Annotated in this window: 47 protein-coding genes and 1 riboswitch (2 of these 48 cut by a window edge); of the genes, 20 read left to right on the top strand and 27 right to left on the bottom strand. The window is 37.0% G+C overall.

Annotated elements, in window-relative coordinates:
- A protein-coding gene (lhgO, locus tag ACYSN2_RS04575; RefSeq protein WP_461749079.1) for an L-2-hydroxyglutarate oxidase crosses the window boundary here: on the top strand, positions 1 to 908 show its 3' portion. 313 nt of this gene lie to the left of the window's left edge; the window shows 908 of its 1,221 coding nt (coding positions 314-1,221); the start codon falls outside the window, past its left edge; its stop codon occupies positions 906 to 908.
- A 382-nt stretch (positions 909 to 1,290) separates the two neighbouring features.
- Here lhgO and ACYSN2_RS04580 read toward each other — a convergent pair whose 3' ends face one another.
- From ACYSN2_RS04580 to serC, 5 genes are all read right to left on the bottom strand, one after another.
- Positions 1,291 to 3,135: an ABC transporter ATP-binding protein gene (locus tag ACYSN2_RS04580; protein WP_461749080.1), complete on the bottom strand. Its 1,845-nt coding sequence runs from the start codon at positions 3,133 to 3,135 to the stop codon at positions 1,291 to 1,293.
- Positions 3,136 to 3,272: 137 nt separating this feature from the next.
- The gene (locus ACYSN2_RS04585) at positions 3,273 to 3,695 is read right to left on the bottom strand and encodes a DUF805 domain-containing protein (protein ID WP_461749081.1); all 423 of its coding nucleotides are present in this window, start codon (positions 3,693 to 3,695) and stop codon (positions 3,273 to 3,275) included.
- 135 nt (positions 3,696 to 3,830) lie between these two features.
- Positions 3,831 to 4,928 carry a tRNA 2-thiouridine(34) synthase MnmA gene (gene mnmA / locus ACYSN2_RS04590; protein ID WP_461749082.1) on the bottom strand — a complete coding sequence of 366 codons (1,098 nt, stop codon included), beginning with the start codon at positions 4,926 to 4,928 and terminating at the stop codon, positions 3,831 to 3,833.
- Positions 4,929 to 5,087: 159 nt separating this feature from the next.
- Entirely contained in the window at positions 5,088 to 7,241 is a 2,154-nt protein-coding gene (locus ACYSN2_RS04595; RefSeq protein ID WP_461749083.1) for a carboxy terminal-processing peptidase, read from the bottom strand.
- 356 nt (positions 7,242 to 7,597) lie between these two features.
- Positions 7,598 to 8,698, bottom strand: coding sequence for a 3-phosphoserine/phosphohydroxythreonine transaminase (gene serC / locus ACYSN2_RS04600; protein WP_461749084.1), 1,101 nt, complete (start codon positions 8,696 to 8,698; stop codon positions 7,598 to 7,600).
- A gap of 204 nt (positions 8,699 to 8,902) precedes the next feature.
- Here serC and clpP point away from each other — a divergent pair, with 204 nt between their 5' ends.
- The 14 genes from clpP (at position 8,903) to sstT (ending at position 25,256) form a co-directional block, all read left to right on the top strand.
- On the top strand, positions 8,903 to 9,511 hold the full coding sequence (gene clpP / locus ACYSN2_RS04605) for an ATP-dependent Clp endopeptidase proteolytic subunit ClpP (RefSeq protein ID WP_461749085.1): 609 nt from the start codon (positions 8,903 to 8,905) through the stop codon (positions 9,509 to 9,511).
- Between the two features lie 174 nt (positions 9,512 to 9,685).
- Positions 9,686 to 10,951 carry an ATP-dependent Clp protease ATP-binding subunit ClpX gene (gene clpX, locus ACYSN2_RS04610; RefSeq protein ID WP_461749086.1) on the top strand — a complete coding sequence of 422 codons (1,266 nt, stop codon included), beginning with the start codon at positions 9,686 to 9,688 and terminating at the stop codon, positions 10,949 to 10,951.
- A gap of 80 nt (positions 10,952 to 11,031) precedes the next feature.
- Positions 11,032 to 11,703, top strand: coding sequence for a ribonuclease T (gene rnt, locus ACYSN2_RS04615; protein WP_461749087.1), 672 nt, complete (start codon positions 11,032 to 11,034; stop codon positions 11,701 to 11,703).
- 45 nt (positions 11,704 to 11,748) lie between these two features.
- On the top strand, positions 11,749 to 13,299 hold the full coding sequence (gshA, locus tag ACYSN2_RS04620) for a glutamate--cysteine ligase (RefSeq protein ID WP_461749088.1): 1,551 nt from the start codon (positions 11,749 to 11,751) through the stop codon (positions 13,297 to 13,299).
- 40 nt (positions 13,300 to 13,339) lie between these two features.
- Positions 13,340 to 14,341: a TerC family protein gene (locus tag ACYSN2_RS04625; RefSeq protein WP_461749089.1), complete on the top strand. Its 1,002-nt coding sequence runs from the start codon at positions 13,340 to 13,342 to the stop codon at positions 14,339 to 14,341.
- Between the two features lie 60 nt (positions 14,342 to 14,401).
- On the top strand, positions 14,402 to 15,721 hold the full coding sequence (locus tag ACYSN2_RS04630; RefSeq protein ID WP_461749090.1) for an NCS2 family permease: 1,320 nt from the start codon (positions 14,402 to 14,404) through the stop codon (positions 15,719 to 15,721).
- Between the two features lie 96 nt (positions 15,722 to 15,817).
- Positions 15,818 to 17,884 carry an FUSC family protein gene (locus ACYSN2_RS04635; protein WP_461749091.1) on the top strand — a complete coding sequence of 689 codons (2,067 nt, stop codon included), beginning with the start codon at positions 15,818 to 15,820 and terminating at the stop codon, positions 17,882 to 17,884.
- 67 nt (positions 17,885 to 17,951) lie between these two features.
- Positions 17,952 to 18,449: a division/cell wall cluster transcriptional repressor MraZ gene (gene mraZ / locus ACYSN2_RS04640; RefSeq protein ID WP_461749092.1), complete on the top strand. Its 498-nt coding sequence runs from the start codon at positions 17,952 to 17,954 to the stop codon at positions 18,447 to 18,449.
- Positions 18,450 to 18,461: 12 nt separating this feature from the next.
- Positions 18,462 to 19,274 (top strand): glutamate racemase, encoded by an 813-nt coding sequence (gene murI / locus ACYSN2_RS04645; RefSeq protein WP_461749093.1) that lies wholly within the window; start codon positions 18,462 to 18,464, stop codon positions 19,272 to 19,274.
- A gap of 176 nt (positions 19,275 to 19,450) precedes the next feature.
- Positions 19,451 to 19,978 carry a lipoprotein gene (locus ACYSN2_RS04650; RefSeq protein ID WP_461749094.1) on the top strand — a complete coding sequence of 176 codons (528 nt, stop codon included), beginning with the start codon at positions 19,451 to 19,453 and terminating at the stop codon, positions 19,976 to 19,978.
- A gap of 385 nt (positions 19,979 to 20,363) precedes the next feature.
- The gene (gene pepN / locus ACYSN2_RS04655; protein ID WP_461749095.1) at positions 20,364 to 22,925 is read left to right on the top strand and encodes an aminopeptidase N; all 2,562 of its coding nucleotides are present in this window, start codon (positions 20,364 to 20,366) and stop codon (positions 22,923 to 22,925) included.
- A complete protein-coding gene (locus ACYSN2_RS04660; protein WP_461749096.1) occupies positions 22,922 to 23,476 on the top strand; it encodes a nitroreductase family protein in 555 nt (184 codons plus the stop codon). Before pepN ends, ACYSN2_RS04660 begins: the two co-directional genes overlap by 4 nt.
- A gap of 2 nt (positions 23,477 to 23,478) precedes the next feature.
- A complete protein-coding gene (gene ruvX, locus ACYSN2_RS04665) occupies positions 23,479 to 23,946 on the top strand; it encodes a Holliday junction resolvase RuvX (protein WP_461749097.1) in 468 nt (155 codons plus the stop codon).
- Between the two features lie 65 nt (positions 23,947 to 24,011).
- Positions 24,012 to 25,256 (top strand): serine/threonine transporter SstT, encoded by a 1,245-nt coding sequence (gene sstT / locus ACYSN2_RS04670; RefSeq protein ID WP_461749098.1) that lies wholly within the window; start codon positions 24,012 to 24,014, stop codon positions 25,254 to 25,256.
- Between the two features lie 138 nt (positions 25,257 to 25,394).
- Here the strand turns inward: sstT and ACYSN2_RS04675 are convergent, their stop codons facing one another.
- From ACYSN2_RS04675 to ACYSN2_RS04715, 9 genes are all read right to left on the bottom strand, one after another.
- Positions 25,395 to 26,324, bottom strand: coding sequence for a LysR family transcriptional regulator (locus ACYSN2_RS04675; protein WP_461749099.1), 930 nt, complete (start codon positions 26,322 to 26,324; stop codon positions 25,395 to 25,397).
- Positions 26,325 to 26,498: 174 nt separating this feature from the next.
- On the bottom strand, positions 26,499 to 27,053 hold the full coding sequence (locus ACYSN2_RS04680) for a chorismate--pyruvate lyase family protein (RefSeq protein ID WP_461749100.1): 555 nt from the start codon (positions 27,051 to 27,053) through the stop codon (positions 26,499 to 26,501).
- 186 nt (positions 27,054 to 27,239) lie between these two features.
- Entirely contained in the window at positions 27,240 to 27,386 is a 147-nt protein-coding gene (locus ACYSN2_RS04685) for a YMGG-like glycine zipper-containing protein (RefSeq protein WP_461749101.1), read from the bottom strand.
- A gap of 203 nt (positions 27,387 to 27,589) precedes the next feature.
- The gene (acnA, locus tag ACYSN2_RS04690; protein WP_461749102.1) at positions 27,590 to 30,265 is read right to left on the bottom strand and encodes an aconitate hydratase AcnA; all 2,676 of its coding nucleotides are present in this window, start codon (positions 30,263 to 30,265) and stop codon (positions 27,590 to 27,592) included.
- A gap of 167 nt (positions 30,266 to 30,432) precedes the next feature.
- Positions 30,433 to 30,897: a 6,7-dimethyl-8-ribityllumazine synthase gene (ribH, locus tag ACYSN2_RS04695; RefSeq protein WP_461749103.1), complete on the bottom strand. Its 465-nt coding sequence runs from the start codon at positions 30,895 to 30,897 to the stop codon at positions 30,433 to 30,435.
- 416 nt (positions 30,898 to 31,313) lie between these two features.
- Complete coding sequence (ribB, locus tag ACYSN2_RS04700) at positions 31,314 to 32,531, bottom strand: 3,4-dihydroxy-2-butanone-4-phosphate synthase (protein WP_461749104.1); 1,218 nt, start codon at positions 32,529 to 32,531, stop codon at positions 31,314 to 31,316.
- A gap of 267 nt (positions 32,532 to 32,798) precedes the next feature.
- Positions 32,799 to 33,428 carry a riboflavin synthase gene (locus ACYSN2_RS04705; RefSeq protein WP_461749105.1) on the bottom strand — a complete coding sequence of 210 codons (630 nt, stop codon included), beginning with the start codon at positions 33,426 to 33,428 and terminating at the stop codon, positions 32,799 to 32,801.
- On the bottom strand, positions 33,429 to 34,562 hold the full coding sequence (gene ribD / locus ACYSN2_RS04710; RefSeq protein ID WP_461749106.1) for a bifunctional diaminohydroxyphosphoribosylaminopyrimidine deaminase/5-amino-6-(5-phosphoribosylamino)uracil reductase RibD: 1,134 nt from the start codon (positions 34,560 to 34,562) through the stop codon (positions 33,429 to 33,431).
- 437 nt (positions 34,563 to 34,999) lie between these two features.
- A riboswitch (FMN riboswitch) is annotated at positions 35,000 to 35,128 on the bottom strand.
- Between the two features lie 196 nt (positions 35,129 to 35,324).
- On the bottom strand, positions 35,325 to 35,864 hold the full coding sequence (locus ACYSN2_RS04715) for an HdeD family acid-resistance protein (RefSeq protein ID WP_461749107.1): 540 nt from the start codon (positions 35,862 to 35,864) through the stop codon (positions 35,325 to 35,327).
- Between the two features lie 373 nt (positions 35,865 to 36,237).
- Here ACYSN2_RS04715 and ACYSN2_RS04720 point away from each other — a divergent pair, with 373 nt between their 5' ends.
- Entirely contained in the window at positions 36,238 to 37,614 is a 1,377-nt protein-coding gene (locus tag ACYSN2_RS04720; protein ID WP_461749153.1) for an SLC13 family permease, read from the top strand.
- A 269-nt stretch (positions 37,615 to 37,883) separates the two neighbouring features.
- Here the strand turns inward: ACYSN2_RS04720 and ACYSN2_RS04725 are convergent, their stop codons facing one another.
- Positions 37,884 to 38,339: an META domain-containing protein gene (locus ACYSN2_RS04725; protein WP_461749108.1), complete on the bottom strand. Its 456-nt coding sequence runs from the start codon at positions 38,337 to 38,339 to the stop codon at positions 37,884 to 37,886.
- 201 nt (positions 38,340 to 38,540) lie between these two features.
- A complete protein-coding gene (locus ACYSN2_RS04730) occupies positions 38,541 to 38,978 on the bottom strand; it encodes a TOBE domain-containing protein (RefSeq protein ID WP_461749109.1) in 438 nt (145 codons plus the stop codon).
- Positions 38,979 to 39,455: 477 nt separating this feature from the next.
- Between ACYSN2_RS04730 and ACYSN2_RS04735 the strand changes: the two genes are divergently transcribed.
- Positions 39,456 to 40,070, top strand: coding sequence for a LuxR C-terminal-related transcriptional regulator (locus ACYSN2_RS04735; protein ID WP_461749110.1), 615 nt, complete (start codon positions 39,456 to 39,458; stop codon positions 40,068 to 40,070).
- An 81-nt stretch (positions 40,071 to 40,151) separates the two neighbouring features.
- Here the strand turns inward: ACYSN2_RS04735 and ACYSN2_RS04740 are convergent, their stop codons facing one another.
- Positions 40,152 to 41,420 (bottom strand): aminotransferase class I/II-fold pyridoxal phosphate-dependent enzyme, encoded by a 1,269-nt coding sequence (locus tag ACYSN2_RS04740; RefSeq protein WP_461749111.1) that lies wholly within the window; start codon positions 41,418 to 41,420, stop codon positions 40,152 to 40,154.
- A gap of 293 nt (positions 41,421 to 41,713) precedes the next feature.
- Between ACYSN2_RS04740 and ACYSN2_RS04745 the strand changes: the two genes are divergently transcribed.
- Positions 41,714 to 43,597, top strand: coding sequence for a hypothetical protein (locus ACYSN2_RS04745; RefSeq protein ID WP_461749112.1), 1,884 nt, complete (start codon positions 41,714 to 41,716; stop codon positions 43,595 to 43,597).
- Between the two features lie 133 nt (positions 43,598 to 43,730).
- On the opposite strand, the gene ACYSN2_RS04750 is transcribed toward ACYSN2_RS04745, so the two are convergent.
- Positions 43,731 to 43,988, bottom strand: coding sequence for a hypothetical protein (locus tag ACYSN2_RS04750; protein WP_461749113.1), 258 nt, complete (start codon positions 43,986 to 43,988; stop codon positions 43,731 to 43,733).
- Between the two features lie 672 nt (positions 43,989 to 44,660).
- Between ACYSN2_RS04750 and ACYSN2_RS04755 the strand changes: the two genes are divergently transcribed.
- Both ACYSN2_RS04755 and ACYSN2_RS04760 read left to right on the top strand, forming a co-directional pair.
- Positions 44,661 to 46,565 carry an NAD(P)-binding protein gene (locus ACYSN2_RS04755; RefSeq protein WP_461749114.1) on the top strand — a complete coding sequence of 635 codons (1,905 nt, stop codon included), beginning with the start codon at positions 44,661 to 44,663 and terminating at the stop codon, positions 46,563 to 46,565.
- Positions 46,565 to 47,890: a cytochrome c gene (locus ACYSN2_RS04760; RefSeq protein ID WP_461749115.1), complete on the top strand. Its 1,326-nt coding sequence runs from the start codon at positions 46,565 to 46,567 to the stop codon at positions 47,888 to 47,890. Before ACYSN2_RS04755 ends, ACYSN2_RS04760 begins: the two co-directional genes overlap by 1 nt.
- A 302-nt stretch (positions 47,891 to 48,192) precedes the next feature.
- Here ACYSN2_RS04760 and ACYSN2_RS04765 read toward each other — a convergent pair whose 3' ends face one another.
- The 9 genes from ACYSN2_RS04765 to purH form a co-directional block, all read right to left on the bottom strand.
- Positions 48,193 to 48,828 (bottom strand): hypothetical protein, encoded by a 636-nt coding sequence (locus tag ACYSN2_RS04765; RefSeq protein WP_461749116.1) that lies wholly within the window; start codon positions 48,826 to 48,828, stop codon positions 48,193 to 48,195.
- Between the two features lie 13 nt (positions 48,829 to 48,841).
- A complete protein-coding gene (locus tag ACYSN2_RS04770; RefSeq protein WP_461749117.1) occupies positions 48,842 to 49,471 on the bottom strand; it encodes a hypothetical protein in 630 nt (209 codons plus the stop codon).
- Between the two features lie 135 nt (positions 49,472 to 49,606).
- A complete protein-coding gene (locus ACYSN2_RS04775; RefSeq protein ID WP_461749118.1) occupies positions 49,607 to 50,242 on the bottom strand; it encodes a hypothetical protein in 636 nt (211 codons plus the stop codon).
- Between the two features lie 191 nt (positions 50,243 to 50,433).
- On the bottom strand, positions 50,434 to 50,994 hold the full coding sequence (locus tag ACYSN2_RS04780) for a hypothetical protein (protein WP_461749119.1): 561 nt from the start codon (positions 50,992 to 50,994) through the stop codon (positions 50,434 to 50,436).
- Positions 50,995 to 51,187: 193 nt separating this feature from the next.
- On the bottom strand, positions 51,188 to 52,825 hold the full coding sequence (locus ACYSN2_RS04785; RefSeq protein WP_461749120.1) for a Na/Pi cotransporter family protein: 1,638 nt from the start codon (positions 52,823 to 52,825) through the stop codon (positions 51,188 to 51,190).
- 195 nt (positions 52,826 to 53,020) lie between these two features.
- Positions 53,021 to 55,366, bottom strand: coding sequence for an AAA family ATPase (locus tag ACYSN2_RS04790; RefSeq protein ID WP_461749121.1), 2,346 nt, complete (start codon positions 55,364 to 55,366; stop codon positions 53,021 to 53,023).
- Positions 55,359 to 56,030: an ABC-three component system middle component 1 gene (locus tag ACYSN2_RS04795; RefSeq protein WP_461749122.1), complete on the bottom strand. Its 672-nt coding sequence runs from the start codon at positions 56,028 to 56,030 to the stop codon at positions 55,359 to 55,361. Before ACYSN2_RS04795 ends, ACYSN2_RS04790 begins: the two co-directional genes overlap by 8 nt.
- The gene (locus tag ACYSN2_RS04800; RefSeq protein ID WP_461749123.1) at positions 56,027 to 57,319 is read right to left on the bottom strand and encodes an ABC-three component system protein; all 1,293 of its coding nucleotides are present in this window, start codon (positions 57,317 to 57,319) and stop codon (positions 56,027 to 56,029) included. Before ACYSN2_RS04800 ends, ACYSN2_RS04795 begins: the two co-directional genes overlap by 4 nt.
- Positions 57,320 to 57,590: 271 nt before the next feature.
- A protein-coding gene (gene purH / locus ACYSN2_RS04805) for a bifunctional phosphoribosylaminoimidazolecarboxamide formyltransferase/IMP cyclohydrolase (RefSeq protein WP_461749124.1) crosses the window boundary here: on the bottom strand, positions 57,591 to 57,671 show its 3' end. Its footprint extends 1,461 nt past the window's final position; only the last 81 of its 1,542 coding nucleotides appear in the window; its start codon lies beyond the right edge, outside the window; it ends in the stop codon at positions 57,591 to 57,593.

A 57,671-nucleotide genomic window follows, 5' to 3' on the forward strand; every position in this document is an offset into this window, starting at 1 on the left:
AAAAACTCTATCAAATCGCATTAGACAACGAAGTGCCTAACGTTAAAATGCTCTATGGCGAAGAGATCAAAACGGTTGAGCCAAACTGCATTGGCGTTGCGGCACTTCATTCTCCGGAAACAGCCATTGTAAGCTACGAAAAAATTGCAAAACGTATCGCTGAAGAGATTAAAGAACGTGGCGGTAAAATTGAGCTCAATAGTGCTGTAGAATCCATTAAAAATGAAGCAGATGGCAAGATTACAATCACATTAAATGGTGGGAAAGTTTACCCACAAAAATTTGATTTCGCAGTAAGCTGTGCAGGATTACAATCAGACCGTTTAGCAAGAAACTCCGGCGATGTTGATACACCGAAAATTGTCCCTTTCTTTGGTCAATACTTTGTGTTAGACGATGAATTTACACACGATGTAAAAGGCTTAATCTATCCTGTTCCAGATCCTAAATACCCATTCTTAGGTGTTCACTTCACAAAACGTATTGATGGAAAAATGACGATTGGTCCTAATGCGTTCTTATCAAAAGCACGTGAAAACTACGATGGTAAAGGCTTTAATTGGAAAGATATCCGTGAATTTATCTTCTATCCTGGTTTCTGGCGCTTTGCATTCCGTAATATTCCTGCGGCAATGCGCGAATCTAAAACGGTATTTAGCCAAGATAACTTCATCAAAGAATCGACAAAATACGTTCCAACGCTTTCCAATATGACCGTAAAACCGGCAACTCGTGGTATTCGTGCGCAAGCGATGAATCCAGATGGTACGCTTGTAGATGACTTTGTGATTCGCCGTGACGGCAACATTACACATATCCGTAATGCGCCATCACCAGGTGCGACTTCTTCACTTGCGATCGGTGAATATATCGTGCGTGAAGTAATGCAAGGTAAAGCAGACGTTTAGTAATCAGCTTAGTAACCTGAAAAGATCAAAAAAGAGACCCATATCAATATGATTGGATCTCTTTTTTTATTGATGGGTATGAAATTGCTAATTAATATTAAATTCCAATTGTAAAACAGAGGCTGATTCATCGCTGGGTCGAATGTTTGCATGCTTCTGAATATCCCGCGCCAGCAATAAGAATCCTTTTTAGAATTTTAAATCCGGAACATTCTATATTGCCGGCATACAATCGATGAATATATACCGGCATTTTTCTCCGTAACACTTCAATTTTGAATAAGAATTTAGCTTTTAAGCTATTGAACTATTGATCGGTTTTAGAATAAAAATAATTATCTTTCTATTCTATTTCAACGTAATGACTGATCAAGCATGATCATTACACGGATTTGGAATCACCTATCTTCCCTGCTTGCTTCTGCCAGAATGATGCGTAAATGCCGTTATTTTGAATGAGTTCTTGATGATTTCCCATTTCGACAATTTCGCCTTTGTCCATCACAATCAAACGATCCATCTCGGCAATGGTGGATAATCGGTGGGCGATTGCGATGACGGTTTTTCCTTCCATTAGCATTTCGAGGTTTTCCTGAATAACGGCTTCTGATTCTGAATCTAATGCCGAAGTAGCTTCATCTAGAATTAGAATTGGCGCATTCTTTAGAAGCACTCTGGCAATGGCAATGCGTTGTCTTTGTCCACCAGAGAGTTTTACGCCACTTTCACCAACTAATGCATCTAAACCTCTATTGCCGTAATGATCTACAAGTTCTCGCACGAATTCATCGGCTTTTGTTTTCTTTAAAGCGTTAAAGAGCATTTCATCCGTTGCGTAATGATTGCCGTAGAGTAGATTATCTCGTACAGAACGATGAAAAAGTGTCGGTTCTTGCGTAACTACGCCGATATTTTCTCGTAAACTATCTTGGGTAATGCCGGTAATATTCTGCCCATCAATCATGATTTCGCCGGCATTAATATCATATAACCGAAGCAATATTTGTGTCAGAGTTGTTTTACCGGCGCCGGAAGGACCGACTAAACCGATCTTTTCGCCCGCATGAATATGGAGATTGAGCTGATGATAAATGGGTTTATCAGCGTGATAATTAAAGACAACATCTTTAAAAATCACTTCGCCCTTCACTTCTTTCATTTTTCCGGCATTTGGCTGATCTTCAATTTCTCTCGGTTTTGCAATGACTTTAATCCCATCTTGCACGCTGCCGATATCTTCAAAGATATGGCTAATCACTCGCATCACCCAGCTCGACATCGTATTAATGCGAATCACTAAACTGATGGTAAATGCAATGGCGCCGGCGCTAATGAGAGATTGTCCCCATAAATAGAGTGACAAAATGACAATACTCGCAATCAACAAGCTATTAATCATCATTAACGAAAAATCCATGCCGGTGGAAAGCTTTGTCGAATAGAGTGCCGCTTCTGTTTGCGCTTTCATCACGGCTTTGGCATCTGCTTCATCTTTTTCGCTATGAGAGAAAAGCTTGAGCGTTGTGATATTGCTGTAACTATCGACAATATGCCCCATGAGTTTTGAGCGTACTTTTGCTGATTTATGAGAACGATCCCGAGTTCTCGGCAAGAAATAACTTAATAAAAGAATATACGCAATAATCCATAAAATAATGGGAAGTGCGAGCCAGATATTCACTTCGAAAAACAGCACAACCGTTGTAATGGCGTAAATCACCACTTGCCACATGGAATCAGTAGACATAATGACAGAGTTACGAATCGCTTGCCCTGTATTCATAATACGGCTTGCAATGCCGCCGGATAAACTATTATGGAAAAAATTGATGCTCTGCTTTAACACATAACGATGCTGTTGCCAGCGGATCATGGAAGTGAAATTGGTGGTGAGCGCTTGGTTAATGAGAAGTTTATGAAGCAGTGATGTGATCGGCCGAAAAAGCATGATAATCACAAGCATCCAAATTAATTGCCCTTGGTAATTCTGCCAAAGCTGTGAAGCCGAATCACTCGCTTCTGCCATATCAATGATTTTACCAATATAGCTAAAAAGCGCGATTTCTAAGATGGAAACAAAAAAACCGGTGACGAGTAAACCGGCAAAGACCCATTTAACCTGTTTTACATAATGCCAATAAAAGGCAAACAGTGTTGTTGGAGGCGCGGTATCAGGATGATCTTTAAAAGGATTAATGAGAGATTCAAATAACTTCACTATTTTCATGGATGCTCTTTTGTGCTTTTTTCATATTGCTCAGAGTATATTAGTCTACTTTAGGTGAGAGTTATTATCAATTGAGATCTCTTAATAATAACAATCATGAATAAAATCACTCTGGAGACAAGTCAACTTCAGCTACTCTAGTTATTTAAACGGGGATCTGAGCCAAATCGATTACGGCCATATGTTCCTGCTAAACTCATCATCAGCAGAAAAATAAAAAATCCTATTCCGGGGATGAAAGTGACAAAGTACCAAAGACCACTTTTATCCGCATCATGTAATCTTCTGACAGAAATTGAAATAGTAGGAATGTAGAGTATTGCTAAATAGATAAGATAACCAAAACTAACTATGCCCATGACAAAATTACCCATCGCGGACATTTCTGGCTCACCCCACACATTCGGGCTTGTCGTTAATGGTCCTGTGATTAGAATCACGCTCATAACTGCAATAAAAATTAATAGATTGACTAAAAAGAAGTACCAAAATTCTCTTCGGCATGCTCTTCCTGAAAAGTTGGCATAGTTTTTGATTGCTTTTAAATACCACTTCAACATATATTCACCATTCATGACTGTTAAATATGAGTGGTGAATATATCACAAAGCATTTGTTTTTATGAGCAACAATATGAAACAAATAATATTATTATCAGGTTGTTATCAAAAATCATCCCAAAAGTAGATTTGTATTTAATTGATCTTAGACTCAATAAAAGCGCCACCTAAACAAATCTCACCATCATAAAAAACGATGGATTGTCCTGGTGTAATGGCTCTTTGTGGATCTTCAAAATCGACACGAATACGATTGTTTTCAATGAGTGTTACAGAGCATTTTACATCTTTTTGGCGATAACGGATTTTGGCAGTTAAACGTGGGTTTATGTCATCCCAATCGATGGGATTGATCTCATGAAGTTCTCTTGCAATAAGCCCTTTACCATAAAGTTCTTTTTGATCACCCTGTACTACAATCAGTTTATTGTTCTTCAGATCTTTATCTGCGACAAACCAAGGCTCACCATTAGAGTCTTTACGACCACCAATGCCCAATCCTTGACGCTGACCAATTGTATAGAATGCAAGACCTTTATGCTTCGCAACTACTTCACCATTAGGTAACACCATATCTCCTGGCTCTGTAGGCAGATATTGCATAATGAAATCTGTAAAATCACGCTCGCCAATAAAACAGATGCCGGTAGAATCTTTTTTATCAAAAGTAATGAGTTTATTATCGAGTGCAATTTGACGTACTTCTGATTTCTCATAATCTCCAATAGGAAATAATGTATTAATCAGTTGCTGTTGATTTAAAAGATAGAGGAAATAACTCTGATCTTTATTATCATCGATCCCTTTTAAGAGGTAGGCTTTACCATCTTTTCGAGCAACTTTTGTATAATGCCCTGTTGCTAAATAATCAGCGCCTAATTCTTCGGCATAATTTAAGAACGCCTTAAACTTAATCTCTTTATTACAAAGCACATCGGGGTTTGGTGTTAAACCATCTTTTAATGTATCCAAAAAGTAGTCGAATACCTGTTCTTTGTAATTTTTAGCAAAGTTTACTTTATGAAGCGGAATGCCGAGCGTTTCACAAACAGCTTCTGCATCTTTAAGATCATCTTCAGCTGTACAATAGCCTTGATCAAATTCTTCTTCCCAGTTTTTCATGAAAACGCCATGCACATCAGCGCCTCTCTCTTTTAAAAGAAACGCCGCAACAGATGAGTCTACTCCGCCACTCATTCCAACGATGACACGTTTACCTTTAATATCTTCCATGCTCTTTAACATCCTTCACTAAATTAAATTTAGAGTATTATAAATTGTAAAACCTAAAACCTCAAAACAGTTCATGCATTGAGGTTTTAGGTTATTATTTTTTGCTAATTTAATAGTCTTTTAATCATGCCTTTAAAAGTGCAATCTCAAAAGCTTGAATTACTTCTCTTGCACCTGGTTGAGTTCTACAAAATCTCGTAAAATCAAAAGTCCTTCATCTAAAATAAGATCAGTTTCACTCTCTTTGAGAAGCTTAGTATATGAGCCATCTTCATTGCGGAACTCTTCTAAAGTTAAAGGTTCGTATTCATACAATACTCGCATACGATTTTGTAACTCAAGATTTTCAGCTTCTTCTTCTTTTAACTTTTCTTTACGAGTTTCAAGATTCAGGCTCATTTCATTGATCTTCCAAAGCTCTAAGGTTTTATCCGTCTGTTTTTGATGGATTTGATGCTTTTCACTCTCTTCAAAACGTTTGTTACTATTCTCTTGTAACTGCGCAATGCTTGGCGGAATAACGATTGTTGTCGCATCATAATCTGGCGCTGATTGAATGGTATCCCAAGACATCACGTACATCTCTTTTGCTTCGCCAATTTCTGATGGATCATAAATACTTGGCAACTCGATATCTGGCACAACCCCTTTTTCTTGTGTTGTTTCTCCATTGGCACGATAGAATTTTGCGATAGTAACTTTGGATTGCCCAGGCTTTGTTGATTTTGCCAAAATACGGCTTAAATCAATCATCGTTTGCACTGTTCCTTTTCCAAAACTCGTTGATCCTGCAATGATTGCACGACCTTGATCTTGCATGCTGCCGGCAAAAATCTCACTAGCAGACGCACTTAAACGGTCAATTAATACCACCATAGGACCTGAATAAATGAGGTCTTCTTGCGTACTGCCTTGCGCATCAATATTGCCATCAAAGCCTTTTGTTTGAACGACTGTTTTATCTTTCCCAATAAAAAGCGCCGATAAATCGATCACCTCTGAAAGAGATCCACCGCCGTTACCTCGAAGGTCAATAACCAATCCATCGATATTATCGTCATTCACAAGCGGTAAGAGCAATTGTTTCACATCACGTGTCGTACTTTTAAAGTCTTCAACGCCTTGTTTGCTTCCCTCAAAATCACTATAAAATGCCGGCAATGTAATAACGCCTAGTTTATATTCTTGTTCGCCATTGGTAGATGGGAGCGTCACAAGTTTTGATTTTGCTTCTTGTTCTTCAAGTTTTACGGTATCGCGGACAATTTTAACAATCTTTTCCGCGCCCTTACCTTTGTTGCCAATCATTTGTAGACGAACAATCGTGCCTTTTTCGCCACGAACCATTTCCACCACTTTATCTAGACGCATTCCGACGATATCTACAAACTCGCCATCCTCGCCTTGCGCAACGCCGATAATTTCATCGCCAATTTGGACTTGTCCGGTTTGATCCGCAGGACCTCCCGTCACAACTTCAACGATTTTTACAGAATCATCATCTTGTCTTAGCACCGTTCCAATACCTTGCAGAGATAAGCTCATGCTGATATTAAACTGCTCCATCTGTTTTGCTGAATAGTAGCCAGAGTGCGGATCGAATGCTAACGATACGGTATTCATGATTAAACTGAATAACTCGCCTTCTTCCATATCGTGAATACGTTTATTGCGGGTGTGATAACGTTTTTTGAGCTTCTCTTTTGCTTCTTCTAATGTCAGTTCTTCATCCGTTACTAAGAGATTAATCAGCTCATTTTGCAAGCGATCTTTCCAAAGTGCTCGCATCTCCGTTTTGTTTTTCGGATAGGATTCTTCCTTTCTTTGGATAATGATATTTTTATCAATCTCAAAGTTATACTCTTCTTCAAGCAGTGTATCGACGAGTGCATATTGCTCATCCATTCTCTGCAGTAGTAGCTGGTACATGGCATATGGCACATCTAACTTTGAACGTTTGATATAATCATCAAACTTAAAACGAGAAGCTTCAAATTGATCAATATCTGATTGCAAAAGGAATACTTTTTGAGGATCTAATGCTTTTAAATAGAGTGTATAGATACGCTCGGAAAGCGCATTATCTATCGGTAAACGATCATAATGATATTGCGCTAATATTGCAGAGTGTGCGGAGTTAATGAGTTGATCATTATACGTTGGCGCACCAATAACCGTTGATTGAGGTAGGCTACTTGTAGTAGTTGCAATCGATAAAGAGCCCCAAACAATTGAAGAGGCAATCAATGCACTACTAATAATTTTGGAAAAACGACTCTTAATAAACACTTTATCTACTTTCTCTTTTAACATTGCGCTCTCTATATCCATTTTTGATTTTGATTAGTACGCTATTTTTAAATAACCCTAAAAACTTTTTTAGTATATCGAAATAAACACCATTTGCCTGCTTATTTCTCTTTTTATATCCCAATTTTTATGTAAAAACGCTTCATTAATCTAGGTAGCTATAAGCCTTAAAAAGGCTATATTAAATTTTTAGCTATAAAAAAGAAGAAGCTAGAGTAAAAATACCCTAGCTATCATAACTATAATGGCGTTTATTGTTAATGGTAAATGAGAGGTAATATTTACCATTTACGAAACTATAAATAAATTCATAAATAGTACTTACAAATCACTCTCACTATTAATTCTACTGAAAGATATTATGAGTAATGCTTCGCTTCAAAATCTTTCATAAAGTTTGTAAGCGCAATCACGCCTTCAATCGGCATTGCATTGTAAATACTCGCACGCATACCGCCCACGCTACGATGACCTTTAAGATTAATGAGCTTATGCTCTTCTGCTTCTTTTAAGAAGAGAGAATCTAAAGTTGGATCTGCTAATGTAAATGGAATCGTCATATTAGAACGGGCATCTACATGAATGGGGTTACGGTATAAGCGGCTATTATCAATTGTGCTATAGAGCAAGAATGCTTTCTTGTGATTCAATTTCTCCATCTCTTCTAAGCCACCTTTCTTTTTAAGCTCTTCAAGAACAAGGCTCATAAGATAGATTGCAAATGTTGGAGGCGTATTGAGCATTGAATCATTCGCTGCTTGAAGCGTGTAGTTAAGTGCATCTGGTACAAATGGAGATGCATTGCCGAGAAGATCTTCACGAACGATGACAAGCGTTAAACCCGCAGGGCCAATATTTTTCTGTGCGCCGGCATAAATAAGACCATATTGGCTCACATCAATACGCTTTGAAAGAATATTAGAACTCATATCCGCAACAACTGGAATTGGGCAGTTTTTAATATCGTAGAAAAACTCAACGCCGTTAATGGTTTCATTCGAGCAGAGATGTAGATATGCACTCTCAGGATTGACATTAATATTATTCTTGTTAGGAACATCAATATATCCTTCTTCTTTTCCGCTATAGATGATGTTTGAAACAGCGTAGCGACTGCCTTCTTTTGCAGCTTTTTTAGACCAAACACCTGTTTCTAAATAATCTACTGTTGTTTTTCCATCACCGACACGATTACCAAGAAGATTTAAAGGGATTAAACCAAATTGCGCTAAACCGCCACCTTGAAGAAATAAAACCTTATAATTAACAGGAATATCTAATAGTTCGCGAAGATTTGCTTCACACTCTTTTGCAAGCGCAACAAATTCTTTCCCTCTATGGGAAACTTCCATTACAGAAGCGCCTTGTTTCTGCCAATCAAGAAGTTCATCTTGTGCTTTTTTGAGCACGTTTAGGGGCATTGTTGCAGGTCCTGCGCAGAAATTATAAGTCTCTCTCACGGCTTTAATCCTTTTCCTTAGAAAAATCATTGAAAATAACTGTAAATAAGCGGGGTTTATATTACTACGATCGTGTGGAATTTTCATGCTTTCTACAATAAATATCCTAACGTCAAATTATATTCATAAAGTCTCCCTCATTTCTGCTAAGATAGTTCGTTTGAAAGAGATTAATTAGGTTAAAAACCAAAAGGGATTAGCGTCATGTCTTCTATTATAGATACTCAAATGTCACATTTAGTGCCAATGGTTGTAGAACAAACGGGTCGCGGTGAGCGCTCTTATGATATTTACTCTCGCCTTCTAAAAGAACGAATTATTTTTATGGTCGGTCAAGTGGAAGACCACATGGCAAACCTCATTGTTGCGCAAATGCTCTTTTTGGAAGCTGAAGATCCTAATAAAGATATTCATCTTTATATTAATTCTCCTGGTGGTTCTGTGACTGCCGGTATGTCAATTTATGACACCATGCAATTTATCAAACCTGATGTATCTACTATGTGCTTAGGTCAAGCATGCAGTATGGGCGCATTTTTACTAACTGCCGGCGCTGAAGGTAAGCGTTTTGCCCTTCCTAATGCAAGAGTGATGATTCATCAACCTTTGGGTGGCTATCAAGGTCAGGCATCTGATATTGAAATTCATACAAGAGAAATGCTTAAAATTAAGAAGCAATTAAACACGCTTCTTGCACAACACACCCACAAAACAGTGAAACAAATTGAAAAAGATACAGATCGCGATAACTTCATGAGCGCTGAAGAAGCGGTGAAGTATGGCTTGATCGATCAGGTTGTAACCAAGCGTTAATCTCTAAGAAAAATAAGGGTTAATAAAACAACTCCTAAAATAGGAAATGCTTTATCCCTTATCCTTTATTGTTTCTATCAATAATCTATCAATGAAAGTAGCCATCAGATTGCCATTCATGTTTGATTTTACAATCTAGCTATTTAATAAAACGACTCGGAGTAGATTCACAATATGAGTAACAAAACAGACAAACCAACGAAAAGTGTAGAATGCTCTTTTTGCGGAAAAGATCAAAGCGAAGCGGAACGCCTTATCTCTGGAAATGGTGTTTATATCTGTAAAGAATGTATTGAACTCTGTAATAATCTAGTATTGGAAGATGTAAAAGCAGATATCGAAGCTGAATCTGAAAGCCTTCCAACTCCTAAAGAGATCTATGAAGACCTTGATCAATATGTTATTGGTCAATCACATGCTAAACGTACATTAAGCGTTGCGGTTTATAATCACTACAAACGTTTAAATAGTGAAGCTTTTAGTGACAACAATGAGATTGAGCTTAGTAAAAGTAATATCCTTCTCATTGGTCCTACTGGTTCTGGTAAAACTCTACTTGCTGAAACATTAGCACGAAGCCTTAATGTGCCATTTGCCATTGCAGATGCAACGACATTAACAGAAGCGGGTTATGTGGGCGAAGATGTTGAAAATATTGTCCTTCGTCTTCTTCAAAACTGTGATTTTGATGTGGAAAGTGCGGAATCCGGCATTATTTATGTTGATGAAATTGATAAAATCTCTCGCCGTAGCGAAAATCCTTCTATTACGAGAGATGTTTCCGGAGAAGGGGTTCAACAAGCGCTTCTTAAAATTATCGAAGGCACGACCGCATCTGTTTCTCCAAGTGGTGGCAGAAAGCATCCTAATGCAGAACTTATCGAAGTGAATACTCGTAATATTCTCTTTATCTGTGGCGGTGCTTTCTCCGGCCTTGAAAAAATCGTGCAACAACGTCAATCAAAAGGCGGTATTGGTTTTGGTGCAGATGTAAAAACAACGGATCAAGAAAAAAATCTTTCTGAGCTGTTTGCGCAAGTGGAAGCAGAAGATTTAGCAAAATATGGCTTAATTCCAGAATTTATTGGTCGTTTGCCGGTCATTACAACCCTTGAAGAGCTTGATGAATCAGCACTTGTTAATATCTTAACAGAACCTAAAAATGCCATTACGAAACAGTTTTCCTACCTTTTTGAAATGGAAGGTGTAGAACTTGAGTTTACGGAAGATTCATTAAAAGCAATTGCGCAAGAAGCATTAAAGCGTAAGACAGGTGCTCGTGGTTTAAGAAGTATTATTGAGCATCTTCTTTTAGACACGATGTTTGAGCTCCCTTCTTTAGACAACGTCCAAAAAGTAATCGTTCACGCAAATTGTGTGACGGAAAAAGTCGCTCCTGAAATTATTTACGCAGAAGAGATGATGGCAACTAACGCATAATGAGCGTTAGTTGTTTTCGTTTCTAAGTATAAATTTACACTTATTAAAACATAAAAGGCGAGAAGAATCTCTTCATAGTTATGGCTGATCACTTACAATCCCCACCTCCAATCTCGATGCGTTTTCGAGGCTTTCTACCAGTTGTAATAGACGTTGAAACGGGAGGCGTAAATCCAAAAACTGATGCATTATTAGAAATTGCAGCAGTTGTTGTTGATATGGATGCCGATGGTATTTTAACAACCGCTGAATCAGTTTCTGCACATGTTGAACCTGAGAAAGGATTACTACTAAACCCTGAATCGATGAAGATTAATGGAATTAAAGTCGATAATCCTTTTCGTTTTGCGATTTCTGAAAAAGAAGCATTGAAGAAAATTTTCAATGTAGTCAGACAAGCGCTGAAAGACAAAGGATGTACCAGAGCGATTTTAGTTGGCCACAATGCGCACTTTGACTTAGGATTTTTAAATGCCGCGATCGAAAGAACTGGCATTAAAAACTCCCCTTTCCATCCTTTTTCAGTGATTGATACTGTGAGCCTTGCTGGACTTGTGTATGGGCAAACGGTATTAGCAAGAGCCATTATGGCCGCCGGCATCGATTGGGATCATGGTAAAGCACATTCCGCTCTATATGACACCGAAAAAACGGCGGAATTATTTTGCAATATTGTAAACATTTGGCAAGAGAAAGTAGGCTTTAATTTAGAGCTTTTTCAAGCAAATGATGATCCAATAGATGCACGCTAATCATTAGGAATAATCTTTAAAACATCGTGATATAAGAGAGTTTGTATGGATAAATTACAGAGCCGTCTACAGCATAATCTTGAATTGTTAGGCAAACACCAAGCAAAAATAGCAGATGTCAACATCGGCTTAGAACGAGAAACTTTAAGGATTAATCCTGAAACAGGACATCTGAGCGATCAAGATCATCCTGAGTCTATAGGATCTGCTTTAACACATAAACATATCACGACAGATTTTGCAGAATGTATGCTGGAGTTTGTCACAAGTCCACATAGTAGCCCTGATAAAGCTTTAGAAGAACTTCGTTCTATTCAAAAGTTTACTTTGAATAAATTAAACAATGAGATCTTCTGGCCAAATTCCATGCCGCCGGCAATTGATTCTGAAGATGAGATTGTGATTGGAAAATATGGCTCATCCAATGATGCGAGAATGAAATCTCTCTATCGCAAAGGCTTAAGCGTTCGTTATGGAAAGATGATGCAGGTTATTTCCGGCATTCATTATAACTTCTCACTGGAAGATCATGTTTTTAAAGCGTTCCAAGATGGAATAAATAACAATGATACGTTGTCTGCTTTTAAAACAGATCGCTATCTCCATGCTTGCCGAAATGTATCACGTTATGGTTTTGTGATTCCCTATTTTTTAGGCGCTTCTCCTGTGATGGACAAGAGCTTTTTAGCAGGAAAAGAGAATCCTTTTTCATCCTTAAATGATGAAGATAGCTATTTGCCGGAAGGAGAATCCTTGCGCTTATCAGATATCGGATATGGCAACAATAAATGCCATTTTGATGTCTCATTTAATAGCATCCAAGAATTCACCAAAAATATTCAATTTGCTATCTCAACGCCTTGCAACATTTTCTCGCAAATTCCCGTACAAGAAAATGGGATCTACAATCAAATCAATAATCACATTCTGCAAATTGAGAATGAATATTATGCAAGTATTCGTCCGAAGCAAATTATGCAAAAAGGCGAAAACTTCTTAACGGCGCTCAATAAACGCGGGATTGAATATATTGAATTGAGATCGGTGGATATTAATCCCCTCATTGCCGAAGGTATTGATATTGATTCCATGCGATTTATTCAGCTCTTTTTAACAGCGTCAGTTTTAACAGATGCCGAGAATCTCTCTCAAAAAGAGTATGAACATAATCAAAAAAACCTTAAAATCGTTGCAAAATCTGGGCTCGATTTAGATCAAAGTTTTACGGTTGAAGGTGAAGAATCCACGCTTAAAGAAGCCTTATTATCAGCACTTCACTGGCTTGATCCTATTGCGAAAATCTTGGGAAGCCCGTATGAGAAATCATTAAGCCTTATGAAAGATCGTGTGAGTCATCCGGAATTATTGCCGGCATCAGAAGTCTTAAAAGCGCTTAAAACAAGCAATCAAACCTATCAATCCTTCTTTTTAGCAAAAGCGAAAACGTTATATAGCTCTGAATATTCTGCATTAGATTCATCGAATCAGGCAGCTTTAGAATCACTTACAGAGCAATCTTTAGCAAAAAGAGATGAGATCGAGGCAGCACCGCAAATTCCTTTTGCAGAATATCTAGAAAATTACTTTAAATTCTGATATTTTATCTTCTTTTTAAAATTACCGAGGTAAATTACCCGTGACTTCTCACGTTTCTATAGGTTCTCCAACGCTCTATGTAGTATTTGGAATAGTAGTATCCATCATGATCTTAATTGATATGTTTGCTTTAAAAACAAGCGGAGATCATAAAGTTAGCGCTAAAGAGGCCCTTATTTGGACAATGATCTGGGTATCCGTTGCCCTACTCTTTGACCTTGGTCTTTGGGCATACATTAAATATATGATGCCAGCGGAAAATATTCCGGCAGAATTCGTCAATAATAGCGCTTATGCCATTGATAAATCGCTAGAGTTTTTAACAGGTTATGTCGTTGAAAAATCCCTTTCTATTGATAATATCTTCATCTTCTTGCTAATTTTCAGCTACTTTAAAGTTCCAAACATCTATCAGCGCCGAGTGCTGGTATATGGTGTATTAGCTGCGGTATTACTCAGAGTTGTGATGGTTCTGATTGGTAGTTACCTCATTTCAAAATTTGAGTGGATTCTCTATCTCTTTGGGGCATTCCTTCTCTTTACCGGAATTAAGATGTGTTTTGGTAGTGATGAAGAAGCGGATCTTAGTAAAAATAAAATCGTTTTACTCACGAAGAAATTTTTCAAAACAACCGATGATTATCACAAAGAACATTTCTTTATTTTGAAAGATGGCATCAAATATGCAACGCCGCTTTTCTTAGTATTAGTGCTCATCACCATCTCAGATATTATCTTTGCCGTAGATTCTGTGCCGGCAGTATTTGCTATTACGAAAGATCCATTTATTGTTATGACATCAAATGTCCTTGCGATTCTTGGACTTAGAGCCATGTATTTTTTACTTGCAGATATGGCGGAAAGATTCCATCTGTTACAATACGGTTTGGCGATTATTTTGATCTTTATCGGAATCAAAATGTTAGTGCTTTATTTTGATTATCACTTCCCAACTGCACTATCTCTTAGTGTCATTTTAGGAACCTTAGTGGGATCAATTGTACTATCACTCGTTTTCCCCAGAACAGAAAAAGTCTCTTAGTTTGATAAGTCTCGTTTTCTAACGGGACTTTTTTAATTCTCTTTGCATAAAGGACGCAACATGTTAGAGAAAATATTTCAATTAAAAGCTCACGGCACGACAGTTCGTACAGAAGTGCTTGCCGGCTTTACGACATTCTTAACGATGTCATACATCATTTTCGTAAACCCTTATCTTCTTTCAATGACAGGCATGGATTATGGCTCAATCTTCATGGCAACCTGTATTGCAGCAGCAATTGGAACCGTTGTGATGGCTTTTGTTGCCAACTATCCTGTCGGTTTAGCGCCGGGAATGGGTTTAAACGCTTTCTTTGCATTCACGATTGCAGCACCGATCTCCGCAGGTGGATTTGGGTATACTTGGCAAGAAGCATTGGGTGCCGTCTTTGTATCGGGTGTAATCTTCTTCATCTTAACGGCAACAGGATTACGCTCGTGGATCATTGCCGGCATTCCGAAATCTTTAAGAGCAGCTATTGGTGCCGGAATCGGTCTTTTTCTTGCGTTCATCGGTCTTTCGAATCCTGATGTTGGCATCATTAAAGCCAGTGATGCAACACTTGTAACGCTTGGTGATCTCTCATCTCCAGGCGCGCTTTATGCGATTTTAGGCTTCTTCTTAATTGTAGTACTTGATAACTTCAAAGTTCGCGGCGCCATCTTAATCAGTATTTTGGCAGTTTCTATTTTAAGTGCGATTTTAGGTCATAACGAATTTGTGGGTGTTGTTTCTGCGCCACCTTCACTGGCACCGACTTTCTTCCAATTAAGTTTTGAAAAAGTATTAAGCGGAAGCTTCATTCAAATTTTAATCGCGCTTGTGTTAGTAGAATTATTTGATGCGACCGGCGTGTTGATGAGCGTTGCCAAACGTGGTGGGTTACTCAATGAAGAGAAAGTTCCCAATGCAAAAAATCGCTTCAACAGAGCGCTATTTGCAGATAGTACAGCGATTCTTTCAGGAAGCTTATTAGGAACGAGTTCAGTCACAGCATATGTCGAGAGTAACTCCGGCGTACAAGCTGGCGGAAGAACAGGTTTAACGGCGCTTGCCATTGCATTTTGTTTTGTTTTAGCGATCTTCTTCTCTCCTCTTGCGAAATCCATTCCGGCATACGCCACAGCGCCGGCATTAGTCTATATTGCAGGCTTGATGCTTCGTGAATTAACGGAAGTGAATTGGGATTCGCCAACAGATTGTATTCCAGCAGCACTTTTAGTGTTAGGCATTCCCTTCACATATTCCATTGCCGAAGGTTTTGCGTTTGGATTTATCAGTTACGTTGCACTTAAAATGGGAACCTTGAAATTTAAGGATATCCATCCGGCAACCTATATTGTAGCGGCACTATTTTTACTTAAATTTGCATATTTTTAGAAGATAATGCTTTAAAAATTGTAATATAGCGCCATATTATCTCATCAAGTTAATATGGCGCTTTTGCATTGAAATAAGGAGAACTGAAGAGCATCTATGAATCAATTTTTAACGGCAACCCACCGATTTTTCTTTAGCAGTGATTTTGCAATGGGCGTAAAAATGGCGCTAGGGATTTTCCTACCTGTCATTATTCTCTATTGCTTTGACATTCCTTTGCCGATTTTAATGATTGCCGGTTACGGTAGTTTAACCATGTCGATTGCCGATCAGACGGGAACGCTGAAACATATGCGTAACGAAATGCTCGGAACTTTTGTCGCTATTGTACTCATTACCCTGCTCTTTATCTTTCAGCCCGAAGGATTACACCTTCTTAAAATCCTCTCACTTTCTGCTGTTACCTTTGTAGTCGCATTTATTTATGCCTTTAGAGCAAAATTTATCGCACTTGGGTTTATTGTCAGTTTTACGGCGTTACTCGCGGCATCAAATACTGCAACAACCCCATTAAACTATCTAGGTTATTTCTGCTTTGGCGCGCTGTTTTACTTCGCATTTAGCATGATTGTGACGAAGATTTTTCACATATATATTATTCGGCAAAATCTTTCCGGCATCTATTTTCTGTTATCACGTTATTTAAAAGCGCTATCAAAATGTTATCGTCAAAATGTCGATATTGAGAAAGAGTTTAAAAACTTTATTAACTCGCAAACAGATCTACTTGAAGAACTGCAAGTTATGAGAGACCTCTTATTTCGCTTAGATTATGAGAAAGATCATCGTTTAAATCAGATGGTCAATGAACTCTTACTCTTAATTGAAACTCGAGAAATTGCGACCATTCCTCTGCAAGATTTTATCGTCATTCGAGAAGTTTATCCGAACAGTGATCTGCAAATTTTCTTCCGTGATAGCTTCTCTAAAGCCGGCAATAACCTCGAAGAGATGGGAATGTATTCGCTTCGTGCCGGCGATATGCTCAAAAGATTAGGCTTTAAAGCAGAACTTCGTGCGCTTGAGTATGAATTAGAGCTTTTACGCCGAAAAGATCTTGAAGGTGCGGAGCTTGAAGGCTATCAAATTGTTGCCAACCATTTCCGAAAAGTTTGGTCGCTTTCCCGAAATTTAGAGCGCATTCGTTCATTTTTAGTGGATGATGTGGAATTGGAAGGAACTTATCCGAAACACAAGTTAAAGAAATTCCTCTCTCATTCCTATTGGAGTAATGATTTTTTAACGAGTAATTTAACCTTACAATCGCCGGTCATGCGCTTTGCGATTCGATCATCGTTAGCCATGTTTTTTGCACTGACTTTAGTCAGCTCCACAGATCTTCTCTCACATGGCTTCTGGATCGCCTTTACGCTTTTAAGTTTAATGAGACCAGGATTTAGCCTAACGAAAGAGAGAAGCCGAAATCGTATTATTGGCACGATTATTGGTTGTATTATTGGAGGATTTTTAATCTCCATAGAGCTTCCAACACTTGGACTTCTTTCCATATTATTTGCATCGGTCATTTTAAATAACGGATTAATTAGAGTACATAATCCTCTGAGTGTTACTTTCACGACAGTATATGTTTTGATATTACTCTATATCAGTAAAGACCTGACTGCCATGCAAGGGTTTTCCGTATCACTTGAAAGAATTATCGATACAATTCTAGCAGCACTGATTGCGCTCGGATTTAGTCATATTTTACCAAGTTGGGAAAAAGTGAACTTACCAAAACTTGCCGAAAAAGCTCGGGAAGATCTCTATAAAGTCATGTTAGAAATTGAAGATTGGAAAATTATTCAAAATGATATTGATGGTGATGCAAGTCTGAAGCTTGCACTTCGAACGGCGCAAGCTTCCATTGTTTCTCTCTCAAATTCCTTGGAGAGAATGAAAGATGAACCTTTAAAACGCCGGCAACATAATATCTCTGAGATCAATGATGAGCTCATTGAGATGCAATCTATTTTCTCGCAACTATCATATCTCGCAATGTTAATTGAAAAACTAGATCTACTTCAGGTGGAAGAATTTAATGAGATATTTCAATTAGTGAAATTGAGAATGAATCCTGAAACTTTTAAAGATCGCTCGGATATTCCAAGATTTATGATGTTAGAGCTAAAACCACTCATTTGGCTCGTAGAACCAAAATAATTTGGCTTTTATCCTATAAAAACCGTAAGATGGCAAAAGGTTTATCATTTTTTTAAGGCTCAATGTAATGTACCAATTTCTAGGCGAATATGAATTGAAGGTCGATACGAAAAATCGTGTCGCGCTTCCTTCCGTCCTTAGAAAACAGCTAAGCGACGATATGAATCATTTCGTCATTAGCCGAGCTCTTGATAAATGCCTTAATTTCTATCCTATTGATGCTTGGCGAGAAGTGGAAGCAGAGCTTAATAAGCTCAATCCTTTTGTGAAAAAAGAGCGAGATTTTGCAAGGTTTGTGCGAGGCGGTGCTACGGAAGTGATTTTAGATTCTCAAGGGAGAATGGTACTTCCCAAACGTTTAATGGGATATGCCAGCATCAGCTCTGATCTGATTTTATTAGGGAATGGAAATCTCTTTGAAATGTGGGATTTGGCGACTTATGAAGAGATGCTCGCGATTGATCCTGAAGATTTCTCACTATTGGCGGAAGAAGTGATGAGATTTGAAGAAGAGGAAGCTCCGATTTTAGATCCCTCCATTGTGGTACCTCTTGCAAGAAGCTAATTGGAACAAAGAATGTTACGTATAGGTCTTATTGATTCCGGCATTGGCGGTTTCTCCATTTTAAATGCATTTCTCTCATATAAAACACCAATCGATGCAGAATTTCTCTATATCGCAGATTCAGGGCATCTTCCTTATGGCTTAAAAAGCGATGCCTATATTCATGAAAGAATGCGCACTTTAACGGCATTTTTAATCACGAAAAAAATTGATGCATTAGTGATTGCTTGCAATACGGCAACTGCCGTAAGCGCAAAAAAATTAAGAGCAGAATTCCCAAATATCATTTTAATTGGCACGGAACCTGCGATTAAGCCGGCAACACTTGCGACAAAAACTGGGCATATTGCCGTAGCAGCCACACAATCCACTTTAAATAGTGATCGTTTAAATGGCTTAATTACACGCTTTGCACAAAACTGTACGGTTCATAAGATCATCGGAACATCATGGGTTGAATTGGTAGAATCTCAAAAAATTACCCCATCTTCTAATATTTCCATACTCTCTGAAACGCTACAAGTTTTTAATGATCATCCTATTGATCAACTTGTATTGGGCTGTACCCACTTCCCTTTTTTAGCACCGGCATTAGATCAATTATTATCATCAGATGTCGCTATTATTGATCCTGCTAGCTCTATCGTTCAAGAATGTTATCATCAACTTTCGCTTAAATTTCCTCAATTACCAAAAAATGGTAATGGGATGAATACCTCTGCACTACAGTTATTTACAACAGGTTCATTAGAAGAGTTCTCGCAACAGTCCTCGTTACTTTTAAAAGATCATCAGCAACTTATTATGAATAAAATCAATGCTTAAAGATCGTTTATTTTTGTGATAAAATTGTGAACAGTTTATTTTATAAACTTATATAAAGAATTTTATATAAAGAGTTTATATGAATTTTATAGCAATTTACGATTGCTTCTTAAATGTAGAATCTAGTCTTGAAATTTTGGTTTTGAGCTTAGATAAGAAATCAGGGTATATCTCAAATGAAGCATTTTTTAAAAAGATCATTGATTATCAGCACTATTTTTATTTTAGCAGCATGCGGACAATCTGAACAAACCATACAAGCAACGAATCAGTTATTTACCATCAATGTCAGTTCTGATTATCAAGATGTCATGGCTCAACGTGACTTTATTGCAAGTGATCGTCTCGAAGGAACGCCGGTAGAAAATATTATTTTGCTTCAAGCCAAACAAGGCAATCTTGAAGGGGATCTACTCTATGCTGTTAGCCTGGATCTTCCGGAAGGCGTGACGATTTCATTAGACCAGTTTAAAGAAGTCATGAATACGCAAATGGATCTAATCCCAGATGTTTTAGACTTCAAAGTTTCCCCGGTAGCGGATAGTGATACGCAAATCACATATGTTGCGGAAACTGTTGATCAAGATAAACCTTATTTTGAATATTGCCGAATTGCCGTTGAATCTAGCATTACTACTATTTGTATTGGTACCCGAAATGATCACGAAGGTGCTCAAAAGGCGATTGATAGTGTTCAATTCTAAAGTAGAGATAATGAATCTTACAACTTAATCTGCTGGGTTTAATCTTCTTAGTTAGACTTAGAAGATTAAAAGATTCATAAAACCATTATTTCTATAATAACAATAGGTTGATTCCAAAAAAGAGTGTGTTCAAACGCTCTTTTTTCATATCTTCTAGATTTTGAGATATAAACAGCAAACTACAACCAAAATATCCACCTACAAGTGCCTATTTTTCATACTCAAATAGCAGTGTATTAACGGCGAAAGAACAGCTTATTACATCTGATAAATGATACACTCCGTAATAGTACAAATAACAGCAAATTATTCATTATTTCTGTCAAGATCTATTTCATCATGCAATTGATGATAGAACATGGCAGATCTTAAAATAGGGATACTTATGTCACTCTCTTATCAAACAGATCATCAAATTTATCGTTTAGATTATCAAGCGCCGCATTTTAAAGTTCATAATTATGAATTAGTCATCATGTTAGATGAGCAAAAAACGGAAATCACCGGCACGTTTGAGATTACATTTCCGGAAGAACTTTCAGCACCTTTTGAAATAAAACTCAATGGTTCTGATAACTTAATCCTTGAAAGTATCGCTATTGATGGTATACAACTAGATCCATCAGAATTTGTCTTTGATAAAGAAGATATTATGCTCATTCTTCCAAAGCATACGAATCAAATTACGATTAAAAACTATATTAATCCTAGCGAAAATAGTGAATTGAGCGGGATTTATCTCTCTAATAAAATGTTCTTTAGTGATTGTGAACCGCAAGGTTTTCGCAATATTACCTATTTCTTTGATCGTCCTGATGTGATGACTAATTATCGGGTGAAACTCATTGCGGAAAATACATTCCCGACGCTGTTATCAAATGGCAATCTTATTGAAGAAGGAATTTTTGATGAAACGCATCATTATGCCATTTGGGAAGATCCATTTTTAAAACCCACTTACCTGTTTGCCATTGTTGCCGGCGATTTAGCATTTATTGAAGATGAACATATTCGCCCAGACGGCTCACCGGTAAGACTGCGAGTATATGCCGATCAAAAAGATATTGATCGTTGCTACTTTGCGCTTGAATCTCTGAAAAAAGCCATGGTATGGGATGAAGAACGCTTTGGCTTAGTGTGTGATTTAGATTATTACAACTTAGTCGCTGTCGATGATTTTAATAGTGGTGCGATGGAAAATAAAGGGCTCAATCTCTTTAATACAAGCTGTATCTTAGCAACACCAGAAACGGCAACGGATGCAGACTTTAACTTCATCGAGGCGGTTGTTGGTCATGAATATTTCCATAACTGGACAGGTAACCGTATCACTTGCCAAGATTGGTTTAATCTCTCCCTGAAAGAAGGTTTAACGGTTTTTCGTGAACAAGAGTTTATTGCAAAAGAACAACATCCCGGCATTCGTAGAATTGAAGATGTGAACTTCCTAAGAACCTATCAATTCCCCTCGGATCAAGGACCTCTCTCTCATTCCGTTCGCCCAGATGTTGTTGGTTCTATTGAAAATCTTTACACTACTACAACCTATGAAAAAGGTGCTGAAATTATTCGCTTATATCAAACAATTCTGGGGAAAGACGGTTTTGATCGAGGATTTCAACGTTATATTCAGGAATTTGATGGAAAAGCCGCAACTATTGAAGATTTCTACAATGTGATGCAAGCAGAAAACCCTCGTCTGTTTGATAATTTCCCACTTTGGTATAGCCAAAAAGGCACACCGATTTTAAAAGTAACAAGTGAATATCATCCTGACAAGAAAGAACTTAGATTGTCATTTATGCAATATTGCTATGATCCTGTTACCAAAGCAGAACAAGTACCTCTCGTCATTCCAATTAACTATGCAATGTTTTCATCATCAGGCGAAATGCTGTTAGAAGAGACATTTACCCTAACGACACATCAACAATGTTTAGTATTCCATAACATTGAAGAAATGCCGGTAATTTCATTTTTGAGAGAGTTTTCAGCACCTGTTGTATTGGATTATCACTATTTGCTCGCCGATCTGAAAACACTCATTACATACGAAACTGATTACTTTGCAAAATGGGAAGCCTTACAAAATCTCATTATTAAAGTTGCTTTTTCAAAGGAGCTAACTGCTGAGCAAAGAGCAGAAGTCATTGGAGATGCGTTTGAACCCTTACTTACATTTGCCTATGAAGATCCAGCATTTTGTGCACAGCTTTTAACGCTTGCTGATGATGGTTACTATTTAGGTCTTATGGAAACTGAAGATATTCTTTCCTTTAGACGTATTCGAGAAACCATCGAAACCTATCTTGCAACACGCTTTAAAGATGAATGGCTTAAGTTATATCATCATTTCCAAGAAGACAATGTGCATGCTCGAGCGATTAAAAACATCGCCCTCCAATTTCTTTCTTTTTTACCAGAATTCCATGATCTTGTAACATCACAATATTATGAATCTAGTAATATGACGGATATTAGTTGGGCATTAAAATATGCAGTTTGGCAGAATATTGCAGAAAAAGAGACAATGCTTGACGATTTCTATGAGAAATATCAAGATTACCCAACGCTTATCGATCGTTGGTTTGGCTTACAAGAACGTAATCCTCATTTAACGCTTGAAAGTTTAGATCATATTGTTCATCATCCGGCATTTAGTCGTAACAACCCTAATCGTGCGAGAGCGATTGTGGGTGCAATTGGTAAAAACAGAGTGGCTTTAGCAACCATCGGTGCTCCGCTATATCAGTGGATTGCCAATGAAATCTTAGCCATTGATAAAATTAACTCAATTACCGCAGCAAGATTAGTAACACCTTTTACAAAAGTGGCTCGCTTGCCGGAGCCTTTACAGTCAGAAGTATTAGAAATAATCTCTCAAATGATAAAAACACCCGATATTTCTCATAACTTATCAGATCAGTTAAAAAGGATTATTCAATGAATCAATTACCCTTAACAGATATTATTACCAATCGTCGCACAATTCATCACTTTAAGAATGAGGCTGTTCCAAAAGAGTTTATCGAAAAAGCGCTGAAACTCACGGTATTTTCTCCTAATCATCGTCATACGCAACCTTGTCAGTTTTATCTCATAGGATCTGAGTCTAAAGCAAGATTCTTACAGTATGCGGAACAAGCATTTTCAGATCGAGATCCCCAATCAGCGGCAACGAAACTCAATCGCTGGAAATCTATTCCGGGCTGGGTTTTAGCAACTCGAAAAATCGCATCTGATGAAAAAACAGCTCATGAAGATTATGCGACTTTAAGTATTGCGCTGTATATCATGATGCAGTCATTAGCAGATGATGGTATCGGTTCGAAATGGTCGACAGGATCACTTATTTTTGCAGAAGAAGTATACAAGCTCTTTAATATTGATCCTAAAAAGGAAGCTATTGAGGGCTTATTTTGGTACGGATATCCAGATAAGACGCCCTTACCTTTCCCGAAACCTTGCTATACAGATTTTGTAACAGAGTTAGATTAAGAATGATTCAACATGAAAAGAGAGTTCCTACTTTAGGGAACTTAAAAGAAAATCAAGCCTTAGAAATTGTCTTAGGCTTTGATTTTGGCACTAAAAATCTCGGGATCGCTGTTGGTAATCTTTTAACTGAAACAGCACAACCTGTCACTATTTTAAAAGTCACCAATAATCAACCACAATGGGAAGATATTCAAAAGCTTTTAGATGAATGGCAACCGGATGCTTTTATTGTGGGAATTCCTTATACCCAAGATGGCACTGAAACAGAGCACTTGAAAATTATTCGTAAATTCATGAACCGACTTCATGGTCGTTTTGGCTTACCTGTCTTTGAAGTGGATGAATCTCATTCCTCTGCCCAAAGTGAAGCGTTTATTAAGCCTTCACAAAAAGGAAAAAAAGGGATGTTAGATGCAATTTCGGCAGCCATTATTGTCGAAAGATGGTTGCAGAATAATTTAATAGGTTAACTGCTTGTTACTATATAAATCTTAAGCTATCCTCAAAATGTATTATTTTTGAGGATTTATTTAAAATGCGTTTATTATTCAAATTTATTAATCGTTTTAGCCTTGTGCAACAAATATTATTAGGCCTTATTTTAGGGGTTATTGTCGGTTTTTTATTCCCGGAAAATATTGCGCTATCGGTAGGAATTGCCGGTCAATTTTTCATCGGTGCGTTAAAGGCTATCGCCCCCATTCTGATATTTACACTGATTATTGCCGCAATCTCTAACTATCAAAAGCATGATAGTGGCGGAACGATGAAAAAAGTCCTTTTACTGTATGTATGTGGAACATTTTTAGCGGCATTAGTTGCAGTCACTATCAGCTTTATTCATCCGATATCTGTCCCTTTAGATATTCCACCTGCTGAAGCAAGAGGTCCTGCGGATATTACAGAAGTTTTAAGAACCTTATTCATGAATATGGTCGATAATCCTGTAAGTGCTTTAGTGAATGCGAACTATATAGGATTAATCTCTTGGGGTGTTTTATTTGGCTTCGCCCTTAGAAATACTCGTGAATCCACACGTAATCTATTTCAGGATTTTGCAGAGCTCGTCACGAGCGTGATTAAGAAAGTCATTCTCATTGCTCCTATTGGTGTTTTTGGACTAGTATCAGTCACTATTGCAGAAACAGGTTTTGAAGGTATTAAGGCTTATTTGGAATTAGTCGTTGTGTTATTGATTGCCATGGCAATTGTTGCATTTATTGTGAATCCTCTTCTCGTATTTTTGATGATTCGCAAAAATCCTTACCCATTAGTATTTCAATGTTTAAAAGAGAGTGGTATTACTGCTTTCTTTACTCGAAGCTCAGCCGCTAACATTCCTGTAAATATTGAACTCAGTCGTAAACTTGGAATTCGTGAAGAGATTTATGCCGTATCTATTCCGCTTGGCGCAACCATTAATATGGCGGGCGCTGCTGTAACAATCACTATTTTCACATTGGCAGCCGTGCACACATTAGGAATTGAAGTAGATTTTCTTTCTGCACTTCTCTTAAGCCTATTTGCAACGATTGGCGCTTGCGGTGCTTCTGGAGTTGCTGGAGGATCATTACTTCTTATTCCTCTAGCCTGTGCCCTTTTTAATATTGATAATGATATTGCAATGCAACTTGTTGTGATAGGTTATGTCGTAGGAGTCATACAGGATTCAGCAGAAACAGGTCTAAACTCCTCGACAGATGTACTATTTACAGCGGCAGCTGATTTTTCTACCACCCAAGTAGATCCTTCTTTAAATACATCATCAAAAGATAGTTAACATCGGAAAGTGCCTTTAAAAATAATGGATAGAAAAAGCCAAACAACTGTTTGGCTTTTTCATTGACTGCTGACCCACTAAATAACTTCCAGCTGATCATGCATATCCTCAAAGACTGGATAAAATATTCAATTTTAATTACTGCTCCTTAAGTTTCTGATCTTCTTCTCCACGATGAATTAACCATTTTATAAAGGTTTTCGAACGCTGGCTCATTACTTTATTTTTGGAATACAAGAGATTTAAAGGCCTTGTTGCTAAAGGAAAATCTTCTAACACAGGAATTAACTCACCTGTTTGAATATATTTGATTGCTAAATAATATGGCAGTACAGAAATTCCTTTACCCGCTAAAGTATATGCCAAAGTCATCTCCGAATCTGTTACTGCTATATTATGATTGATGCGGATATATTTTAAGTTTTTATTTTTTAAAAACACCCATGGATAAGTTCTCCCTGTACTTATGGAGAAATGGTTAATAGCTGTATGACGCTCCAATTCCTCTAGTGTGGTAGGAGTTCCATGTGCATTTAAATAATCAGGTGATGCACAACAGATAAAATGCACATCATCCAATACATGACATACTAAGTCCTGATTTGAACCATCCCCTGATGGATTAGAGATATCTCCTACTTGAAGCATAAAATCGATAGCAGATTCATTAAAATCAGCGTGGTAGCTATGTGTTCCTAGTAATATTTCAATATTAGGGTACTTTTCTTGAAAACTAGTAATAAGGGGTAATAAGAAACCTCTCGCTATTGCAGGAGTTGTATCTATTCGAACCCTTCCAACAGGCCCTTGAAAAGGTAATTTTAATTGATCTTCCATTAGCTCTATTCTCTCAAGGATATCAACCACATGATGAAAGTATAAACTGCCTTCTGGAGTCAATTTAACGCTTCTAGTTGTACGGTTAAATAGTTTAACATCTAAAGATTCTTCGAGTTGAGTGATCGCTTGACTGATCGCTGGTCTAGTAATCTCAAGTTCTTCAGCTGCTTTACTAAAGCTATAATGCTCGGCAACCGATCTGAAAATTCTCATTAATCGTACACTCATCATATTCCTTAAAAAAATATCTTTAATTATAGGAGGCTACAAACAATTAACATTTGTTACTATTAGTTGATAATATTTACTAATTGATGTAATATTGGTATAATTGTTAATAACTATATTATTAATTTAATTCGATATTTTTATTATTACATAAATAATAATTATTTACCTATTTCACATGCTATTTTTGATTAAACTAGGTAAAAACCATTCTGTAATCCACAGTTTTTGATGATTTTTTATAAAGTAGGACCGTCGAGCAATGATAGCGATCTGTTTTTCTGAATATTCTTTTGCAAGATGAACGGGTAAATGGTTCTCTGAAAATAATGCATACTTGAATGAAGAGCGTTTTAAAGGATTTGTAGAAGAAAATAGAGATCTTCCCAAAGAATTAGTGCCGCAATGAAGGTATTCCTTCCAGATATCTGAAGTTAGGTCACAAATACTTTCTGCATATACTACAGCTTTACCTGACAGTTGAAGCTCTACTTTTCGGCAATATGCGATATTCTTCTCGCTATCGCAAATCGTATAATCAATTGTATCTTCTAAAGAGATGAGATTTACTGAAAAATTAGGATCCATCTGCTCTAAGCCGACTGTTAATGAATCTATTTCTAATAAATGAGAGATATTCTGAAAAATTAATGTATTTGGTTCGCCTATCATGGCAAATAACTGCTCTAAAGAATACCAGTTAGGAATCGATAAGTTTTCTAATTTCATTATATGTTTTAATTTATTGTTTACGACCACATAGGATTTCAAAGAGAAACCTATCAGATCAGTTATGTTAGTCATTCAAAAAAGAAAGCCTCGCTAACTTATATAGTATAACGAGGCTAATACTCAAAAATATTTAAGTAACTCTCAAAGAGAGTTTAAACATACTCATTAATAGTATGAATTTACTTACAGTTCTTTACCTACTTCATTACCAATTAAACCACCAAATGCAGCGCCAATACCTGTTCCGAGTACTTTCCCATCTGTTAATGCGGCACCCGCAACAGCTCCTGCACCAACACCTACTACTGTTCCTTTTTCTTGAGAATCCATATTATTCCAAGTAGAACATGCTGTGATCATTGTAACTACAGCGATGAGAGAAGTTATTTTTAAAATTGATTTCATCTAGCTTAACCCTTTCTTTACAATTAAAAATCTATTAATGAATAATATCACAAGAAAACAAAAAGAGATGCCTATTAGCATCTCTTTTATTATTAAATATTTTATTGTAAATCTAAATCAAGTTACATCTACTTGTGTTCAGCAATCATTTGACGAAGAACATAATGTAAGATACCACCTGATTTGAAGTAATCTACTTCATTAAGCGTATCAATACGGCAAAGAACCGTGAAGTTTACAACTGTACCATCTGCTTTCTTCGCAGATACTTCAATGTCTTGACCTGGCTTGATGCTGTCATCAAAGTTGATTGTAAATGCTTCTTCGCCTGTTAAACCAAGGCTTTCTGCATTTTGACCATCTTTGTACTGAAGCGCAAGGATTCCCATACCGATTAAGTTCGAACGGTGAATTCTTTCATAGCTTTCAGCAATTACAGCTTTAACGCCTAAAAGATTTGGTCCTTTTGCAGCCCAGTCACGGCTTGAGCCTGATCCGTACTCTTTACCTGCTAATACGATTAATGGCGTATTCTCTGCTTCATAACGCATTGCTGCATCATAAATCGGCATTGTTTCGCCTGTAGGAATATGCTTCGTATATCCGCCTTCAACGTCCGTTAACATTTTGTTACGAATACGAATATTCGCAAATGTACCGCGGATCATCACTTGGTGGTTACCACGACGTGAACCGTAAGAGTTGAAGTCTTTAGGTGTTACACCTTTTTCTTGAAGATAAAGACCCGCCGGCGCACCCGCCATAATTACACCTGCAGGTGAAATATGGTCAGTTGTGATTGAATCACCGAAGTATGCTAATACGTTTGCATTTTCGATAGATTTAAGCGATTGAATTGGCTTGTCAATATTTTCAAAATATGGAGGATGTTGAACGTATGTCGATTGATCATTCCATTGGAATGTTTCAGTTTGCGCAACATCAAGGCCTTGCCAGTGAGCATCACCGTCAAATACGCCATCATATCCTTTACGGAACATTGAACCATCCACTTTCGCAACTGCATCTGCAATTTCTTGGTTAGAAGGCCAAATATCTTTTAAGAATACATCATTACCATCTTTATCTTTTGCAATGGGATCTTTCGCAATATCAATACGCGTTGTTCCCGCAAGTGCAAATGCAACAACTAATGGAGGTGAAGCAATCCAGTTCGTTTTGATTTGTGGATGGATACGACCTTCAAAGTTACGGTTACCTGAAATAACAGCAGCCATTGTGAAGTCGTTTGCATCAATTGCTTCACCAACTTCTTTGATTAATGGACCTGAGTTACCGATACATGCAGTACAACCATATCCTGTTAAGTTGAAGCCAACTTCATCAAGATATTTCGTTAAACCTGCTTTCTCAAGGTATTCGCTTACAACTTTTGATCCCGGAGCAAGTGAAGTTTTCACCCATGGTTTACGTGTTAAACCAAGTTTTGCAGCTTTTTCAGCCACTAAACCTGCCGCCATCATCACGCTTGGGTTTGAAGTATTTGTACATGACGTAATTGCCGCAAATACTACATCACCTTGATGCAATGTTTCTTCTTTATCGTTAAGATAGATATCCGCTGTTTTTGTGATGTCATCGTTGCTATCAGCTACGAATTTATCAAATGCATCTTTAAGACCTGGTAAAGTTACACGATCTTGTGGACGTTTTGGACCTGACATACTTGGAACTACTGAACCAAGATCAAGTTCTAAAGTATCTGTAAATACTGGCTCATCGCCATCATTACCCCAGAAACCTTGCTCTTTCGCATACGCTTCAGTACGAGCGATTACTTCAGGATCACGGCCAGTTAAACGCATGTAATCAAGTGTAATATCATCTACTGGGAAGAAACCAACCGTTGCACCGTATTCTGGCGCCATGTTAGAAATTGTCGCACGGTCTGCAAGTGGAAGATCTTTCAATCCATCACCGTAGTACTCAACGAATTTACCAACAACCCCTTTTTGACGAAGCATTTCAACAATTGTTAATACTAAGTCAGTTGCTGTAACGCCTTCTTGAAGTTTACCTGTTAATTTAAAACCAACAACTTCAGGAATGACCATTGAGATTGGCTGACCTAAGATCGCAGCTTCCGCTTCGATACCACCCACGCCCCAAGCAAGTACTGAAAGACCATTCACCATTGGTGTATGTGAGTCAGTTCCTACGCAAGTATCCGGCATGATCCATGTTTTACCATCTTTTTGGTTTGTCCAAGCAACTTGTGATAAGAATTCTAAGTTTACTTGGTGACAGATACCAGTTCCTGGTGGTACAACGCGGAAGTTATCAAATGCATTTTGACCCCATTTAAGGAATTCATAACGTTCACCGTTACGCTCCATTTCGAGCTTCACGTTTTCGTCAAATGATTCTTTTGTACCGAATGTATCGATCATTACTGAGTGGTCAATCACAAGATCAACAGGTGCAAGAGGATTGATATGCTTTGCATCTCCGCCCGCTTTTACCATTGCATCACGCATTGCCGCCAAGTCAACAACTGCCGGAACACCTGTAAAGTCTTGCATTAAAACACGTGCAGGACGATATTGAATTTCACGTTTAGATGAACGATTACGAGCCCACTCACCAATTGCTGCAATATCGTCTGCGTTTACAGTGATATTGTCTTCAAAGCGAAGTAAGTTCTCGAGAAGAACTTTCATAGATTTAGGAAGTTTAGATAAATCTCCTAATTTCTCTTCCGCTTTTTTGATTGAGTGATAATGATACTCTTTTCCACCAACATCTAAGGTAGAAAGGGTATTTAATGAGTTAATGTTACTCATGTTGCCTCCTAAGTTTAATAAAAAATAATCTGCTAAAACCATTAAAAATCTTTTATTTGAGGATTAATTCAATGCATTATTTATTATCTTTATCTTGGCACTGATCCTCATTCCGCCGTCATGATAGCAAGATTAGAATGCAAAAGGAATCGTTATACGTTCCTTTCTTACGCAATCTCATCAATTAAACTTAGCATTTCAACAACGCCCATTGCCGCTGAAAAACCGTTATTGCCGGCTTTCGTTCCCGCTCTCTCTAATGCTTGCTCAATCGTATCCACCGTTAAAACACCAAACATCACAGGTTTTCCACTATCTAAAGAGATTTTACTAATCCCTTTCGCAGCTTCGCCGGCAACATAATCAAAGTGTGCTGTTGCGCCACGAATCACGGCACCTAAGCAGATCACGGCATCATATTCCGCTTTTTCTGCAAACTTTTTCGCAATTAAAGGAATCTCATAAGCGCCCGGAACCCATGCAAGGGTAATATCGTCTTCGCTAATTCCGCTACGTAATAAACCATCTTTTGCGCCATCAATAAGCTGTTTTGTAATTAAGCTATTGAAACGACCTGCAACAATTGCGATTTTTTTACCTTTAACTGATAACTGACCTTCTAATACTTTCATAATATTTCCTTTTTGTTATTGAAATTTGTTGTTGAATTTGATGGTTGTGTTTGTATTGCTGAACTTCTAAAATTTTTTTTATGACATTTTTCTTTATGACATTGAATCAATGCTGTTTAAATACTCTATTGTTTTTCATTGTCTAATATGGGCTGATGCGTGGCTGGGTCGAATGCTTGCATGCTTTGATGTATCGCTCGCCAGCAGTTATAAAACTCTTTTTAAAACTTTAGCTATTTTGACTACTTAATAGAAATAGAGATAGATCGCCGTATCACTTTGATAAATCTTTGTATTCTTTTATATCTTCTGTGCTAGCGGTATTTATCCTTTTTTAATTCCACACTAAAATAGCGACATTTTGATATTTATAGATAGTCATTTTTTAATGATTGTTTTTACTAAGACCTGATTCTTTATAAATCATGTCCCATTTGGTCACGTTTGATATTGAGATACGACTCATTTTCTGAGGTTTCGAATCTTGGCGTTCCTTGTCTTTCGATCTCAATGCCGGCAGTTTCGATTGCTGAGATTTTGTCAGGGTTATTTGTGAGAAGCTGTACTTTTTCCGCCTTAAAAAATTTCAGCATTTTTGCCGCTTCATCATAGGTTCTCTCATCAGCGCCATGACCGAGCATTTGATTGGCGACAATGGTATCAAAGCCTTGCTCTTGCAATTGATATGCTTTTAATTTCTCCACAATGCCAATCCCGCGACCTTCTTGACGGAGATAGAGCAAAATGCCGTTCTCCGCTTCTGCCGTTTCTTTCATGCCAAATTCTAATTGCGCATGGCAATCACATTTCACAGAAGAAAACACATCGCCGGTTAAACATTCTGAATGAATTCTTACTGTCGCCACTTTGCTCGAATCATGATTTTTGTTTACTAACGCAATATGTGGCTCTCCGCCATTTTTATTGGGGAAAGTGTAAATCTGAAATTCGCCAAATGCCGTTGGAAGCGAGGCGTTACTAAGCGGCATTAAGACATCTTTGTCTTCTACCATTAAACGGTAATTCACAATATCTTGAATCGAAATGAGCGGTAATTGGTGCTCTTTGGCATAAGTTTGCAGATCATTTTGACGTGCCATTTCGCCATCTTCTTTCAAGATTTCGCAGATCACGGCCGCCGGTTTAAATCCTGCTAATGTCACAATATCTATAGATGCTTCTGTATGACCTCGGCGTTCAAGAACACCACCATCTTTGGCAATCAGTGGGAAAATATGACCTGGGCGATTAAAATCTTTTGCAGATAAAGAATCATCCACCAAAGCATTGAGGGTTTCCGTGCGTTCAAAAGCCGAAATGCCGGTATGCGTGGTTGCCAAGTCGATTGTGACTGTAAATGCCGTTTTATACGGATCTTTATTGTCTACGACCATCGGTTTTAGCTCTAAGCGATCTGCATACTCTTTTGAAATAGGTGCACAGATCAAACCGCCCGCTTGGCGAATCATAAAGTTGGTGTCTTTCGCCGTAATCGTTTCTGCCGGCATGACCAAATCTCCTTCATTTTCCCGAGAAGCATCATCTGTGATAATAATCATGCCACCTTTTTTCATAAAATCGATGGCCTGAATCACTCTTTCAATAGAACCATATTCTTGAAATATTGTTGTCATTTAATCTATTTCCCTGTGTTGTCATGAAATCTGTCGATCTCTTGTTATCTTTTTTAATGTTTAAAACTAGAAATTATTCAGTTGTTTTTTATGAGCAATTGGAGTTTTTACGATACTTTTACAGCTCAATTGTGGCGGGAGGGAATGTTTGCATGCTTTTAATGACTTCTCGCCCGCTAATCTATCTAATTCAGCTTGTTAATTGTTCCCTTAAAACCATCAATATAAATAGTATTCATGAAAGCTCTATTAAATAGCTCTTAATCTTTAATAGCCCCAATTAGAAAGCTGCTGATAATCGAGCGCACTCTTCTCTGGTTGTTGGGCTTTGATATATTTCCCGATCATGTCGAATTCGATATTGATTCGTCCGCCGATCTGTAATTTTTGTAAGTTTGTATGCTCAAAGGTGTGCGGAATAATGCCGACTTTAAACGTGGTATTTGTAACGCTGATAATCGTTAAACTAATGCCATCAATAGCGATGGAACCTTTGGGAATAATCAATCCTTCATGCGGTACTTTTAGCTCAAAAGTGAGCTCACGGATATCCCCTAAATCATCAATTTTCAGCAATTTCGCTTCGCCATCAATATGACCGCTGACCATATGTCCGCCTAAACGATCGCCAACTCTGAGTGCTCTTTCTAAATTGACTAAAGTGCCTTTCTTGTATTGATCAAATCCTGTTTTCTTCAAAGTTTCCGGCATTAAGTCCGCATTAAAAAAGCGATCGCCAAATTCCGTCACCGTTAAACAGACACCATTTACAGCAATGCTATCGCCGAGTTTAACGTCCGATAGAACGACATGCGCTTTGATGGTAATTCTCGTAATATTGGCTTGATGAACAATGTTGGAAATTTCTCCACGCTCTTCGATAATTCCGGTAAACATCTATCGCTCCCTTGTTGCAACGGTTAAAAAGGATTCTCCGCAGAGTTCTACGGATTGGATTTTGACTTGTGGCGCATCTTGTAGATTCTCAACGGTGCTATTGCCCCAGATTTCTAAGGCTTCGGAACTGCCGATCAATTTTGGGCCATAAAACAGTAAAAATTCATCGACTAAATCTGCTTGCATAAAAGCACTGTAAATACCGGCGCCACCTTCGATAAACAGACTCATAATGCCGGCATTCATACAATATGCTAAAAGGCATTCCGGCGTTGATTTCGGCAATGGTGCAAGTGTGATACCTTTCTCTAATATCAGAGCTTCTAAAGCTTCGCTCGGCGAAAAGTTTTCATCAAAGCAGATAATGGAAGGCGCAAGATTGGTATCAAAAAACTGGTAACGCTTCACAATCTCTTCTGTAATGCCGGTAAAGTTATTCAGAAGAAGAATGCGTGCCGGCGCTTGAGCTTCAAATTCATAACGCACCGTTAATGCCGGATCATCTTCAAGTAAGGTGCCTTTGCCAACTAAAATCGCGTCATGTAATCCCCGATAAAAATGCCCTTTCTTGCGTGCTTCACTGCCGGTAATCCATTTGGAATCTTTGGTTTTTGTGGCAATTTTCCCATCTAAACTCAATGCCGCCTTTAGAGTAACAAATGGACGTTTTAGCGTTTGATTGAGAATAAAATGCCGAGAAAGCTCGCTCGCTTCAAAGGTTAATAGGTTCGTTTCGACAATAATACCGGCATTTCGCAAAATTTCATGTCCTTTGCCGGCAACATTTGGATTCGGATCTTCCATTGCCGTAATGACTTTCTGAATGCCCGAATTTAAAATAAGATCGGTACATGCCGGTGTTTTACCGTGAAAACAGCAAGGTTCAAGCGTTACGTAAAGTGTTGCACCTTGAAGATCATGGCCATTCGCTTTCGCATCTTCAATCGCCATTACTTCTGCATGTGCACAACCGGAAGCTTGATGAAATCCACGACCAATCACAATGCCATTTTTAACTAAAAGCGCGCCGACATAAGGATTAGGCGACACTCTGCCGTAACCTTGCTTGGCAAGCTCAATGGCTTCGAGCAAAAATTGCTGATCTTCTGTTTTTGTACTGTTTTCTTTAGACACTAAAAAACCCCATTTAAAGTCACTTTAATATGGGGCTTAATGATTTCATGAGCGGGTGGATTAGCGTCATTGCGGTCTTACATTTTTATAGTTTATGGAAAACATAAACCATCTGCCGGTAATTTTGAGTTTGTTATGAACGATTTAAATCTGTTCTTAACCTTGTAAAATTCGTGTCATTTGCCAAATCTCTGTCGTTTTATCTTCATTTTATTCATCAACACTGCATAGAGCTTCTATGAATGATGCTGATTTATGAAAAGATCCGTTTCTTTCGTCTTATCGTTTATTAAGTAAAATTTCTTAAACTCAATTTCTTAAACTCTAAGCCGATTGAAACTGCTCTGTTAAAACTTTTAACTTCATTTGGTGAATGATTCAAACTTTACTGCTCATCCATTTTCGTAACGATTTTATTCTCATTACGTTAGAAACCCACTTATCTTTTATCATCCAGACTATACTGTCGGTTTTGGAATTTCACCAAGATCAGCTTGCGCTCGCGGACTATCACCGCCGGTCGGGAATAAGAATATGACATTCTGCACCCTGCCCCAAAGATAAATCGAATTACTCAATTGTAAATATCCATCAAGATATTCAACGAATATTACTATAGCTCGGATAATGACAAAATAAAAGGGCGAACTTGAATTAAGTCGCCCTTTCTATATTTAATACTCATTGTTTAATACATTTTGATTCAGTAAAGAATCTTCTCTTTCAGAGCGTTACTACTGAATCAGTACTAAATAATATGGCTTACACTCTTGCTTTGCGCACTGCAAAACCAAAGAAGATGCTGTAAATTCCGAACATTAAGGAGAAAGCCCCTAATAAAATCGTCATAAATGCAACACCACTTGCTGGTGTATAAGGAATTCCCATACCAACGATCAATGCCAAAATACCAACGATCAGTGTTAACCACCAAGTGCCAATACCCATTTTTTTGAGGCTAAATGAGAAAGAGATCGCTGAAATACCGTAGAAAATCAACCAGAACATAATGAGGAAAACCATCATCATTTCAGGAAGACCTTCACTTGCGTGTTTCATGAGGTAGCCACCAATGAGCACTTGTAATACACCCATTGCAAGGTTAAAGCCCCATCCGCTTACGGTTCTATTCGTTAAAGAGGAGATAATTTCAAAAACCCCCGTCACAAAGAAAAGAGCTACCATGAATTGTGATAAAACCACAAAGCTTTCTAATGGTTTAAAAAAGAAAAATCCACTCATTACGAGATAAAGAATTCCCATCAGAACCCAAACCCACCAATTTTTGATCGCGCGATCCATACCTGTTTCCCTCTAAATAAAAATAACAATTTAAAACCCCATAAATTCTCAAACTAATGAGCAATTTAAAAAATCTCATAAGACTTTTTAAATTGCTTTATAGTTCACGCATTTAGTATACCGAATAAAATTTATAGTATTAGTAATAATTTATGCACATATACTCTTAATGGGATTAATTTACATAAATATATTTAAATTTAAAGATAAAAGTCATAAAAATTGCAAGAAATAGCCTGATTATTATTTAGGATATTGCATTTCAGGAATCTATCCACTATAAAGACCGATGTTATCAATTTATAAGAATATAACTTATATTCAACAAAGGAGTTTATTGATGGATCATTCATCCCCAAATCCCGATATTTTAATGGGGGAAAATCCTCGATTTGTATTATCGAAAGTCTTAAGATCTTTAATTGGCATCGCAATTATTGCCACTATTTGTGCCGTTATTTATCGCTATCTTCCCTTTACAGAGCAAGCGAATAAGGGATTAATTATCCTCTTTTTCATTGGTGCGCTGTGGTTAACGGAAGTTGTGCATACGACGATTACGGCATTAATGGTGCCATTATCTGCTGTCCTTTTAGGCGTGCCTGAAACTGTAACCTTGAAAAGTTCTCTCACAAACTTTGCAGATCCTATTATCTTCCTCTTCTTTGGAGGATTTGCGTTAGCAACTGCGCTTCACATGCAGAAAATTGACCGTAAAATTGCGCTCTTTATGATTCGCCTTTCTAAGGGGCATTTAGGAATTACCGTTTTCTCCCTCTTTTTCGTCACTGCCGGTTTATCCATGTGGATTAGTAACACGGCAACTGCAGCGATGATGTTACCGCTTGCGCTTGGCATTATGAGCAGCCTTGATTTTAGTAAAGAGCGTGGCACATTCGTGTTCATTTTGCTTGGAATCGCTTATTCCGCAAGTATCGGTGGTCTTGGAACGTTAGTGGGTTCCCCGCCAAATGCCATTGCGGCAACAGCGCTTGGTTATAGCTTTGATGATTGGTTCTCTGTTGGGATTCCAATGATGCTTGTCTTAATGCCGGTGATGTTTTTAGTGCTCTACATTATCTTTAGACCAAAACTTAATATGCGCATTAATATCACAGATGAAGTGATTCCTTGGACTCTACCACGTGTTTTAGCAACGATTCTTTTCATTGTAACGGCACTTGCTTGGATCTTTGGCGGTCAATTAAAAACACACTTCGGCATCACTTCACCAGATACATTTGTGGCAATTGCTTGCGCCGTATCTGTTGTGATTCTTGGACTTGCTTCATGGCAAGATGTTTCTGAAAACACGGATTGGGGCGTATTATTCCTCTTCGGTGGTGGTTTAACACTAAGCGCAATCATCGGCGGTTCAGGTGCTTCCGCAATTTTAGGAAATACCGTTGCGGAGATTTTCGGTCAATCGCATCCGCTTGTCGTGATTCTTGTGGTGGTGATCTTTATTATTATTCTTACGGAATTCACGAGTAATACCGCTTCTGCTGCGCTTTTAGTGCCGGTATTTGCTGCGGTTGCTGCTGAAATGGGAATGCCCCAAGAAGTGCTCGTGCTCATGATTGGACTCGGTGCTTCGTGTGCTTTCATGCTGCCGATTGCAACGCCTCCCAATGCCATTGTGTTTGGTACAGGACATCTTCGTCAAAAAGATATGATGCTTGCAGGTGGTGTTTTGAATCTCTGCTGCGTCGGAATTTTAACAATTTACGCTTATTTCTTCTTACTGTAGTGTTTAATGTAGATCTTCAAAAAGTGCATGAACGGTATGAAATATAGTGGAATCGGTTTAAGAAACTTTCATTTCATAAGTTATAGGCTGATGAAGAGTTGGTAATAATTTAATAATTCAGTAGAATACAGAGATACAAAAAAGGGAAATCTCCAGTGATTTCCCTTTTTTAATACCTAGTTTTAAATGCTTTGCGCCAAATGCCTTTTGGAATACCTTATGCAATATATTCTACTTTGAGTATCTCAATAATGCCGGTGTCCAAGTTATTACATCTTATCGGCAAGCTTAAACTCTAAAGAGATTCTGGTATTAGAAATACGGATATATTGACCATTGTTAGACATGATAATCTCAGCACCGTTATCTAAGAGTTCTACGATATCGCCATCTAAGTTATTTAGCGTTGAATCAGAACAGAATTTACGTGTCATTCCCATGCCAGTCGCTCTAATTACACCACGCGCTGTCAGTTGCGCTTTTCCAAAGAAATTATTACACATCTCACCATTAATATTCATATCTTCTCCAAATGCGATATGTGGAGATAAGCTGCCATCTGCTGTTTCAAACTCTTTGCCGTTAATCGCTGTTAGCTCATAGTTATGATGCTGTAAATCTACCACAGTTGGAATTTTAGTATCTTGTTGCGTCATAATATTTCCTTTCCCTGAACATGCAGCAATTACTAAAAGTGCTACGGAACTTAATAATAATTTTTTCATAACAAACTCACTCCATTCTTTAACAACATTACTTAACAATGATTTGAACCATTCTATTTTTTAAATAAACCATAAACAGATTCATGACAAACATATTTTATAAGGATATTGAATGTATATTCTGTTTTATTTATGAGGATAATTCTATCTATTATCCCTGAAAACGATATATCGTATCCTTTTTTAACAATAATCACTATTTTAATTTTCTTTTGTCGCGAGAATAATATTAGAAGCCTTCATTAATCCTAATACTTCTGAGCCAACTGTGAACTGCATTTCATCAAGGCTATCATTGGTGATAATAGCCGTTAAACGTAAACCTTTCGCCGTATCAAAACCCACAGAGCTATTCACGGCCCCTTTCGTGATATTCACAATCGTGCCGAAAAATTGATTCCGTGCAGAAAATAGAAATCCTGAATTAGGCTTCGCTAAAATCATGGAAGGCGCTTTAATAATCGCTAAAACTTCCCGATCTAAAGCAATCTTCATCGCTTGGCTACTCTGCTTTGTGATGACGGTTACAATCTCATCGCCGGTTTCTAATGTAATAATAATTTCATTATTCACACTTCCTTCAAAAATCGCACTCACCTTTCCTAAAAATTGGTTTCTTGCTGAAATAGAACGAGTCATTATATTAAAATCCCTTTGTAATACCTGATATCGGAATATATCGAAACATAGATCATAGCTCAGTATATCAATGACATTATCGATATTTATATTGTGAGAAAAATGATTGTAGCAATAATGACTATAGAAGTAATATTACCTCACAAATATTACTTCATAAGGGAGGTAGATGAGGCTTCTCTTGTTTATTTGTCAATGTTTTGTAAATTACAATCAGGATTATATTTTCAAATATCGGTATGATACGTAATATGATTAATTTTACGTGACTGAGTTTTATTTAAACTGACACTCATTTCTTGGCGGAAGATAACTTTATATTAGATATCTTTACAAGAATATTTTCCCAATCACTCTCTACACTGATATCGGTTATCAGGATGCCCCGTTAGCAATGACCTTGGTGATGAGTGAACTTTGGGTATTAGCGATTTCGGATAGCACCATAAAACTCAGCACGTTTAAAGCGACAACTTTATGCAAAATATTTCTAAAGTACAGCAAACTTCCTATTCTGTTCTCGTTGTAGATCAGAATCGTCTGTTTCGTGAAAAAATCCAATATCTGCTCTCTCAATATGCTAAAAACGCATTAACAATCACTGCGGTATCAGAGTTAGATTATCAATCCCAGCAAGATCTTCAGGATCAGAGGATTGATCTGCTTTTTCTTGAAAAATCAGTCTTACATAATGACCATCTCTTTACTATTTTAAAAAGAATTTCTCGTAGCTATCCTGCTTTAAAGATTATTTTTTTCAGTCATCAGGAAGATTTAGAATTAGAGAAAAAATCGGCATACTTTAAAGTCCCCACCATTCAAAAAGTGATCTCCTCAGAATCTCTCTTTCAAATTATGGATGATACGCTTCATCCCATTTCACAAGATGTCGATACTACTCACATTACCCCGAGAGAGCGAGAAATTTTAACATGGCTGATTAAAGGAGATAGTAATAAACAGATTGCTAGAGAATTAAATATTTCCGAAAGCACTGTCAAAATACATATACAAAATATTCTTCGTAAGATGGATGTTTCCAGTCGCGTAGAAGCTGCTGTATTTGCCGTGACAAATAAACTGATTCAATAAAAAAGGATTGAGTGTTTCTCAATCCTTTCTCGTCAATTTTCTACGCTTTTATTCTCTATTCTCTATTCTCTATTTTCTATTTTAAGCTTGAACGGCTTGTAAAGCCTGTTCGATATCTGCTTTCAAATCTTCTACTTCTTCTAATCCTACAGATAAACGAATAAGTGTTGGATCAATCCCCATCACTTCTTTCATCTCTTGCGTGAACGATCCGTAAATAGTAGATTCAGGGTGAATAATCAAAGTGCGATTATCAAAGAGATTCGTTGCACGGCGAATAAGTTTTAATTGGTCCAAAAATGCAAAACATTCTTCTCTTGATGCAAGATTAAATGTCAACATTGCGCCAGGATTGCCGGTAAAGAACTGATCGCTTAATGCTTTGTAAGGGAAGCTTTCAAGTTTTGGATAACCCACTTTTGCGACTTTAGATTGTGATTCTAAAAATGTTGCAAGCGCAAAAGCAGAACTACTGACCGCTTCATAACGAACTTTTAATGTTTCCATTCCCATGCTTTGTGAATATGCACTATCAGGATCCATACAGGCCCCAAAGTTTCGCGCAATTTCACGCTTAATTTTGAACATGAATGCCGAATATGGTGCCGGAGAAGCAACTTTTTGTAAACGCTTATTATGCGACCAATCAAAGCTTCCATAATCTAAAATCGCACCGCCCAAGCTCGTTGCGCCGCCGGAAACATATTTTGTAGTAGAAACTACCTCAATATCCACGCCCCATTTACCGGCATCAAATCCACCCCAAGGAATCACGGTAGAATCCACAACTAATGGCACATGATGTTTTGTGAGAATTTTCTTAATTGCTACTAAATCTGCAATCTCAAGATGGGGATTGGTCATCACTTCGCAGAAAAATGCGCAAGTATTTTCATCAATCGCCGCGTCAATTTCTGCCACATTATCGGTATTGACAAAACGTACTTCTACGCCAAATTCTGCCAATGTATATTGGAAAAAGGCAAAAGTATTTCCGAAAAGATGCGGAGAAGTCACAATGTTACTGCCAGCATAGCTGAGTGCCATAAAAGTATTCGAGATTGCTGCCATGCCACTACTGAGCATCATGACATCTTTTGCACCAGAAACAGCCTTAATCTTATTCTCTAAAGCTTCAACAGTTGGGTTCGTAATACGGGAATAGGTATGAGATGCGATCGCTTCTTTATTTTGAAACGCATCGGCAATAGATTTTGAATCAGGAAACTCAAATGCCGCACTACGATAAATTGGGGTATTCATCGCACCATGCACATCTGGATGATTCTTATCAGTTGATAAAATTTTACTGCTAAACCCTAACTCTGTGTTGATATCTCTTTTTGCCATGATCCCTTTTAACCCACCGTTTTAAGCTACATTTATAAATATTATTTTCAAAAACTTCAAAGACGTTCAAATTAGATAATTTAAACATTAAACAATTTAAATTAAGATAGTTTCAGTAAATATACAACTACCGATTTTGAGTTGTGAACTTATTATCCCAATTATTTATTTTTTCGTTATAAAACACCTTACGCTTAAAAATAATTTTTCATAGTATTGTCTGATTAAAAACAGACTCGCGATTTGAAAAGATCATCGTTATACTATCCACTTATGATTATTAGGAAGCTATTATGCAGATGAAGTCTTGGAATATATATCGAAGTATGAGCGTTATTGTATGTGCAATCCTCCTCACAGCATGCGGTAATGAAAAAAACATTGAACTTCAATCTGGAAATTATATTCCTAGTAATATTGAGATCACTTTCAATGATCCCGCAACAGATATCTCTTCTCTCAAAACGCAGCAACTCAGAGATCGCATCTATCAAACGTTTCAAGAGAGTGTTTTCACCTTTAAAATGCCGGCAATGGATTATGTCATTGAGGGCGAAAAATATCACGGCATTATTACGCCAGAAAATCTTGTACTGAGTAATCTCGCGACATTTCATATCACGCCTTTAAAAGAAGGCTCGATTGAAGTTATTAGCCAAGATTATACCGAGTGCCAACAAGTTTCTTGTGAGTTACGATTCCTCCTTTCGAAAACAACCTTATCCGAAAATGCATCTGCAGAGAATACAAGGAATGTCGCTAATGACGAGGAATCTTTATCGATAGAACATAAGGAGAATGAGAACACCGCATCTAATAAAATTCCCCTTGAACTACCCAATATCAGTACCCTTTTAGATACAAAGTTTTGGGGCGTAGAGCATGAGATTAGCGATCAACTCTCTTTAAAGCTCTCTCCCGCACAGAGTAACGGGCTCATTTACGGCATTCCTGAATATACGGATTTAACGGCGTTTACTATTGCCGGCATTACCATCGATCCTACAGATAGCGATATCGAAATCCTCTCTTTCTATCAAAATGCCGAGCCTAGCAGTGAGATTCAAAAAATAGATAGCTTCACCTATTTATTTATTCTTCCTCAAAATGAAACTCACAGTTTTGATATCTCTCAATTAACAGAAGCTTCTGAAACCGTTCTATTTGAAAATGCACAACACTTATTAATCGCTGAAAATAACGGTTTTTATGCAGTTTACTATCGTTATTTCCCGGAGATTCAAAAAAGTGTTATTGCGCTTACAGAAAGCCCGGAATTAGAGGATATTTTACAGCAGATGCAGGCTGTGGAAACATTAAAGCTCATCGAGAATATTGCTGAAAAAACTGAAAAATCAGATTCTAACAACAATAATAAAGCTTCAATGGTAAAGAAAGAGGAAAATGAAGAAGAAAAAGATACTCGTATTGCAAAGATGCATGAGTTCAACAATACCATTGTCTTAACGGATATTACGTTACCTCTCAAAACCATTGAAAATCGCTATCAAATATCTTTACACCAAATGTTTCGCATCAATGAAATTGAACAATTTTATCAAAATGAAGTTCAGCGTATTCTTTCAAGCGAAGCGCTCTTTCTTAAAACTGGCAATCGCATTCAAAATGGATATCATCAGCTCACGCAATATCTGGGAGATTATCGCTTTAATGACACCTATCTTAAAATTCATCCGCAATCTTTAGAGAATGTTATTACTTCCATTCAAGCGCTCAATAACCACGAAGATAAAGAGCTGCCTAAAACATCTAAAGCCGAAGATTTAAAAGGTTTATGGAATGCGCCGATTTACCTCTATTCCAAAGATCCTACGACGGCTTCCGGTATTAGTTATTTAAAAGAGATTCAACCCGGCATTACTGTAGAGATCTTCTCGCCGGCATTTCAAGGTCATACTGCTGAAAAAGTACTGTTTGCTAAACTCCTTGAGCAATTATCATGGAAAAACACCCCTAAAATCCCTAAAAACAGAATTCCTAATATTGCTCAATATTCTGCTGTAGAGGCGATTTCTCTTGAAAATAGTGTAGATTCATTGCCGAAACCTGATCCTTTAGATTCTTCCCTTTCACCTCAAGAATCGAAGAATACGTACCGCTTTAAAGAAGGAGAAACTGATTTACAAGGAAATCTCCTTGAAAAGTCTTCAAAATAAACAAGAATTGCACAAAAAACAGATGCAACGAGTAACATTTCTCACAAAAAAAGCTCCCTATTGAAGTTAAGGGAGCTTCTTGCATTCATCTTAGTAAAAATATCTCTCTCAAGATATTCCTAACGACTTAGAATTATTTATCTGTAGTAGGTGCTGCTTCTTTAGAAAAAGCTTCTTTCGCATCATGTGCTACTTCTGCTGCTTCAATTTTTTGATCACGAATGTCTTTATTAATTTCATGTTTAATATCATGAGCCACTTCATTCACATCATGTCTTGCTTTTGCATCAGAAATTTTATGCGCTAAATCGTCTTTTGCACTTGATAACTTATCGCCAATTTTATGCAAACCTTCTTTAATGTCATTGATGATATCTTCGCTTTTTGACATAACAAACCTCCATGTAGATTAAATAAGATATTTCCTAGCATATATTTATGCTCTTACCTTTTAGTGTATATTAATAAATATATATGTAAATAATTTTATATTGATATACATCATAATAACCAATGTATTAAAAGTACATTAATATCTGTGAAAAAATTATAAAAATATCTCTGTTACTCCAAAAAACCTGATATAGAACCTTATATCAGAAGTCGTCAAGATAATGCCAAGACTAAAACTAAGATATATAACCAACATTACTTAATAATCATCTTTCATCCAAAATTAGATAAAACTAGGAGATACCTACGAGATCCATAGATTTTATAAAAATCGCTCCTAAACCCTTTCAGTAAAATAAATATTTGTAAATAAATGAGAAAAACGTCAAGTTTTTTTTACTAGAAAGCGGTTATATGCGAGAATACTCGATGGATACTTCTTCTAAGATTGACAAAATAGTCAAATTTTTCATAAAACTTATTGATCTAACTCCATTAAACGCGAGTCAGGCGAGTTATCTATGAATAAAAGTAGCAATGATTCCCAATGTGATTATTTGTGATAACCCATAATCATTTTGAAAGAACCAAGAATTGCACCTTAAATTGCTAGAAATATCCGTATGTAAGTACAGAATGTGTTTGAAACAATTAGATAGGAATAGATTATATGAGTGTCACACGACGTGACTTTTTAAATGGTGTTGCCCTGACAATTGCCGCAGGTTTAACGCCCATACAGCAGCTCGCTTTCGCTTCAGAATATACACAACAATCGGTACTTGGGGAAGATTACTATCCACCAAAACTCACCGGTATTCGTGGTAGCCATGATGGCTCTTTTGAAGCATCTCACTTTTTAGGTCGAGCGAATGGTCAATTCACGCTCCCAACAGAAGTTGAAGAAGAGTATGATCTCATCGTAATTGGCGGTGGTATCAGCGGATTAACAGCAGCCCTTTTATATGTTGAGCGTTTTGGTAAAGATCAGAAAGTATTGATCTTAGAAAACCACGATGACTTTGGTGGACATGCAAAACGCAATGAATTCCAAACAGATCAAGGCATGTTAATCTCTTACGGCGGTAGTGAATCTCTACAATCTCCTCGTTCTGATTATAGTGACAATGCAACCAGTTTAATTAACAGCTTAGGCGTTGATCTTGATAACTTAGAATCGCATTTTGATGTAGGCTTCTACACAAAACAAGGTTTGAGCAAAGGTGTTTTCTTCGATAAAGAGCACTTTGGCGTGAATAAAATCGTAACCGGCGATCCGGGACGGGATCCTGCGTATGATGTTCCTGTTGGCGAAGAAAATGGTCGATCTATCGAGGATTTCGTGAACGATTTCCCAATGATTGCCGAAGATCGTGCAGATTTGATTGCGCTCATGAACGATAACGTGGATTATCTTGCCGGCATGTCGTTAGATGAGAAAGAGGAATATCTTGATGATCACAGCTATTCCACTTTTTTACGCGATAAAGTAAAACTTTCCGACAAAGCCGTGCTCTATTTCCAACAAACAACTCATGACTTCATGGCAACCGGCATTGACTCCATGAGTGCATCTGATGCTAGAAGTAGCAACCTTCCTGGATTTGCGGCAATGGGTTTACCTGATTTAGATCCCCATGATCAAGCGGCGATTGATGATCTCTATATTCATCACTTCCCTGATGGAAACGCAACACTTGCACGTTTAATGGTTCGTAAAATGATTCCAAGCGTAGCGCCTGGAAACACAATGGAAGATGTGGTGCTTGCGAAGTTTGATTACAGCCAATTAGATCGCCCTGAGCACAATGTGCGTATTCGCCTCAATTCAACGGCAGTTCGTGCAGAAAACTTACCAGGGAATGAAGGGACTTCTGTGGTCTATCTTCAAGATGGTAAAACGCATCGCATTCAATCAAAAGCAACCATTATGGCTTGCTACAACATGATGATTCCGTACATTGCACCTTCTCTTCCAGAAGATCAAAAAATGGCACTTCGTCATAATGTGAAAATGCCACTCGTTTATACAAAAGTGGCGCTCAAAAATTGGAAAGCATTCAAAGAGAGCGGCGTTCATCTTGTCTATGCACCAAGCGCACCTTATAGCACAGTGAAGCTCAACTACCCTGTTTCTATGGGCGGATATGAGCATGCGGCAACGGAAAATGATCCGATTGTGGTGCATATGATCTATGTACCTACCATGTCAGATTCCGGCGTTCATCCTGCGCAACAAGCGAAAATGGGGCGTGCACAACTTCTCGGTATGAGCTTCGAAGAGCATGAGAAAATGGTACGTGATCAATTAGAAGCGATGTTCAGCGAATATGGTTTTGAGCAAGACGATATCCTCGGCATTACGGTAAACCGTTGGTCGCATGGTTATGCATATTATCCGTCAACACTTATGGATGATGCAGATTACTTCGAAACGGCAATGGAAATTTCGAACAAACCTTTTGGAAATCTCTATATTGCAAACTCAGATGCTGAATGGTCTGCTTATGCGCATTCTGCAATGGATGCGGCATTTAGAACGATTGATGAACTTAGCAATAAGAGAGGCGCGTAATGATTCCTTCAACATTAAAAACGAGTGCATTCGCCCTTCTTACGGCAATTTCTACATTGAGTTTTTCAGCGGCTTCTTTTGCACAAACCAATAATCCTGAAATGAGCCGCGGAGAGTATCTCTCTTATGCCGGCGACTGCATGGCGTGTCATACTAACAACCCTGATAAGCCATATGCCGGCGGACATGGTCTTGCATCGCCACTTGGCACGATTTATGCAACGAACATTACGCCAGATACGACTTACGGAATCGGTAACTATACGTTAGAAGATTTCGACAAAGCCGTTCGCGAGGGAATCTCTAAAAATCATGGTCCGCTCTATCCGGCAATGCCTTTCGTCTCTTATGCAAAAATGAGTGATGAAGATATTGCGGCGCTTTATGAGTATTTCATGAATGACGTGACGCCGATTGCCGAGCCAAATCTTCCAACAGAGATCGAATGGCCACTCAATATGCGTTTCCCACTTCATATTTGGAATAGTGTGATTGCCGATAAATCTGCATTTATGCCAAATTCTGAAAAAAGCGAAGAGTGGAATCGTGGTGCCTATTTAGTACAAGGTGCTGCGCACTGTGGTACTTGTCATACTCCACGTGATATGACATTAAGCGAGCAAGGCACAACGGAAGTGAACGATCTCTTCTTAAGTGGCGCTCAATTAGGCGGTTGGTTTGCACCAAGCCTTCGTCATCTTAATATCTCTAATGAAGAACTTTTCACGCTTCTGCAAAAAGGTCAAAACGAAACTCACGCATTTGCAGGCCCTATGGCAGATGTGACAAGTTTCAGCTTACGCCATTTAACAGATGCAGATGTGAATAGCATGGTTGTATACTTACAAGATATTCAATTGCCGGCAAAAGATTTCCCAAAAATTGGCGAATCTTATAATCCGCAAACGGATGGTTTTGTGATGTATCAAGACCTCTGCTCCACGTGTCATGGCGTGAGCGGTGAAGGCGTGACTTCTGTTGCACCAAAACTTAGAGATCGTGGCGATGGCGAAATCGGCCGTTCACTTAATGTGGCAAATGCCCTTCTTTCCGGTGCACAAACTGCGCATCGTGAAGATCAAGTTGCTTATATGATGCCAAGTTATCAAGAAGAACTGACAGATCAGCAAATTGCCGATATCACAAACTTCATCATGAATAACAGGGAATGGAAAAACCACAATCCATTCATCACAGCGCAAGATGTGACGGATCTCAAAGAGAACAAACCAATGATTCGCGGTTGGTGGGTATTAGCAGGTGGCCTTGCCGTTCTTGCAATTATCTTCCAAATCTTTGCAAGTCGCCGTAAAAAAACGAAGTAATTGAGTAAATACTGAAAACGATCTTAAACAATAGATCGCGTTTGTGAGGTATTTCCAATCAATAAAAATGCCGGTAATCTTCATGGATTGCCGGCATTTTTTATTGTAAGGTTTTATTGAATAATAAAAGCTGATTCAGCTCTGATTCAATTCTGATTTATCGCTGATTCGAAAGCTTGCATACTTTTATAAATCTCGTGTCAGCAATATCAATCCTTTTTAAAATTTTAAACTCAAACAACAATAAATTTTATAGATTGAAATAATCGAGATGACCAAAGTTGCTCTGTTTTTATAGACAACTACCTTTGATTTCTCTGTATTTTCTGCACTTCTGCTTCTAACGCTTTTTGCATCTTTTCCCACTCTTTCTTTTTCAGAATTGGGACTGTTTTCTCTAAGTTTGGCGTAATAAACTGATTGATGATTCTTAAGATTTCCGCATCATCAAAATAGTACTTTTTAGGATCATCAGGATTAATCATCACGGTAATCATTGCGGACTTTAACTCTGCCGAAAGATATTCAGGATACGTATACAAATAGTGTAAATCGGAAATAAAAATATCTTGGCTCAAAAAATGGTAAAGCTTATTATTTCCCACATCTATCCATTGTGTACGAATTCTAAAAGCAGGCTGACTACCCGCAATTTTTGGCAATTCCCTTTTTAGCTCTAAAAACTGTGTTTCAATTGCTTGTCCATATCCGGTTGAGATGACACTTTTGACTCGTCGTATAAATTTCCAATAAACACTAACGATCATGATCGCTAAAATCACTAATCCAGCAAATATAGCCACGATATTTGCTGTGTGAAAACCTATCCAGATCACTGTACAAGGCATTGTTCCGAAAATCATGATTAATGCCCATTGATCTCGCCGATTAGACTTTGAGGTGTGCAAATGAGAATGATTCTGTGATTGTTTTGACATATTATTTCGCTCACTACTCTTGTTTTTGATTCTTCTGCATTTCTGCCTCTAATGCTTTTTGCATTGTTTTCCATTCCGCTCTTTTAAGGATTGGCGTTGCAATCTCTAAGTTTGGGGTAATAAACTGCTCGATGATTCTTAAGATTTCTGTATCCTCAAAATAGTACTCTTTTAGATTTTCGGGATTCGCCATAACGGTAATCTCTGCCGATTTGAGCTCAGGAGAAATATACTCAGGATTTTCATGGAGATACTTTAAATCTTCAATATAAATATCTTGGCTAAAGAAGTGATATACCTTATTGTTTTTGGTATCTAACCACTGAGTACGAAGCCTAAGTGCCGGATAATCCCCAACATTCGATGTTGCCATTCTTAACTCTAAAAAATCTGTTTCAATAGCCGTCACATCATTGGCTAACGCTACCTTCATTATTCTTGGTCTAAACTTAGGATAGATCCCGATAAAAGCTGTCACGAAAAATATCATTCCAAATATCGTAATGATAAGAACACCCATCAGAAGCCCTATAAAGATCGCACCGCAAGATAATATGCCAAAGACAACCATGAATATCATCATATCGGATTGTGCTTGCTTGGGAGCTTTTAGGGGCGAATCATCATATTTCTGTTCTGACATATTATTCTTTCACTTTTCTTGACTCAATACAGGAACTCTCTTACAAAAGTCATCTTCTTTGTCATGAAATAACTTTGTAACTATTGCGGATTACCCTTTCCGACTATATTTCTATCTCTATTTTTATTTCTATTCCTATCTCTTTCGCTGACGTTCTAATTTTCGAGATTCTGCTTCTAATGCTTGCTGTAATTCTTGCCATTCTCTCTGTTTAATCTCTTCAGTAATCGCTTCAACATTCGGCAATATTAAGGTATGAACAAACTTTAATATCTCCTCTTTTTCCATATAATACTCTTTCGGATTATCAGGATTAATCACAACTTTAATGGAAGCTGTTGCTAAATCAGCGGAAATTTTCTCAGGATAGCTTTTCAGGTAATCGAGATTTGCAACATTCAAGTTTGGGCTTACGAAGTGATATACGGCATTCATCTCGCTATCAAGCCACTGCGCACGAAATCGACAAGGGCTATAATCCCCACTGCTATAAGAGCCTTTCGTAATATCTAAGAAATCTGCCTCAATGATCACGCCGGTACGTGACAGTTTTTTCCGCATAACTGTCGGTTTCCATGAAGGATAAAATAAACCTGCTATAAATGCGACAAAGGCAATTGCAATAATAGAGAGCCAATATAGTTCTGTTCTAATTCCCATTAAAAAGAATGACAATACAAAGAACCCTATTACTGAAAATAAAAAAATCATACCGCCATTAACACCTTTCGGCGAAGTTAACGGAGAATCATCATATTCTTGTTCTAACATTATTCTTCAATACCTATTTTCATCATATTCCACGACTAAACCCACTACAGTTACATTTTTATGTAATACAACGCAGTCAATATACCTGAATAAATGTCAATAGACGTTGAACATCGGGATTCCTTTTAAAGGATCAGAGGGATGAGGATATTCATCCTCTGTTCATATCAATCAATACCAATTGCTACTGATTAATCAAGATCCACATGAATAACATCGCCCGATTTCACAACAATCCTCGCTGCAAAAACGCCACCTTTTACCGCTCGATACCCATTTACCGGCGAGAAGATATCGGTATTTAAGTAATACTCGCCATCTGCGACATTTTCAAAGAGAAATTCCCCTTTATAATTACAGCGAGTAGAACGCATATATTCTCGATATTCAGGAGGATCTGGCGTGAACTCAATCGTTTGAATCAGCTCTTGGCTGATAAAGCCATCATTCGAGCCACCCACAAGATAGGTATAGCGCTCTTTCGAATATTCCGTAACTGGCACTAAATGTACAGTGCTACCATCGCAACTAATCACTTGCCCTGTATTTGGTCTGAAAACGCCCTTACCTTTTACCGTTGCCGTACCTTTATTGAAGATAAATGCCGCATCTTGAGGATTAAAAGGAATTGGCAATTCCACTTCATTTTTTAAAGAATGTTTGTAGTTCGCAATCCGCTGTTTCAAGCTATTTTCTTCAGATGCACAACCAACAACAATCAATAAACAGCCCACAAGCGGTAATAGTTTCATAACAATTCCTAATCCCCAAAATAGTAAAACGAAAACTCGATAACCCATTAATAAGTTAAGGTAAATTAAAAGTAAATAATAGTCAAAATGTAAATGATAATCAAAATATTACTCGCACAAAAAAGCCCTGATTATTGAATCAGGGCTTTCGTATAGAAACATGATCTTTACAAACTTCGTATCAGATTTTCGATTAGTGTTTACGCTGTGTTTTATTATCTAAGAGCATTTCTGCAATATTGTGTGCGTGATCGCCTATTCTCTCTAAGTTTGAAAGAAGATCCGTATACGTTAATCCCGCTTTGGCACTACATTCTTGATGATTTAAGCGATTAATATGTTGCTTACGAAGGTAACGCTCCATTTCATCAATCTCTTCTTCAAGCTCATATACCTTGCGAGCTTTCTTCAAATCGCCGGTTTCTAATGCTTCAAGCGATAATTTCACAGAACGAATCGTGAGTTCAAACATCTCATATACTTCATTCTTCGCTTCTTCACTCAGAACAATATTGCGCTCATCCATGTAATTGATCTGCTCGATGATATTCTCTGAATGATCGCCAATGCGCTCAATATCACATACAAGGTTTAGCATCTCTTGTAATTCATTAGAATCGCTCGCCGAGATGGAATTTGGGAAAATCTTCACTAAATATTTTGTGATCTCTTCATCGAGAATATTAATATTTTTCTCTAAAATCTCTGCAAATGCCGCATCATCTTGGTTATTAGTTTTTAAGTAAGAGAGTGAATATCTCAACCCATCTAAACTCATATTCCCCATATGCAACACTTCTTTCTTCGCTTGACCAATAGCAATTGCCGGCGATTTCTTAATTAAGGATTCATCTAAGTAAAGCGCAATCTTCTCTTCTGGCTTCACTCTTTCCGGCAATAGCTTCGTGACTAAAATCGCCCATAAACCGATAAATGGTAACTGAATAATCGTATTTACCACGTTAAAGGTTCCGTGTGCGAAAGCGATCTCCATTTTCGGTTCTAAATGCAATTGTTGCGTGACCCAAACCATGAAGCTTGTGAATACACCTAAGAAGATCATAAAGACAACTGTTCCCACCACGTTAAAGAGAACATGCACCGCTGCCGTTCTTTTCGCCGCAATACTTGCACCAATTGCCGCTAATACTGCCGTGATGGTTGTTCCGATATTATCTCCGAACAATACCGGTAATGCCGCTTCGAGTGTAATGAGATTCTCGGCGTATAATCCTTGCAAGATTCCAATGGTGGCGCTTGAGGATTGCACGATCAACGTAAATACCGTTCCGACAAATACACTTAGAATTGGGCTTCCGCTCATTTCGATAATGAGATCGGTAAAAATCGGCAAATGACGAAGTGGCGATAAACCGCTACTCATCAAATCAAGACCAATAAATAATCCCCCAAAACCAAAAAAAATCTGTCCCATATTCTGGATTTTGACAGATTTAAAGAAGAACAACATGATTGCGCCGAAAAGCAGAATTGGATACGCATATTCGCCGATATCAATTCCGATAATAAATGCCGTAACGGTCGTTCCGATATTCGCACCCATAATCACGCCGATGGCTTGGCGAAGTGTCATCAATCCAGCACTTACAAGTCCAACAGTGATAACTGTAGTTCCGGAGCTAGATTGGATCAGTACCGTTACAAAAATACCGGCAAGGATTCCCATAAATGGATTTGTGGTGAAGCGGTCTAAAATAGTACGAAGTCGATTACCCGCCGACTTCTGCAAACCATCTCCCATAAATTTTATTGAGAATAGGAATAACCCCAATCCACCTAAAAACTGAAAAAGAACCTGTTGCCAATCCATGCATACCTCGAAAGAGTACTGATCAATTTAAGAGTCGCTATTCTAATCTATTTACACAAAAATTTACAGCAATCTTGCATTTACTCACAAACCATTTGATTTGTGAGTGGTTTTGCATGATTTTCTTTCAGAAAAAAAATTTTAATTTCTAAATTAAAAAATAAAGATCCGAGCTTGTTAGGCTTTTTATTAATTCTAAATACTACGCTGTCTAATATCCATAAAGTTAATCCTATCAGCCGGCATTTGATACTTTAAATACTTATAACGAAAATATGCTGATATATGATCCTCATGAGTCGAAATAAATAGCTGATATTGTTTAAATTCCGTCCTCAATAAATCAATAAATCCTGCAATATTAATTTCATCAAGAGTTTGCACAGGGTCATCTATAAATAATAAGTTATGATTAGCATAACGTTTATTCAATGCTAGAGTGAAAGACAAAATTAGAGCTGACAACTGTCCTGAACTAAGACTAAATACTGCATCATATTCTTGCCCCGGAACTTCATGAAAAGCAATCAAACTTCCTTTATTTTCAATAAATAGACCTAATCCATTTTTTGAGTTTTGCATCAATCTTCCTGAATAAATATGAAATAATATTTCTATCTCCCGTAAGATTGACTCAAGATACATTTCCTTTTCTTTCTCATAAATGTTTTTTAATCTATTTAGTCTTTTCCTGTACTCTTGAGATTTATCATAAACATCAATTGCCTTCTTATATTTTTGTTCGCAAATTGCTACATACTTTGACTGAGCTAAGGCTTTTTGTTGCTCAATATACTTAATTTTTTCATCTATTTCTTGTAAAGTTATTTTTTTAATAACCTCCATATTTTTTTGAAATATAGAGGTATATATAAAGTCAAAATTAGATTCTAACTTCCTTATATCAACTTCCTTAAATTTAGCCTCAATACGTGCAGATAACACATTAGAGGGAATATCTACATTTAAATTATATTCTTCTAGATATAGATCATTATATTCAATCCCTGCTTTATCTAATTCCTGAGAATACTCTAATAAAATACTAATTTCTTGTTCCGTTAGACTTACAAGTCTTTCCTTATAAGAAATCAAGTCTTTTTCTTTCAATAAGAAATCATTCAATAAAGTTTCTATAGGTTCCTTATATTTTTCTGCAAAGATCTGCAATTCTTGCGCCAAACTTTGGTTTTGTTGTGTTGCCAACTGTTCTAACGACATTTTTTGTTCATCTAGTTGGTCAGTTAAAATCTGTATATTTCCCCATTTATAACCGCAAGCAGGACAATCTCCAGTCGGTTTGATATGTTGATTACACTGATCAAATGCTTTAAGCATTTCTTCCCTAAAAGCTAATAGATTCATAATACTCATATCTAATGCATTGGCTGTATTGATGCAGTTATGTAAATATTCAACCTTTTCTTTGAATTGGATAATGCTAATATCTTGAGGTAAAAAGACCAATAAAATTTCTGGGAATACAAGTGTATTATCTTTTAAGGCTTTATTCACATTTGAAAACTTATCTTTAAGCGCATTAGCGGCTTTAAATCGCTGTACATCCTTTCGCCACTCATTTTTAAATGTCAGTCTATGACTGAATTGCAACATTTTTTTTATAACTTCTTCTGGCTTTTTGATTTTTTCCTCAAGATTTTTATTATAAAGGTCTTTTTCATATTCCGATAAGTTCTGAATAAATGATTTCAATGTAACCAAAACCCCATTTGACAAAAACCATTGATCAAACTCCTGAACATTAAGATCAATTACCTCTCTATCCCAAATTTGATCTGTCACTTCTATTAATTTTTTATACTTAATTGTTTCTTTTTTCTCAAAAATGTTTTTTTTAGCATCATCTAAATTTTTCTTTAAGGCTTCAACGTTTGTTTTTTCCTGAGCATTACATAATCTAGCTAAACGTTTATGTATTTCTGTAATATTATTTATTTTATCTTGAACATCTTTAATATCAAAGAGATGTGCTATACGATCTTGTCTATCTTTTTCCTTAGCTTTCAAAAATCGAATATTTTCTTCCTGTTCCACATAATGATACAACTCGAGATCCCGCTTATACTCCATTCCTAATAAATGGGTAAAGTAATCGTCCTCTTTAATTTTATCTCGCTCTAATGAATCAAAACTTTCTAGCTTATATAAAGGTAGTATGACTTCCCTTAATGATCTGATTTTATCTAGATTTTCTTTACTTTCTATTCTTTCAAAGAAATGAATGGCACCATTAATTGATAATTCTATTTTAATAGAAAGAGAGTCATCTACTTTTGCTTGTTTATACAGCCATGGACAACCCGTTTTAGGGCTACGACCATCAATTATCCAATCTTCCAACTCAAGATATCTACGTATATTTCCTGTAAAAAGCAATTCTAAAGCATCAAAGAAGGATGTTTTTCCAAATCCATTAGGTCCATCAAGAACAATTAAATTATTACTATCTATTTTCAAATCTATATGATCGAAAGATTTAAAATTATTTATTGAAAGTCTTTTAATTATAAAATTAATCACTCCCAGCCTCCTCTAACCGTGAAATCAAATAATCTAATAATTCTTCTGGCTCTTCTGTCAAACCATCAATACAAGATATTACAGAATCCATATCCAATAATTCTTGTGAGCTTTTAAGTTTTTTTTGGATTTTTTCAGCTAAGCTATCTAAATTTACAGTCTCTGTATTTTTCACTTCTATTATCGGTAGCTTTATAATTATCCTATATAGCAACTCATGCCAGTTAGATCCTTTTTTATATTCTAAAAAAATGTCTGTATCAGTTATCAACTGATTAAATACGGTTAAGAAATCATATTTTTCAATAATGCTTAGTAAACCTAGCAATTCACTAGCTGTATAAAATAAAACTCGTTTTCTAAAAAAATAACTATCCTCTTCTATAAGGTTAATTTTATCCATTAGTTCATGTGATACATCTTCACATTTAAAAACTATAAGTAAGTTAATATTTTTATCCAAAGCTGGATCATTAGTAATATTTTTACATTCCGTAAGCCAATGGGATTGTATCTCATCATTTATAATTAAATTTGTATCTATGTACTTAACCAACCAATAATCTGTGTTGCCACAATCTGCCCCATATAACTTTGATTCTTCCTTTATATCTATTACTTTGTATTTCTGCCATTCAAATAACCTATTCATTAATATATTCATTCTTTTAACTCGCTTGGCACATTAAATAAGGAAATCATTTTCAAGTTTTTAAAATCAGTGATTTTTCTATTGTTATCTTTATTTGACGTAGCTTCCTTAAAATCACATTTTCTAATACTACTTATAGGATCTTTATCAATTGCCAACGTAATTAAACTGGCTCCTTCAAATAAGAACTCAACATCTTTTTCTAATGAGTGTTTCATAATTTTTGCACAAATTGCATCTGCATTTTCATTAGCTGTATGTATTCCTGTAGGATAATAAAAATTTCCCCCATCATCTTTCCAAGTAATTAATACCGTTCCACATTCCGATGGCTGAGCCTGAATTAAAGATGATAGTATTTTGAGCAAACCTAAGCGCATTGAATCACTATTTATTGAGTCATCTTTAAATTCTTCTAAAGTAGAAAATGTCCCTTTTTTATGAGGCATTACAACTGATAAAAAACCCAACATTTCTTCTTCATTAAAATCAACTATTTGAGAAATGTACTCATCTAGTTTTTGCATATTCTTAGAATTAAGGTATTCATTTTCATTACAAAAATCTTGATAATAATTTCCAATATCTAGTTTTAAACGAGATAAAAAGAAATCATTATTTTCCAATTCCTCAAAGTCATCACTTTCTATAATTTTATAAAGAGTCTCAAATAACACAAACTCATTCGCAGCTATATATTTTTGATTACTAGTCTTAGATATATGAATTTTTTGATGTACTCTTATTACATGATCATTAATATGAGCCTCTAATATTTTTCGAATTCTCTCAAGAAGATTGTTCTTCCATTTACCTAGATTGTCAGTCTGTGATATTAACTTTCTTAAACTTTCCTCTATGTATTCATTTACCTTATCTAAAGAACAATAAGCAAGAATATTATTATCCAAGCCTTCATAAAGGTATATTTCTACTGGTGCATAGCTTTTTCTAAAACTATCAATATCCGGTATATTCTTAATACTTTTTGCTGTATGAAAATAAGCTTTGGCTATGCCTTTTGCGTTTGCAGAATCTTTCTGTTTTATGATGTCAGCAGAATAACTAGAGAAATAATCACACTTATATGCTTTAACTTGATGTATCGATATACATCTACTTGAATCAAAAATAGCAAAGTCATCATGGCTTTCTAATTGTAATTTAAGATTTATATTATCCTCATAAGACTCAATCATTTTTTGTATACAATGATAAAGCGCTATTTTACCCTGATATACATAACCACTCCATGTAGACATTGCCGTATGAGGTAATTCATCTATAACCTTATCGTTCAACCCTCTCCCCCAATAATATTTAATAATTTACATTAATTTTAACTATCAATCATAACCTAATAATAAATAATTCCTATCTTAATAAAAACATAAATGCCGGAGAACATGACATTCTCCGGCATCTTTGGCTTCCTTGAAGCAATTTCTTTTGGATTCTTACCAAAACTAAAGCACCACACTATAGAGTTTTGATGAGATCGATTGAAATTGCTTTTAGGCTTTTGTATCTACTTAAACAATTTAGGCAGATTCACTTCAATCTGATGATTGATTAGTGTTTGAAATGGCGCATTCCTGTGAAGACCATTGTGATTCCATATTTGTTTGCAACATCAATGGATTCTTGATCTTT

Source organism: Ignatzschineria sp. LJL83, from assembly GCF_054871845.1.

Excerpts from the sequence above, each read along its gene's own strand:
- ACYSN2_RS04580 (WP_461749080.1), bottom strand. The coding sequence starts at position 3,135 with ATGAAAATAGTGAAGTTATTTGAATCTCTCATTAATCCTTTTAAAGAT.
- ACYSN2_RS04585 (WP_461749081.1), bottom strand. The coding sequence starts at position 3,695 with ATGTTGAAGTGGTATTTAAAAGCAATCAAAAACTATGCCAACTTTTCA.
- mnmA (WP_461749082.1), bottom strand. The coding sequence starts at position 4,928 with ATGGAAGATATTAAAGGTAAACGTGTCATCGTTGGAATGAGTGGCGGA.
- ACYSN2_RS04595 (WP_461749083.1), bottom strand. The coding sequence starts at position 7,241 with ATGTTAAAAGAGAAAGTAGATAAAGTGTTTATTAAGAGTCGTTTTTCC.
- clpP (WP_461749085.1), top strand. The coding sequence starts at position 8,903 with ATGTCTTCTATTATAGATACTCAAATGTCACATTTAGTGCCAATGGTT.
- clpX (WP_461749086.1), top strand. The coding sequence starts at position 9,686 with ATGAGTAACAAAACAGACAAACCAACGAAAAGTGTAGAATGCTCTTTT.
- rnt (WP_461749087.1), top strand. The coding sequence starts at position 11,032 with ATGGCTGATCACTTACAATCCCCACCTCCAATCTCGATGCGTTTTCGA.
- gshA (WP_461749088.1), top strand. The coding sequence starts at position 11,749 with ATGGATAAATTACAGAGCCGTCTACAGCATAATCTTGAATTGTTAGGC.
- ACYSN2_RS04630 (WP_461749090.1), top strand. The coding sequence starts at position 14,402 with ATGTTAGAGAAAATATTTCAATTAAAAGCTCACGGCACGACAGTTCGT.
- ACYSN2_RS04635 (WP_461749091.1), top strand. The coding sequence starts at position 15,818 with ATGAATCAATTTTTAACGGCAACCCACCGATTTTTCTTTAGCAGTGAT.
- mraZ (WP_461749092.1), top strand. The coding sequence starts at position 17,952 with ATGTACCAATTTCTAGGCGAATATGAATTGAAGGTCGATACGAAAAAT.
- murI (WP_461749093.1), top strand. The coding sequence starts at position 18,462 with ATGTTACGTATAGGTCTTATTGATTCCGGCATTGGCGGTTTCTCCATT.
- ACYSN2_RS04650 (WP_461749094.1), top strand. The coding sequence starts at position 19,451 with ATGAAGCATTTTTTAAAAAGATCATTGATTATCAGCACTATTTTTATT.
- pepN (WP_461749095.1), top strand. The coding sequence starts at position 20,364 with ATGTCACTCTCTTATCAAACAGATCATCAAATTTATCGTTTAGATTAT.
- ACYSN2_RS04660 (WP_461749096.1), top strand. The coding sequence starts at position 22,922 with ATGAATCAATTACCCTTAACAGATATTATTACCAATCGTCGCACAATT.
- ruvX (WP_461749097.1), top strand. The coding sequence starts at position 23,479 with ATGATTCAACATGAAAAGAGAGTTCCTACTTTAGGGAACTTAAAAGAA.
- sstT (WP_461749098.1), top strand. The coding sequence starts at position 24,012 with ATGCGTTTATTATTCAAATTTATTAATCGTTTTAGCCTTGTGCAACAA.
- ACYSN2_RS04675 (WP_461749099.1), bottom strand. The coding sequence starts at position 26,324 with ATGAGTGTACGATTAATGAGAATTTTCAGATCGGTTGCCGAGCATTAT.
- ACYSN2_RS04680 (WP_461749100.1), bottom strand. The coding sequence starts at position 27,053 with ATGAAATTAGAAAACTTATCGATTCCTAACTGGTATTCTTTAGAGCAG.
- ACYSN2_RS04685 (WP_461749101.1), bottom strand. The coding sequence starts at position 27,386 with ATGGATTCTCAAGAAAAAGGAACAGTAGTAGGTGTTGGTGCAGGAGCT.
- acnA (WP_461749102.1), bottom strand. The coding sequence starts at position 30,265 with ATGAGTAACATTAACTCATTAAATACCCTTTCTACCTTAGATGTTGGT.
- ribH (WP_461749103.1), bottom strand. The coding sequence starts at position 30,897 with ATGAAAGTATTAGAAGGTCAGTTATCAGTTAAAGGTAAAAAAATCGCA.
- ribB (WP_461749104.1), bottom strand. The coding sequence starts at position 32,531 with ATGACAACAATATTTCAAGAATATGGTTCTATTGAAAGAGTGATTCAG.
- ACYSN2_RS04705 (WP_461749105.1), bottom strand. The coding sequence starts at position 33,428 with ATGTTTACCGGAATTATCGAAGAGCGTGGAGAAATTTCCAACATTGTT.
- ACYSN2_RS04715 (WP_461749107.1), bottom strand. The coding sequence starts at position 35,864 with ATGGATCGCGCGATCAAAAATTGGTGGGTTTGGGTTCTGATGGGAATT.
- ACYSN2_RS04720 (WP_461749153.1), top strand. The coding sequence starts at position 36,238 with ATGGGGGAAAATCCTCGATTTGTATTATCGAAAGTCTTAAGATCTTTA.
- ACYSN2_RS04725 (WP_461749108.1), bottom strand. The coding sequence starts at position 38,339 with ATGAAAAAATTATTATTAAGTTCCGTAGCACTTTTAGTAATTGCTGCA.
- ACYSN2_RS04730 (WP_461749109.1), bottom strand. The coding sequence starts at position 38,978 with ATGACTCGTTCTATTTCAGCAAGAAACCAATTTTTAGGAAAGGTGAGT.
- ACYSN2_RS04735 (WP_461749110.1), top strand. The coding sequence starts at position 39,456 with ATGCAAAATATTTCTAAAGTACAGCAAACTTCCTATTCTGTTCTCGTT.
- ACYSN2_RS04740 (WP_461749111.1), bottom strand. The coding sequence starts at position 41,420 with ATGGCAAAAAGAGATATCAACACAGAGTTAGGGTTTAGCAGTAAAATT.
- ACYSN2_RS04745 (WP_461749112.1), top strand. The coding sequence starts at position 41,714 with ATGCAGATGAAGTCTTGGAATATATATCGAAGTATGAGCGTTATTGTA.
- ACYSN2_RS04750 (WP_461749113.1), bottom strand. The coding sequence starts at position 43,988 with ATGTCAAAAAGCGAAGATATCATCAATGACATTAAAGAAGGTTTGCAT.
- ACYSN2_RS04755 (WP_461749114.1), top strand. The coding sequence starts at position 44,661 with ATGAGTGTCACACGACGTGACTTTTTAAATGGTGTTGCCCTGACAATT.
- ACYSN2_RS04760 (WP_461749115.1), top strand. The coding sequence starts at position 46,565 with ATGATTCCTTCAACATTAAAAACGAGTGCATTCGCCCTTCTTACGGCA.
- ACYSN2_RS04765 (WP_461749116.1), bottom strand. The coding sequence starts at position 48,828 with ATGTCAAAACAATCACAGAATCATTCTCATTTGCACACCTCAAAGTCT.
- ACYSN2_RS04770 (WP_461749117.1), bottom strand. The coding sequence starts at position 49,471 with ATGTCAGAACAGAAATATGATGATTCGCCCCTAAAAGCTCCCAAGCAA.
- ACYSN2_RS04775 (WP_461749118.1), bottom strand. The coding sequence starts at position 50,242 with ATGTTAGAACAAGAATATGATGATTCTCCGTTAACTTCGCCGAAAGGT.
- ACYSN2_RS04780 (WP_461749119.1), bottom strand. The coding sequence starts at position 50,994 with ATGAAACTATTACCGCTTGTGGGCTGTTTATTGATTGTTGTTGGTTGT.
- ACYSN2_RS04785 (WP_461749120.1), bottom strand. The coding sequence starts at position 52,825 with ATGGATTGGCAACAGGTTCTTTTTCAGTTTTTAGGTGGATTGGGGTTA.
- ACYSN2_RS04795 (WP_461749122.1), bottom strand. The coding sequence starts at position 56,030 with ATGAATATATTAATGAATAGGTTATTTGAATGGCAGAAATACAAAGTA.